General features: G+C 47.5%; 37 protein-coding genes and 1 pseudogene (1 of these 38 only partly in view). 29 read left to right on the top strand and 9 right to left on the bottom strand.

The genetic code is table 11. The features are described from left to right. Nucleotides 1-998: pseudogene (locus I2H74_RS16640) on the top strand (hypothetical protein); the annotation flags it as partial. 184 nt (nt 999-1,182) lie between these two features. Continuing rightward, nucleotides 1,183-2,277: an FAD:protein FMN transferase gene (locus tag I2H74_RS16635; protein WP_195575358.1), complete on the top strand. Its 1,095-nt coding sequence runs from the start codon at nt 1,183-1,185 to the stop codon at nt 2,275-2,277. A gap of 393 nt (nt 2,278-2,670) precedes the next feature. On the opposite strand, the gene I2H74_RS16630 is transcribed toward I2H74_RS16635, so the two are convergent. Next, the gene (locus I2H74_RS16630) at nt 2,671-3,750 is read right to left on the bottom strand and encodes a lactonase family protein (protein ID WP_195575357.1); all 1,080 of its coding nucleotides are present in this window, start codon (nt 3,748-3,750) and stop codon (nt 2,671-2,673) included. Between the two features lie 228 nt (nt 3,751-3,978). On the opposite strand from I2H74_RS16630, the gene I2H74_RS16625 reads away from it, so the two are divergent. From I2H74_RS16625 to I2H74_RS16590, 8 genes are all read left to right on the top strand, one after another. Then, nucleotides 3,979-4,695 carry a lysophospholipid acyltransferase family protein gene (locus I2H74_RS16625; RefSeq protein WP_195575356.1) on the top strand — a complete coding sequence of 239 codons (717 nt, stop codon included), beginning with the start codon at nt 3,979-3,981 and terminating at the stop codon, nt 4,693-4,695. Nucleotides 4,696-4,958: 263 nt separating this feature from the next. Next, nucleotides 4,959-6,113 carry a phosphodiester glycosidase family protein gene (locus I2H74_RS16620; protein ID WP_195575355.1) on the top strand — a complete coding sequence of 385 codons (1,155 nt, stop codon included), beginning with the start codon at nt 4,959-4,961 and terminating at the stop codon, nt 6,111-6,113. Between the two features lie 224 nt (nt 6,114-6,337). Further along, entirely contained in the window at nt 6,338-7,210 is an 873-nt protein-coding gene (locus tag I2H74_RS16615; RefSeq protein WP_195575354.1) for a patatin-like phospholipase family protein, read from the top strand. A 314-nt stretch (nt 7,211-7,524) separates the two neighbouring features. Continuing rightward, on the top strand, nt 7,525-8,553 hold the full coding sequence (locus I2H74_RS16610) for a hypothetical protein (RefSeq protein ID WP_195575353.1): 1,029 nt from the start codon (nt 7,525-7,527) through the stop codon (nt 8,551-8,553). Further along, nucleotides 8,513-9,511 carry a S8 family peptidase gene (locus I2H74_RS16605; RefSeq protein WP_195575352.1) on the top strand — a complete coding sequence of 333 codons (999 nt, stop codon included), beginning with the start codon at nt 8,513-8,515 and terminating at the stop codon, nt 9,509-9,511. Before I2H74_RS16610 ends, I2H74_RS16605 begins: the two co-directional genes overlap by 41 nt. Further along, nucleotides 9,508-10,137, top strand: coding sequence for a hypothetical protein (locus I2H74_RS16600; RefSeq protein ID WP_195575351.1), 630 nt, complete (start codon nt 9,508-9,510; stop codon nt 10,135-10,137). The genes I2H74_RS16605 and I2H74_RS16600 overlap by 4 nt, the downstream gene beginning before the upstream one ends. Before the next feature lie 128 nt (nt 10,138-10,265). Further along, complete coding sequence (locus I2H74_RS16595) at nt 10,266-12,059, top strand: TerB N-terminal domain-containing protein (protein ID WP_195575350.1); 1,794 nt, start codon at nt 10,266-10,268, stop codon at nt 12,057-12,059. Nucleotides 12,060-12,160: 101 nt separating this feature from the next. Beyond that, entirely contained in the window at nt 12,161-14,110 is a 1,950-nt protein-coding gene (locus tag I2H74_RS16590) for a copper amine oxidase N-terminal domain-containing protein (protein ID WP_195575349.1), read from the top strand. Nucleotides 14,111-14,241: 131 nt separating this feature from the next. Here the strand turns inward: I2H74_RS16590 and I2H74_RS16585 are convergent, their stop codons facing one another. From I2H74_RS16585 to I2H74_RS16575, 3 genes are all read right to left on the bottom strand, one after another. Beyond that, nucleotides 14,242-15,990, bottom strand: a complete 1,749-nt coding sequence (locus I2H74_RS16585) for an alpha-glycosidase (RefSeq protein ID WP_195575348.1) — start codon at nt 15,988-15,990, stop codon at nt 14,242-14,244. A 72-nt stretch (nt 15,991-16,062) separates the two neighbouring features. After that, nucleotides 16,063-17,733, bottom strand: a complete 1,671-nt coding sequence (locus I2H74_RS16580) for an alpha-amylase family glycosyl hydrolase (RefSeq protein WP_324254089.1) — start codon at nt 17,731-17,733, stop codon at nt 16,063-16,065. Nucleotides 17,734-17,807: 74 nt separating this feature from the next. After that, nucleotides 17,808-18,830, bottom strand: a complete 1,023-nt coding sequence (locus I2H74_RS16575) for a LacI family DNA-binding transcriptional regulator (RefSeq protein ID WP_195575347.1) — start codon at nt 18,828-18,830, stop codon at nt 17,808-17,810. Between the two features lie 299 nt (nt 18,831-19,129). On the opposite strand from I2H74_RS16575, the gene I2H74_RS16570 reads away from it, so the two are divergent. The 4 genes from I2H74_RS16570 (at nt 19,130) to I2H74_RS16555 (ending at nt 25,336) form a co-directional block, all read left to right on the top strand. Beyond that, the gene (locus tag I2H74_RS16570; protein ID WP_195575346.1) at nt 19,130-20,413 is read left to right on the top strand and encodes a sugar ABC transporter substrate-binding protein; all 1,284 of its coding nucleotides are present in this window, start codon (nt 19,130-19,132) and stop codon (nt 20,411-20,413) included. 125 nt (nt 20,414-20,538) lie between these two features. Beyond that, nucleotides 20,539-21,924, top strand: coding sequence for a carbohydrate ABC transporter permease (locus tag I2H74_RS16565; RefSeq protein ID WP_229106760.1), 1,386 nt, complete (start codon nt 20,539-20,541; stop codon nt 21,922-21,924). Beyond that, nucleotides 21,921-22,763, top strand: a complete 843-nt coding sequence (locus I2H74_RS16560; protein WP_195575345.1) for a sugar ABC transporter permease — start codon at nt 21,921-21,923, stop codon at nt 22,761-22,763. Before I2H74_RS16565 ends, I2H74_RS16560 begins: the two co-directional genes overlap by 4 nt. Nucleotides 22,764-22,882: 119 nt before the next feature. Continuing rightward, complete coding sequence (locus tag I2H74_RS16555; RefSeq protein ID WP_195575344.1) at nt 22,883-25,336, top strand: TIM-barrel domain-containing protein; 2,454 nt, start codon at nt 22,883-22,885, stop codon at nt 25,334-25,336. A 217-nt stretch (nt 25,337-25,553) separates the two neighbouring features. Here the strand turns inward: I2H74_RS16555 and I2H74_RS16550 are convergent, their stop codons facing one another. After that, the gene (locus I2H74_RS16550) at nt 25,554-26,579 is read right to left on the bottom strand and encodes a LacI family DNA-binding transcriptional regulator (protein ID WP_195575343.1); all 1,026 of its coding nucleotides are present in this window, start codon (nt 26,577-26,579) and stop codon (nt 25,554-25,556) included. A gap of 247 nt (nt 26,580-26,826) precedes the next feature. On the opposite strand from I2H74_RS16550, the gene I2H74_RS16545 reads away from it, so the two are divergent. The 3 genes from I2H74_RS16545 to I2H74_RS16535 all read left to right on the top strand — a co-directional run bounded on the left by I2H74_RS16545 (nt 26,827) and on the right by I2H74_RS16535 (nt 30,971). Then, on the top strand, nt 26,827-28,305 hold the full coding sequence (locus tag I2H74_RS16545) for an ATP-binding protein (protein WP_229106780.1): 1,479 nt from the start codon (nt 26,827-26,829) through the stop codon (nt 28,303-28,305). Next, nucleotides 28,302-30,470: a DEAD/DEAH box helicase gene (locus tag I2H74_RS16540; protein WP_195575342.1), complete on the top strand. Its 2,169-nt coding sequence runs from the start codon at nt 28,302-28,304 to the stop codon at nt 30,468-30,470. Before I2H74_RS16545 ends, I2H74_RS16540 begins: the two co-directional genes overlap by 4 nt. A gap of 87 nt (nt 30,471-30,557) precedes the next feature. After that, entirely contained in the window at nt 30,558-30,971 is a 414-nt protein-coding gene (locus I2H74_RS16535) for a (deoxy)nucleoside triphosphate pyrophosphohydrolase (RefSeq protein ID WP_195575496.1), read from the top strand. 282 nt (nt 30,972-31,253) lie between these two features. Here the strand turns inward: I2H74_RS16535 and I2H74_RS16530 are convergent, their stop codons facing one another. Beyond that, nucleotides 31,254-32,459, bottom strand: coding sequence for an MFS transporter (locus I2H74_RS16530; RefSeq protein WP_195575341.1), 1,206 nt, complete (start codon nt 32,457-32,459; stop codon nt 31,254-31,256). 361 nt (nt 32,460-32,820) lie between these two features. Here I2H74_RS16530 and I2H74_RS16525 point away from each other — a divergent pair, with 361 nt between their 5' ends. Both I2H74_RS16525 and I2H74_RS16520 read left to right on the top strand, forming a co-directional pair. Beyond that, complete coding sequence (locus I2H74_RS16525; protein ID WP_195575340.1) at nt 32,821-33,558, top strand: acyl-[acyl-carrier-protein] thioesterase; 738 nt, start codon at nt 32,821-32,823, stop codon at nt 33,556-33,558. A gap of 261 nt (nt 33,559-33,819) precedes the next feature. Further along, complete coding sequence (locus I2H74_RS16520; RefSeq protein WP_195575339.1) at nt 33,820-36,195, top strand: glycosyl hydrolase family 95 catalytic domain-containing protein; 2,376 nt, start codon at nt 33,820-33,822, stop codon at nt 36,193-36,195. 347 nt (nt 36,196-36,542) lie between these two features. Here I2H74_RS16520 and I2H74_RS16515 read toward each other — a convergent pair whose 3' ends face one another. Genes I2H74_RS16515 through I2H74_RS16505 form a run of 3 tightly spaced genes read right to left on the bottom strand, consistent with a single transcriptional unit; the run spans nt 36,543 to nt 38,451 of the window. Continuing rightward, entirely contained in the window at nt 36,543-37,415 is an 873-nt protein-coding gene (locus I2H74_RS16515) for a 1,4-dihydroxy-6-naphthoate synthase (RefSeq protein ID WP_195575338.1), read from the bottom strand. Further along, complete coding sequence (locus I2H74_RS16510; protein WP_195575495.1) at nt 37,412-38,185, bottom strand: futalosine hydrolase; 774 nt, start codon at nt 38,183-38,185, stop codon at nt 37,412-37,414. Before I2H74_RS16510 ends, I2H74_RS16515 begins: the two co-directional genes overlap by 4 nt. A 53-nt stretch (nt 38,186-38,238) precedes the next feature. After that, complete coding sequence (locus I2H74_RS16505; protein WP_195575337.1) at nt 38,239-38,451, bottom strand: hypothetical protein; 213 nt, start codon at nt 38,449-38,451, stop codon at nt 38,239-38,241. 278 nt (nt 38,452-38,729) lie between these two features. Between I2H74_RS16505 and I2H74_RS16500 the strand changes: the two genes are divergently transcribed. The 10 genes from I2H74_RS16500 to I2H74_RS16455 form a co-directional block, all read left to right on the top strand. Further along, nucleotides 38,730-39,653: a TIGR01777 family oxidoreductase gene (locus tag I2H74_RS16500; RefSeq protein WP_229106758.1), complete on the top strand. Its 924-nt coding sequence runs from the start codon at nt 38,730-38,732 to the stop codon at nt 39,651-39,653. A 2-nt stretch (nt 39,654-39,655) separates the two neighbouring features. Continuing rightward, the gene (locus I2H74_RS16495) at nt 39,656-40,132 is read left to right on the top strand and encodes a hypothetical protein (RefSeq protein WP_195575336.1); all 477 of its coding nucleotides are present in this window, start codon (nt 39,656-39,658) and stop codon (nt 40,130-40,132) included. Continuing rightward, nucleotides 40,129-40,743 (top strand): hypothetical protein, encoded by a 615-nt coding sequence (locus I2H74_RS16490; protein ID WP_195575335.1) that lies wholly within the window; start codon nt 40,129-40,131, stop codon nt 40,741-40,743. The genes I2H74_RS16495 and I2H74_RS16490 overlap by 4 nt, the downstream gene beginning before the upstream one ends. 132 nt (nt 40,744-40,875) lie before the next feature. Then, entirely contained in the window at nt 40,876-42,495 is a 1,620-nt protein-coding gene (locus I2H74_RS16485) for a gluconokinase (protein WP_195575334.1), read from the top strand. 685 nt (nt 42,496-43,180) lie between these two features. After that, nucleotides 43,181-44,185, top strand: coding sequence for a lantibiotic dehydratase C-terminal domain-containing protein (locus I2H74_RS16480; RefSeq protein ID WP_195575333.1), 1,005 nt, complete (start codon nt 43,181-43,183; stop codon nt 44,183-44,185). 63 nt (nt 44,186-44,248) lie between these two features. Beyond that, nucleotides 44,249-44,428: a hypothetical protein gene (locus I2H74_RS16475; RefSeq protein ID WP_195575332.1), complete on the top strand. Its 180-nt coding sequence runs from the start codon at nt 44,249-44,251 to the stop codon at nt 44,426-44,428. A gap of 120 nt (nt 44,429-44,548) precedes the next feature. Then, nucleotides 44,549-45,490 (top strand): polyprenyl synthetase family protein, encoded by a 942-nt coding sequence (locus I2H74_RS16470; RefSeq protein WP_195575331.1) that lies wholly within the window; start codon nt 44,549-44,551, stop codon nt 45,488-45,490. 153 nt (nt 45,491-45,643) lie between these two features. Then, nucleotides 45,644-45,814: a competence pheromone ComX gene (comX, locus tag I2H74_RS16465; RefSeq protein ID WP_195575330.1), complete on the top strand. Its 171-nt coding sequence runs from the start codon at nt 45,644-45,646 to the stop codon at nt 45,812-45,814. 94 nt (nt 45,815-45,908) lie between these two features. Further along, on the top strand, nt 45,909-48,305 hold the full coding sequence (locus tag I2H74_RS16460) for a sensor histidine kinase (protein WP_195575329.1): 2,397 nt from the start codon (nt 45,909-45,911) through the stop codon (nt 48,303-48,305). Next, nucleotides 48,283-48,510 carry the 5' portion of a response regulator gene (locus tag I2H74_RS16455; RefSeq protein WP_195575328.1) on the top strand. It continues 423 nt past the right edge of the window, so the window shows 228 of its 651 coding nt (coding positions 1-228); its start codon is at nt 48,283-48,285; its stop codon lies off the right edge, out of view. Before I2H74_RS16460 ends, I2H74_RS16455 begins: the two co-directional genes overlap by 23 nt.

The raw sequence follows: 48,510 nt of genomic DNA, 5'->3' as shown, positions 1-48,510 counted from the left end.
GCACAACGTCTAACGACACTCAAGCAGAAGTTGCGGCTGGCGAGATCGCAAAGATCGGTCTTGGAACGATTACGAGCATTGGCAAATCTAAGGATGCAGAGGGCGACAAAGGACCAGTTGGCCAAGTGGATACGGTTATCATTGCCGCTGCATTCGACAAAGACGGTAAAGTTGTAAGCGTTGATATTGACAACGCACAAACAAAAATCGAATTCGATAAAGCGCTTCAACTGACCACTGACCTTAACGGCGAATTCAAGACAAAGCAAGAGCTTGGAGACGAGTATGGCATGAAGAAGGCTTCTTCCATCGGCAAGGACTGGTATGAGCAAGCAAATGCACTTGCAGATTGGATGAAGGGCAAAACGGTCGACGAGATCAAAGCGATGAAAACGACACAGCGCGATGAATCTCATCCAGCTGTGCCAGACGAAGCAGACTTGACTTCTTCCGTAACGATTACGGTTCAAGACTACATCGCAGGCATTGAAAAAGCATACAACAACGCCGTTGACGTAAAAGCCGCTGGCGGACAAAAGCTTGGCGTAGGCCATTCTATCTCTACTAGCAAGTCCAAAGGCTTGGAGGGCGATAAAACACCTTCCGCGCAAGTTGATACAACAATCGTTGTCGGTGCGTTCGACAAAGATGGTAAAGTTGTAGGTACAATCATTGATACAGCGCAAACGAAAGTGGACTTCGATAAAGACGGCAAGCTGACTACAGATAAAAATGCTGAGTTCAAGACGAAAAATGAACTTGGCGACGAGTATGGCATGAAGAAGGCATCCTCTATCGGCAAAGAGTGGAATGAGCAAGCTCAGGCACTTGCTGACTGGATGGCAGGCAAGACTGTTGATGAGATCAAAGGCATGAAGACGGTCGACAAAGATGGACACCCAGGCGTGCCAGACGAAGCAGACCTGACTTCTTCTGCAACGATCTCTGCTAAAGGCTTCATCGAAGGCATTGAAGAAGCTTTTACAAATGCAAAATAATGAATCGTCGGATGAAATGAATTTCTCATAGCATCAAGACAAGACAACTTGTACATTCTATGATGGTACATGAACTCCCCCATGCCGAATGGGGGAGTTTTGTCTAGATAAGCAAATATGCATGGGTCAGTTTATTCAGCCAGTTTATAAGAAAAGTTAGGTTGTCAGGGAATGAGGAGCATGTATGCGAAAATGGATTCACGTCGTACTCGGCCTGCTGTTGGTGGTTCAATTGGTTGGCTGTGCAGCGGAGCAAGCCGATTATAGCGAATATCAGAAATATAGTGATACATTCTTCGACAGCTTTGATACCGTAACGCAGGTCATGGCGTATACCAAGAGCGAAGAAGAATTCAAGCGTTATTTCAATCAGATTCATGATCGATTCCTTGAGCTTCACCGCATGTACGACATCTTCAATAACTACGAGGGATTGAACAATCTGAAGACGATCAATGACCAAGCCGGCATAAAGCCTGTGAAGGTGGATCAGGAGATCATCGATCTCATTCAGTTCTCGAAGAAGTGGTATAAGGAAGCGGGGCCGGAGACGAACATTGCCATGGGCAGTGTCCTCGACATCTGGCAGGAATATCGTAATGAAGCCATTGCGAATCCAAGCGAGGCGAAGCTGCCTCCGATGGAGAAGCTTCAGGCCGCGGCCCAGCATATGGACATCGATAAGGTGATCGTGGATACAGAGAACAGCACGGTATTCCTTGAAGATCCTGAAATGAGCTTGAATGTAGGCGCTGTCGCAAAAGGCTATGCAACGGAACTCGTTGCTCGCGAAATGAAGGAGGCAGGACTAGAATCCGCCATTATTAGTGCTGGAGGCAATGTGCGCACGATTGGCCATCCCTATGACGGGGTGCGCCACCGCTGGGGTGTGGGCATCCAGAACCCAGATCGAATCGTGGTGACGGATCAGGATCATTTGCTCGATACGGCCTTTATCCATGAAGCCTCTGTGGTCAGCAGCGGCGACTATCAGCGCTATTACGAGGTGGATGGCAAGCGAATTCATCATTTGATTGACCCGAAGACGCTGATGCCAGGTGATTATTATCGTGCGGCTACAGTTGTAACAGAGGATTCCGGGCTTGCCGATTTCCTGTCGACGATCGTGTTCTTAAGACCTTACGAGGAGAGCCGAGCCTTTGTTGACAAGATGGATGGCGTCGAGGCGCTGTGGGTGCTTAAGGATGGAACGGTAAAGGCAACAGCTGGCATGGAGAAGATTCTAAAGAGCCAGGGCGCATCCGGTACGGACAAGTAGATTTGGAAGAGAAGAGCGTGTAAATGGAGCGACAAGCTTTGTTCATATGCACAACAAGACTTCATATTCACGCTGTTCACTAACAACTGCCCGCCATTCTTTCATAAGGCTTGTTATCCAGCAGGGATCTTTCGTTCTGTGGAAGGTGCCTGCCAGGATAGCAAGTCTTTTCTCTATACATTGTAAGAGGGATGCATTCATTCCTGTGCGTTCAATACGTTTAAGGAATAGTCCTCTAGTAAGAACATTGGAGTAAAGGCTTGTGATGGCTTGAAAAAGAAAGCTGGCATATCAGACTGCAAGTCAGGATGACTCATAGTCTGCATGCCAGCTGCTGCGTGTGTACTACCGTTCAGCTCTCATTAGGGCACATTCGGCTCACGTTGCTGTTCCTTAGCCCAATGTTGAAAACTTAATGCATACCGGCTTCGATACGTTAAGCTCGCTGCCAGTAGCTGTCAGCTTGCCCGTTGCCGCGTCTCTAGCGAAGGTGACGATGTTGTTGCCGTCGCGATTGGCAACAAGTACAAAGCGATTGTCTGGGGACAATCCGAAATTACGAGGATGTCCTCCCAGCGTAGACGTATATTCAACCACCTCCAGCTTGCCTGTTGCTTCATCAATGGCATAGACAACAATGCTGTCGTGTCCGCGGTTGGAGCCGTACAGGAATTTGCCGTCGTTTGAAAGATGGATGTCGGCTGTACCGTTCTCTCCTGCGAAATTTTCAGGGAGGGTGGAAACCGACTGAAGCTCAGTGAGCGTCCCGTGCTCCGCGTCATAGTGGAATGCCATCACGGTAGAGCCAAGCTCGTTAATGACATAACCGTATGGCTTGCTTGGATGGAACGCGAAGTGGCGAGGGCCCGATCCAGGAGCAACCTCTGTGATGCTATGCGGAATCAATCGATGATTGTCAATATTAAGCTTATAGATGATAAGCTTGTCTGCTCCGAGGTCGCAGGCAACCGCATAGCGATTATTTGCATCGATGAATACAGAATGGGCTCTTGGCTGAGTCTGTGCAGGCAGAATGCTCTTGCCCTCATGCTGCTTGATATCCGAGATCGGACCAAGCTTGCCGTCCTCAAGAATAGGAGATACGCCAACCATGCCGCCATGGTAGCTTGCTACAATCGCATTGGTATAAGTATGGTCCAAAGCAATATGGCAGGTAGTCGCAGGCAGGGTAATCTCCTTATTTAATAGGCTCATTTCGCCAGTAGAAGGATTCACGGCAAAGGCTGCTGCCGCACCGCATTTTTGACCTGCCTCATTTACGCTCTCTGTAATTGCATAGAGTCTAGCTTTTTCTCCATGAACTTCAAGAAAGGTAGGATTTTTGAGTCCATCCACCTGATGAAGCAGCTTGAGGGAGCCTGTTTGTTCGTCATAAGCACAAGAGTAAACGCTTGGTGTATCTGCTTCGGCGTAGGAGCCGATAAAGGCAAAGACTTGCTTTGATTGTTCCATGTCATTGCACCTCTATTTTCTGTACTTGGTTATGCCCTAAATTATCTCAAATCATAAGCCTACTGGCAAATCAGCTGCAAGATTTGGCAGACCATTTAGGTGCTTATGGAGGAGATTTAGAACAACTGCTTTTATTGGAATATCAAGGTATTACCAGCATATTGCCTTCTCTTTTTGATCCAAGCCTATGGTATGATAGAAGCGATATCGACGAAAGGAAGCCCTTACATGAAATTTATCCGTACAATTATATGGTTTATTTACTTTTGGATTTACTTGCTTATGATGACTCCCTCCCTTAAAAAAGTGGATCGATTAGAACAAGAAGGAAAGATAGAGGAGCATGATGCTTTAGCCTCCGAGCACGTTACGAAATGGGCTAGGTCCCTTCTGCGATTGGCAGGCGCTAAGGTGACTATTAAGGGCGAAGAGCATTTGCCAGAGGGTGCAGCCGTCTATATGGCGAATCACCAAGGGAATTTTGATGTGCCGATTGTGCTTGGCTATCTGGAGAAGCCAAAGGCAATGATGTCCAAGATTGAAGTGAAGAAACTCCCGCTGATTCGCTCATGGATGAGGCACATTCATTGTATTTTTGTGGATCGGAAAAATGTCCGTCAATCGATGAATAGCTTGAATGACGCGGCGGATCTGGTGAAAAAGGGATATTCGGTATGCATCTTTCCTGAAGGGACGCGCAGCAAGGGCGGTCCGATCGGGGAGTTCAAGAGCGGAGGATTTCGGATTGCGACGAAGACGGGGGCGCCGATTGTGCCCGTTCGCATAGAAGGCTCATACAAGCTGATGGAGGCGAATGGCAATTGGATTAAGCCAGCTGAGGTAACGGTGACGATCCTACCTCCTGTTGAGGTTCAGGGCTTGTCCAAAGAAGAAATGGCGGAGCTGCCTGAGCGCGTACGTTCTATCATCGCCCAAGTGAGATAAAGCGGCCCGTTATCCTGTATATGTTCAACTAAGCAGCAAAAAGCAGTTACAACAAGGTTTTTTCGTTTTCGTACAAATAAGCATAACAAGCAATAGAAGAGCTGCCCAAGCCTTTTGGACTGGGAAAGCTCTTTTTTTGTGAAAATATTACAAAATACATATGAATAACCGATCATATAATAGAATAGAGAAATAGACCAAAAGTACCATTTGGAAGATAGGTCAAATAGGTCTAAGCAAACATCACAAGGGGGAAATGATCGATGAATCGCGGGAAGGCATTGAAATTAGGATTGAGTAGTATGCTGCTTGGAAGCATGCTGATGGCAGGCGGCGCTTATACAGCAGAAGCTGCGCCGAGTTATGGCTATATGGATTTGAAGGAGAGCAGGACATATGTCCCGATCCGTTATCTCAGCGAGCAGCTGAAGTATAAGGTGCATTGGGATGCAGGCCAATCCAGCATTCTCGTCACGCAAGGGAATACGAAGGTGGAGCTTACTGTAGGAAGCAAGAAAGCGAAGATAAATGACAAGCCCTATACGCTAGATGCAGTTCCCTTTTCAAAGGGAGGAGTAACCTATGTCCCGATTCGATTCGTAGCCGATGCTATGAATCTAGCACTAAAGTGGGATGCCAACAGCTCAACCTTAGTGTTCCAAGGAGAGAAGGGACCCCTTCAGCTGCCAGTCGTATCGACGGCGAGACAAATTGCGGCGAATCCGATCTCCTCCAAGAGCCGCACAATCAAGACAGGGAAAAGAAGCTATTCGATTAATCTGGTTGAAGTCGATTTGCTTCATCCGAAGATCAGCCTTGGGGTAGGTGTTGCGAATCAGCGTGTCGGGTCTGTAGCAAGCTTGAAGGCAATGGCGGAGCAGAATGGTGCTGCTGCAGCCATGAACGGGACGTTTTTCAACGCTTATACCGATTCAGATGTGAAGGTTCCATACGGATATATTGTGCAGAATGGCAAGATCGCATATAAGAGTCCAGGCGACAAGCGGAGCATTCTCGTATTTACGAAGCAGAATCATGTAGAAGTGATTGACGGGAAGGATTTTCAGGAGCGCTTTGATGCTGGCGATGTTGAAGGTGCGCTGCAAGCAGGTCCAAGACTCGTTAGAGACGGAAAGGTCGCAGTTGATCCCGTAACGGAAGGCTTCAAGGATCCTAAGATTCTTTCCAATGGCGGAGCACGCAGTGCGGTCGGCATCACCAAGGATCAGAAGTTGATTCTTGTAACAGTTCCAAGTGCAACGATTCCTGAACTCGCACATATCATGAAGCAAGCGGGCGCTTACCAGGCCATGAACTTGGACGGCGGGGCATCTAGCGGGCTGTATGTGAAAGGCAAGTATGTGACGACGCCGGGCAGATCGCTCAGCAATTCCTTCCTTATCTTTCAAAATAAATAAGTCCCTCATCCTTATTCCGTGAAATGAGAGATTGCTAGACTTATACGATGAGGGTAGACGTTCTTAAACAAGGGACACCTCTCGCGCCGTATCCCATTTACACCGGTTATCCGATCCTTGTCTCGGCTATGCATCCTTCGTCCGTTGTCAGATCTGCTTGTATCACTCTACAATAGTGTAATAAAGGTTAGAGGCAAGGATTATGAAAGACGGCAGGTGAAAAGATGACTGAGCATTCCGTTACCAACCCGGTGACTGCGGGCAAGACGGCTTTAGTTGTGGAAGGCGGGGGCATGAGAGGCATATTCTCGACAGGGGTATTAGACGCCTTTATGAAGCTGTCCTTCAACCCTTTCGACCTATGCATCGGTGTGTCAGCTGGCGCTAACAACACTGCGGCTTATTTGGGCAATATGTATAGGCGCAATTATAAAGTGTTTACGGATTATTCAGTGAGGCCAGACTTTATCAGCTGGAAGAAGTTCATTCGGGGCGGACATCTCATGGATCTCGATTGGCTGTGGGAGACGACGATCCGAGAACTGCAAATTGACCGCGATACGTTATTTCGGAGTTCGTCTCAATTCATTATCGGGGTAACGGAGGTCGAGTCGGGACGGTCGGTGTACCTTGAGCCTCATGCAGACAATCTGGAGCAGCTATTGAAGGCTTCCAGTGCGATTCCAGTCATCTATCGGAGCTTTGTCGAGGTAGATGGCGTTAGGTATGTGGATGGCGGAATTACAGATTCCATTCCGGTGCTGGAGGCGTATCGGCGAGGCGCTGCCAAGATCATGGTGCTTCGCTCAAGACCTGAATCGTATATGATGCATTCAAGTAAAAATAACCTCATCACGCGCTGGTCACTGCATCGTTACCCGCGGCTCCTGCGTGCCTTGGAGAATCGCGCGCATACGTATCAGGAGGCGATTGCCTTCATGCGGAACCCGCCTGCTGGCGTGCAGGTGATTGAGGTGAATCCGCCAGAGGGCTTTCGAACGGAACGGCTCACCAAGGATATGGAGATCTTAGAAGCGGATTATAAGCTTGGCTACGAGATGGGCGAGCAGCTCGTACGAGATTGGGAACCCCTTTAGTTAAGAACTTCTGTATATTACAGCGAATAATACAATTTATAAAATATTATCATTGCACGATTACTTGTATTTAAGCTGATTCAGTTTTTTATTAAATATCGCGTTAATATTGTAGTGCGGACTCTTTAGACAAAAAGCTGGGTCCGTACTTTTTTCGGTATATTTATATAATACGAAAAATAGTTGCGTGTTTCCGAAAGGTGAATTGCGTTTTCTTAATATAAAGATTAATTTATAATTGGATTATGATTTATTCTTGTTAAATAAATCCATTTGTTTTAAAAAATACTATAATATAAGTGGGTGAATCATTAATGGCAAGGAAATATGTTGAGATTTTTTTACTCTTTTTGATTGTGTCTATGGTATTTAGTAACAGTGTTTTTGCTGAATCAAGTAATGATGTTGTAAATCAAGCATATGATTTAAGTGATCTTAAAATTAATTATGATCTTGATTTAGGGCATCACGGTAAGACTAAATCAGAGCTAATTTCTCAATTTCTTAATGATGGACTTACAGAAAAGGAAGCCGAATACTATGCGAAGTTGGATATTTTAGCCAATCAACTTACATTAAAAGGTAAAAAAATTGACATTAGTAAAGGGGAATTAACAAAAGAATATATTGTAACTCACCAAGATGAATTGAGAGAAAGAGCTTTAAATTTAGATGAGGATGCTATTGTGAGTTTATTCCATACAAATCTCGCGCTAACAACAAGTAAAGATGAAATAAGTAGAGAATTAAAAAAAATGGATGGTACAAGTGGAGTTGTTACATTTAAATATCCAGATGGTAGCTCATCTAGAGTTGAAACTTCTACCATTAAAGTTGATGATAGATTAGATTACGAGACGAATGGTACAATTATCTCAGGTCCATGGGGAGATAATATTGACTTGGTTAATCAAGAAGCTGGAGTTTCCAGTTCAGGAACGTATGTTGCCAAAACCGATCTGTCCTTTAAAGGTTCCACTCATTATGGGAAAATAAATGACACTTACACTTTTCAAATCTTAAATAATGGCTCTACAGATATGAGTAAGTGGACTGGAAAATATATCTCCGATACTGGTGCTTCTTCTGGAGGAGGATTTGTTTTGATAGATACTGAATATCTTTCAAATCATCAGAGAGAGACAGCAACAGCTAGCACATACATGCAAGGTTACACTGATGTATTATATAGAATGGAATCTAGTGTTTCAGGTAGTATTACTTTATATTATGCAAGTTTAAGTTTTTCGGTTACAGGTGGTTCTTATTGGCATGAATATGCTATTTATGAGGTGGACGGAGATGGGCAGACTCCTATTCATATGGCTGGATACTTTAAGTAAAAGAATAAATAAAACAATCTTCAAAGAATATTTTTTATCCTTTGAAGATTGTTTTATTTATAAATCAATAATAATAGTTTATATTATTATTCTTATCTCACCAGCTCATCAAAACATAGAGTATTGGATAGTATCTAATCAACAATATAATCATGATGTTTTAGAAATATTAAATGTATCTGGTTTGAAACCTTCAATCAAATTTGATGATTTACTAAATATCAAGATAGGAGTGATTGACCAAGGAATTACCACCAATAATTTAAATATGAATATAGTAAATAATCATGAATATGTTAATAGTACTAACCATGGAACAATAGTTTCTTCAATTATTGGAGCTATGAAGACTAATGATAGTGAATATTCAGGATTAATTCCAGGTATTAAACTGTACGGATATAATATTAATTCCGAGACAATTACAGTTGATGAGCTTTGTAGAGGAATAGAGGTTTTATCAAGTTTCGGTGTGAAGATTATTAATATTTCGATTTCATCAAGACAGTATGATGAGAAATTATTAACGGCGATCAAAGAAGCAATTTCTGACGATATTACAATTGTTGCGTCTTCAGGAAATAGTGGAAGGGAAGAATATTTGTATCCTGCTTCATTTGATATTGATGGAATTATCTCGGTAGGTTCAATTACAAAAGATTACGAGGTTTCAGATTTTACTACTGTTAATAATAAAGTAGATATCTACGTACCAGGTGAAAACATTCGATCTTTAGATAACTATACAGGAGAAATCATAAATTATAGCGGAACTTCCTTCGCAGCTCCCATAGTGACATCTATTGTAGCACTATTATTATGTAACAATCCTAGCATGACTCCATACGAGATCGATGAATATTTGAAAAGGAACTCAAGAATAGTGACTAGTACTTGGAAAAATAGATCGTTATCAGTTAGAATACCATATTTCGGCATGAAGGAGCGAGTTAATTGAAAAAAGTCTCTATTTTACTTGTACTTTCAATTTTGGTTGTTGGAATATTTGGGTGTGAAAATCTAAAATATGAAAATCAAAAAAATAATGAGGGGGATGATCATGACCCTTTTATTTTTGAATCTAAAACAGAAATTAAAAAATCAAAGCTTGCTGCTGAAACATTAGAGGAATTAATCCGAAAAGCAATTGAATCTCAGTCTAATATTCAGATAAGTGACGTTAAGATTGATTGGGTATCATTAGTGGATGATATGACAATAGCAACATTTATTTTTGAATATTCTGGAAATAAATACATTGGTTATATTTACAGTGAGTATCAAAAAAAATATCTCCTCAATGCTATTGATATTTCACAAGTTAATTTAGATGTTCCTTTTACATTTATAAATGCAACTGGACAGCAATCAGGTTTAGATCGTAACTATCACGTTTATTATGGTTACTTAAATAATCGTGAAATTAATAAGATCGAGATAATCTATAATGGGAACATAAGAAATGTTCTTAAAATAGATGGTAATCATACTTTTTTAGATGTAACAACTGGTAGTAAAATGATCTTGAATGAAATTATCGGGTTGGATAAAGATGAAAATGAAATTCACAGATATAAATTTTAGATTACATGATCTAACATGTAGTTAAGAAAATGTATATGCTGAAAAGTTTAATCATATATCCGATCAAAAATAATTTCTGAACTTAATGAAATTATCGAAAAAAGCGTAGAACGTGAGGAGCTATGGCGATGACGCGAGATCGATCGGATGTTCATTTTGCACAATTCGATATGGGGGGAGAAGAGCCTGGAATCCCGATTCCAGCGCGTGATGCATTACGCAAGGAGACTGCATTGTCCTCCTCGTCAGCTGGCGGTGAGACTCACGCAGAAGATGGGACGGCATCCTCTGCGAATTCTTCTTCTGACGCGATGAATCAGCGTTCTCGCGATCTCGTGATTAAGCATGATTTATTTGATTCGGAGGAGGTGTTCGACGTTGATCGAACACCAGCACGAAAGCTCAGCTTAGAGCAGCGCTTTGTAGCCTATGGTCGAGAGCATGAAGATCGGGTGGAGCGGGATGCGGCGTTTGTGCCGTTTAAGAGCTATTGGCCCACCTACGAATCGATGGCCCCTTCTCAACTTCGCTGGTACTTTTATTGGCGTGGCGAGGTCAGGGAGGGACGATATCCGGATACGGATCTGTCGTATATCTTTCTGTATATCTATGAACTGATTAACGGGATCGGTTGGGTTCAAGCGATGGATGGATATCAGCTGCTGCTTCGGATCTGGGAGGCCTATCAGAAGCGATACCCGAAGCTGAATGTGTATTTGCCGGAATGGGTAACGGACTTTAAGGTTGTACATCGTCTAGACGTTCCCTTTCAGGATATTGTAGACCGTACGCCACGCGGGCTCGGCGGCTTATTGCTGGAGATGGAGCTGATGAATGCCCTTCAGATGGATCCGATTCAGGTGTCATGGCGGTCACTGCTGAAGCTGTCCGATTATGATGCCGCGAAGAGCAAGTTCTATCAACAGGAGGGCAAAGACGCCCTCGAAGCCTACGCACCTAGAGCGCTAGCTTTGGTTGACGGTTATTTCTCAAAAATGCATGGGACACGCCTTATGGAGAAGTATCGACCGGTAACAAGGAACCGGAAGAAGTTCCTGTTTCGCAGCACCGTTTACGATGAATCACGGTATGGGGACCTTACTGATATCGACATTATGGAAGTAACGAGCTGCGCGAAGCTGCGCAAGTTTGTAACAGAGCTGATCCGCTGTGTGGAAAATGAGCTTCGGGAACAGATGGGCTTCCGTGGCAGGCTGCGTAATATCAAGCTGGAGCCGGATGTCGCGAAGCTTGTCCATAAGTTTGTCGTACGCGAGTATGCGGCACAGGAAGCGGAGAAGCATCGCATTGTAGTAGAGATCGATACGGCGAAGCTGAAGCAGCTTCAGCAGGATTCGGATCAGGTTCGAGAGCTGCTGACAGTAGAAGAGGAGACAGGTCTAACGGAGTCCGCGCCTCTGCTATCCTTTTCGATACCAAGCACGACAGTGGAGACAGAGCAGTTGGAACTTCGGCTTGATGATAGCCGTACTGAGGACGAAATGGAAGGCAGCGCAAGTTTCTTTGATACAGCTAAAGAAAGTCGCCCTATAACGCAAGAAGCTGAAGGGGAGCAGCCTGTAAAAGAGCTTGACGTTACGCATATAAAAGAGCCGATAGACCTCTTTTCTTTCGTGCCGGGCTCTATAGAAGAGCCGCAGGAGGGCGATAAGCTTTCACCAGAATGGGAGGAACTGCGGAGCTTGTTGCAGCCTATGCATAAAGAAGCTTTGCAGCTGCTTGTTCAAGGGGAGACTGTATCTGCACTCGCTCCGTTGGCGATGAGATACGGGTCAATGACAGATCTGCTCGTGGACGACCTGAATAGCCTTGCCATGGAGTGCATCGGAGATTTGTTGGTAGACAGCGACATGCTCTTGGAGGAGTATGTGGCAGATTGTCGCAAAATGTTAGGATATTGACAGAATACAAAGATTTATGGAAAACAATGTCTATCTAAATATTCCCTGATTTGATACATTTATTGAATGTGCAGGTGAGTTCAATCTAGGGAGAGATAGAGATGAAGAAACGATTTATGCTTGTGTTGTCCATGCTTCTCATGAGCCTTACGATTGCTGGCTTTGGTGCAGCATCAGAGGCTTCCGCTAAGGCAGCTTCAGAGAAACCTAAGATCGTAAATGTCCTTGACGAGAATCATTTTTTGTTAGATGACGGGACGTTCTGGGGAGAATCCAGCAGAGTACCTTGGAAGGTCTCCACTTCGTTTGTTGACATTCAAGGATCAGCAAAAAATAGTTATGGGATCACATCAAGCGGCAAAGTCTACAGCTATGAATTAAAAACAATGAAAGAATTGCCGTACATGAAAAACGTGGCGCAAATAGGAAACAACGGATACTGGCTAAAGAATGACGGCACGTTATGGCAAGATAATGAACAGTTTGATGATGTTTCAAATATTAAAATGTTTGATTATCAGGATGGTTCCTTTGCTGTGTTGTCCAAAGATGGTGACCTAGAAGCGATCTCTAGCGCATGGAAAGAAGTATCTGTGTTAGGGAAGGTATCAAATGTTCGTTCGATCGCTGTGGCGGACACTGGTGTGGTTGTTGTTCAGGATAATGGTCAGGCAACACACTATTCCATTGGCTATAAGGCAAACGAGCAGAAGCTGATTGCATCAGATGTGGCGCAGGCAATGTGGCAGAACGGCCGGGTATTGTTGCTCGTTAAGTCTGACGGAACGGTCTGGAGAGGAGAACAATCCAGTAAATTTGATATGAAGCAATTGACCGGACTGACGAATGTGAAGAAGATCGTTAATGGTTCGGGCATCAGTAATTTTGTTGCACAGCGTCAAGACGGTTCCTGGGTTCATTATAGAAGTGACGGTAGGATTCAGCCTCTTGAAGCACCTGCCTTGAGCAATATAAAGTTGATTGTCTCGAAGTCGCAAGCTAAGGTTGGCGATCACTTCACTATTGAGGTTGAAGAGGAATACACGAATGGCTATAAGGCGAAGCGGGTACCGACTCAAGAGGAGCTCACGATTGACCAGCCGCAGCTAATCGAGCGGATGGCGAACAATCAGTTCAAGATGAAGGCTGTTGGGGAAGCGACCATCACCGTTACGGTGAACGGTGTGTCTGAGCAGGCGAAGATCTTTGCGAGCGCCAATAAGCAGCTGCAATACGCAAGCAATATCAAGGGTCTGGTATACCTGCCTGTTAAGCCTGTCTTCGAAACGATCGGCGGCAGCGTTGCATATGATGCTAAAACAAAGGGCTTCACGATTCAACTGGGCCAGCAGAAGATTGCCATGAAGAAGGACAGCAAGATCGCTACCGTCAATGGCAAGCAGATCACGATGGGCGGTGTCGTTCAAGAGCGTGGTGGCCAAATGGTCTTCTCGTCTGATCTTTTGAAAAACATGCTCGGGGCCAAGACAACTTGGGATGACAAGCTGAAGACAGCAACGGTCAACTTTGGCAGCGCCAAGCTGGTCGTGATTTCTCAGGATACGGAGAAGGCGGTTAAGAAGCAGCAAGTAGGCAATTTGAGCAAATATATTGGCAAGACCTACTGGGTGGATGACTTCCAGAACTGGGAGCGCTTCATGAAGATTACGGTAACCGACATTATTCCAAAGACAGATCCGTATGGTGATGTCCTGTATATCATCCAGTTTAAAAATGCAAAAGGAGCAACGCTGAAGACCTCTCAAATGGGAGCGTCATCGGTGGAGGCTCATCTGACAGCAGGGGATACGCTTTTAAACTACAATCCATATACGCGTTATAATTGGTCCAACAAGACTTGGGATTTGATTAAAAAGCGCAAGGTTGCACTCGGCATGACGAAGGAACAGGTTCTCATGTCTTGGGGTTCGCCAGATCATAAGTCTTCGGCCCAAAGCAACGGGATTGTCGTAGAGTCATGGGGATACGGTACGTATAGTCTATCGATCATCACGTTTACAAACGGCAAAGTATCGAATCTCTATCAATAGCGATCAAGTTCATATCTGGATGAAAATAATGAAGGAGCTGCCGCTCATCGAAGGATGAGCAGACAGCTCCTTTTTGACCCTATATAGAATGTATAGGTGCGGCTTTCTGAGCATGACTATTCAGCTTCGACTTATCGGCGAAGGATTACGGCACTCATTCCATCAATCGCTACGGACGTTTTGCTGCTTGAAGCCTGAATCAGTTCGCCAGTAAGCACATTGTGCCATTCTCCTGCGGGCATTGGCAATCGAACAGAGCGGCGACGTGCGCCATTGTTCAGCACGATAAGGAAGCGGCTTTGCTCATCCGCCCGCTCGTAGACGATGACTTGGTCTTGTTCCTTTGCATACAGGAAGCGGAAGCTTCCTGAGCGAAGTGCAGCATGCTGATGTCTAAGGGCAATAAGGCTTCGGTAATAATCCAATAGCTTAGCATCCTGCCTTTCCGTATCCCATTCCATGCACTTGCGGCAGCCTGGATCATTCTCCCCATCTAGACCGACCTCGTCCCCGTAATAGATGCACGGTGTTCCAAGGAAGGTGAGCTGGAACAGGGCGGCAAGCTTCATTCTGCGCTTATCGTTGCCGCATAGCGTCAGGAGACGCGCCGTGTCATGGCTGTCGAGCAGATTGAACATGACCTCATTGGCCTGCTGAGGATAGCTTGCCAGCTGATGTTCAATGGCTTGCGCGAACTGTGCTCCATCTACGGCTCTCTCGGCAAAAAAGTCATGCATGGCATAGGTGAACGGATAGTTCATAACGGCATCGAATTGGTCGCCTTGGAGCCACATCATGCCTTCATGGAACATCTCGCCTAGGATGTAGGCTTCCGGATTGAAAGCCTTGACCGTTTGTCTGAACTCGCGCCAGAATTGATGATCCACCTCATTCGCGACATCGAGACGCCAGCCATCGATGCCCACCTCTTCAATCCAGTAACGGGCGACCTCGAGCAAATATGCTTTTACTTCGGGATTCTCGGTATTCAGCTTGGGCATCATCGGAGTAAACGCAAACGTATCGAACGTTGGAATGCCGTCCACGACACGAAGCGGGAACTCCCGTACATGGAACCATTCTTTATAAACGGACTGCTCCCCCTTTTCCAAGACATCCACATAGGGCGGGAATGAATATCCGGCATGATTGAACACCGCATCCAGCAGAACACGAATGCCGCGGCTGTGGCATGCCTTGACCAATTCCTTCAGCTTCTCATTTGTCCCAAAGTGCGGATCGACCTTCATATAGTTTTTCGTATCATACTTATGATTGGTCGTCGCCTCAAAGATCGGCGTAAAGTAGATCGCGGTAATGCCAAGCTGCTCCAAGTAATCGAGATGATTGATTACGCCCTGCAGGTCTCCGCCGAAATAATTGTCTGGTGTCGGCTCGCCACCCCAAGGCTCCACGCCATCCGGATCATTGCTCTTGTCACCATTTGCAAATCGTTCCGGGAAGATTTGATAGAACACCGCGTCTTTGACCCAAGAAGGAGGCGTGAAGATATCTACCGGGTTCAAGAACGGGTATTCGAACCAGCTCTTCGTCGGCGTCGGCTCCTCCTTCTGAAAGCCGCGCTCGGTCATCCAGATCGTATCGGTGCTGTCTTCAAGCTTGAAGACATAGGCCAATCGTCGGTACGGAGGAATGGCCTCCGCCTGCCAATAATCGAACAGTTCATCCTGATATAAGCGCACCATCGACACGGATTCCGTTCTCTCCAAGCCCTGCCAGCAATCGAATTTGTCGCCGTAATAGACGGTTGCCTGCTTTACATCATTCTTTTTGGTGCGAATGCGCAAATGAATCGTTTCACAGTCGTAGGCATAAGCCCAATTCTGCTTGGGACGATGATAGATGGCTTCTAGCAGCATAAGGGGGTCCTCTCCTTTTTGAGCAATCATAGTTTGTATAAGGATGATAGTGTCAAAATGAGATCGTAAAGACTAAGGTGCAAGCACAACGGTGCTGTAGGGAAGCAGGGTGAGCGTGGCATTGGCGAGCTCAGCGCCTTCGGCGCTGGCAAAGCTTACTGTTTTCAGGGTATTGGCAGCATCCTCGGTGAGCTTCACCTGCTGCTTTACCCCGGACAAATTGTGAAGCACAAGCCGGGCTTCATCCTTGGTTGCGCGAATAAACCCTGCCACTTCAGGAACGCCTGAGACATACGACTGAATGCCGCCATCTTGGAGAATGGGATCGACGTTGCGATAGGCAATCATGGTCTTGTAGTGATTCCAAAGCGAATTTGGATCCTTCATCTGCGCTTCAACTGCGACGGTCGTCTCGTTGGATGATGCAGGCTCCCAGTTGGTCATGCCTTGGGCGTTCTTGTCCGTGGACCAGATCATGGGCTCGCGAATGCGTTCATCTGGCTTCATGCCCTCCATGCCAATTTCCTCACCATAGTAGATAAAAGGATTGCCAGGCAGCGTGAGCAGCACGGAGGCGGCCATCTTCGCATGTTCGATATTCCCGGAGAGCTCGCTCATGACTCGATTCTCGTCATGGTTGGTCAGGAATGGAGCATCTACAAATTGTCCATTGGACTGCTTGCTGTAGAACGAATAGATTCGGCTCATCATGGAGCCAATATCGGCATCCTTCTCATCCTTGACCATCGATATTAGCCGCTTTGACATATCAAAATTAAACGCGGAATCCAGCGCATCGTTCAGGAAGGGTCCAACGACAGCTGGAGAATCCCATACCTCGCCAACAAGGTATGCCTCGGAATTGACCTCATCAACAGCTGCGCGGAATTCCTGCCACCAGGCTTGATTGTTCGTTACGACTTCAGGATCCTGACTCGTATTCTGGAAGTCTTCATAGACGTGCTTGGCAGCATCGAGCCGAAACCCGTCCACCCCTTGGTTTAGCCAGAACTGCGCGATCTTTTTGATCTCTGCTCGCACACCGGGGTTATCCATATGAAGATCAGGCATTCCATCCCAGAAGATGCCGAGATAATGGCTTCCATCTAACGAATGCCAAGCCTGCTGTCCCCAGGCGCCTCTTGTTGAAGGATCAAGGCCTAAGTCCTCGGCCCACATGTACCATTCCCGCTTCGGGCTGTTTTTGCCGCTTGAGGATTCCTTGAACCAAGGATGCTCACGGCTTGTATGGTTGACGACGAGATCCATCACGACCTTTATGCCGCGCTTATGCGCTTCATCAAGGAGGTTCTTAAAGTCCTCCATCGAACCGTAGTCGGGATGAATGCCATAATAGTCTGTAACATCATAGCCGTGATAGGAAGGGGAGGGATTAATCGGCATCAGCCACAGGTGTTTGACGCCAAGCTCCTGCAAATAATCAAGCTTTGCGGTCACCCCGTTCAAATCCCCAATCCCATCCCCATTCGTATCATAGAAAGAGCGAACAAAGATTTCGTAGTAGACGCCGCTGCTCTTTCCCATTGGTGTCAGAGCATCTGTTAGCTTAAGTGAGCTGGCAGCGGCTTTATCAGCGGTACTCACAGGTGTTTCCTGTTGTACGGCTGTGTTGGCTGCTTTCTTGACTTCGGAAGAAGATTGACACCCTGCTGTGAACAGCATCAGGGTGAAGGCGAGAATTAAGATGCCTAGCAGGAGAATATAGCGTTTGGTTGTGGACACATGAATCGCGCTCCTTTACGGGTACTATGATCAACCTATAGCTGGTGTGCGATTTTGCGAATTTTCTAACCTTGCTAATGTTCGGGCGGTCTTACAGAGTCTCTCCAAATGAGCTGGTGCGGAATAATGATTCGCGCCTGGTCAAATCCGTCGCCCTTGATGCGCTGAATGAGTGCTTGAACGGTGGACTGGCCCATCTGATATGTCCCGATATCCACGCTTGAGATCTGCGGCAGGCACATCTCCGAGAGGGTGGTGTTGTTAAAGCCGACGACGCTGCAATCCTCAGGAACATGTAAGCCGTTGTTCCATAGCGAGCGGATAATACCGAAGGCAAGCACATCATCGATGGCAACAATGGCCGTAGGCCGCTCGGATAAGGCTATAATCTGCTCCGTTATATGGGCAGCGGATTCAGGAGTGAAAGCGCCCTCAAAGATATAGCTGGAATCGAGCGGGAGGCTAGCTTCAAGCAATGCCTTACGATAGCCCTCCAGGCGGTCTTTCGAGACAGTCAGTTCCATAGGTCCGCTGACAAGTCCGATCTTGCGATGACCAAGCTTGATCAGATGCTCGGTGATGGACTGTGCGGCAGCAACATTGTCGTTATCGACAGAGGTAATGTCCGTGTAGTCCTCACTTCGTCCAACCAGCACAAAGGGAAACTTCTTTTTCCGAAGAAAAGAGATGTTGTCGTCATCTTTATGAGAAGATAGCAGAATAATGCCATCAACATTGCGGCCTCGCACAAGCCGCTCTACTGCTCTTACTTCTTCTTGGGCGTTCGTGCCTGTGGTCATCAGCACGTCATAGCTGCTTGCCGCAGCTTTGGTGACAATGCCGCGGATGATCTCCGAGAAAAATTGGTTTTGAAACAATTCGTCAGCGGGGCGGGGAAGAACGATGCCAATATTATTTGTCGTCTTCGTGACTAAGCTCTTCGCCAGCGTATTCGGGTGGTAACCAAGCTCCTCCATTACCTTTTTTACTTTTCGGCTTGTCTTCTGGCTGATCCGCGAATCATTCGAAATGACGCGCGATACCGTAGAAGGGGAAACGCCAGCCTTTTCGGCTACGTGTATGATGGTTACTGCCATGATGATAACCTCGCTTACTAGTTCCAAATGATGAGTCAAAGTATAGAATAAAAAAAAGTTTTATGCAAACGGTTTACAAAGAATAGGGCACTGTGTATAATTCGTTTTAGGCGTAACCGCTTACAATGCCGTTCATATCAAGGGTATATTTTTTTAATACTTTATGCAAAGGTTTGCACAAAATGAGCGAAAATTACGCTAAATTCCGGTTTTACTCTGCAAGAAGTACTGTTTTATCAGAAAAAAAGAGATTCTAAGCATCATCAACATCAAGCAGAACTGAAAGGGGCTATATGCACATGAAGAAATGGGTAGGTCTACTTTTGTCGATTATGATGGTATTCACGCTAGCAGCATGCGGAGGAAAAAGCACATCAGCACCGACGGAGACAGGAACAACAAGCGAGACAACAACAGATACGGGCACAACAGGTTCGGATGAACTGGTTCCTGAGGATGGAGCAAGCCTGATTATATGGGAAAGCAAAGAAGCGCGTCCGTTTGTAGAAGCGATTGCAAAGGAATTTACAGCAAAGTATAACGTGCCCGTTAAATATGAAGAGGTAGCGGCACCTGACCAAGTCAACAAATTGATCAATGACGGTCCTGCAGGCATCGCAGCAGATATCGTCGTCTTCCCTCATGATAACTTGGGCAAAGCGGTAACGGCTGGACTCGTGCTTCCAAATGATTTCCATGAAGAGAAGACGCGTGCGGAGAACTCTGAACTTGCAGTGAATGCTTCTTCCTATGAAGGTGTGTTGTACGGCTACCCACGCTCTGTAGAAACATTGATTATGTTCTACAACAAAGACCTGGTTCCAGAAGCCCCTAAGACGATGGAAGAGGTCATCGAATTATCCAAGACGATGAACGATGTGAAGAACAAAAAATATACGTACATGTGGGAAATGGGCAACTTCTATTATGACTACATGTTCCTAGCAACAACTGGCGGTTATGTATTCGGTAATGAAGGCAGCGATAAAACAGATATCGGCCTGAATAATGAAGGCGCAATCAAAGGAGCGACATTCCTCCAGCAATTTGCGAAGCAGGTGCTACCTTTGGCAACTGCTGACGCAACAGGCGATGTGAAGAAGGCTCTCTTTACAAGCGGCAAGCTCGCATTGAACATTGATGGTCCTTGGGCGATCCCGGACCTGAAGGCATCTGGCATCAACCTTGGCGCAGCACCGATCCCAAGCATTGAAGGACAGCCGTCCAAGACGTTCTCTGGCGTGAAGTCCTGGTATGTGAACTCCTATACGAAGTATCCGAATGCAGCGAAGCTGTTTGCTGAGTTTGCTTCCACGAAGGAAGCTCAGTTGATGAACTACGAGATGACAGGCGTTGTCCCGGCTAACAAGGAAGCAGCGGCTGACTCCAAAGTAGCAAGCGATCCGTTTACAGTAGCGGTGCTGGAGCAATTCAAGAACTCCTATCCAATGCCAGCTATTCCTGAGATGGGCAGCGTATGGAGCCCGATGGCTGCAGGCCTTGCAGATGTGCTGAACAAAGGCAAGGATCCTAAAGAAGCGCTCGACAACGCGGTTAATCAGATTAAAGACGCAAACAAATAAAATAGTCATACTGATCAGGACCCGGGCGAGTATGGATCGCTCGTCCGGGCCGTTTCTTTCGAGAGCGTACCCGTGCCTAACGGGCTTATGGGTGGGACCCTTGCAAGGAGGAAGGAGAGGACGTTATGAGCACTCGACAACAGGCTTCCATGAATGGTGAAGCGTCGCAGCGCACGCAAGAGGCGCCGCAACCTGCGAGTGGCAATAGCGGGGCGATAGCCGCCGTGCTGTCAGGCGTATTCTGGGGTTTAGGTCAACTATTTAACCGTCAATACCTAAAAGGCATTCTGTTTATGGTGTTTGAAGCAGTAGGGCTGTTCTATCTGATCAATAATTTGCCTCGTGCGATTTGGGGCTTGTATACCCTTGGTGAGACGCCTTCACAGATGATGAAGGTAGGAAAGCTGTACAAGATGGTTCCTGGGGACCATTCGATTCATTTGATTATAAAAGGTCTTATTACGCTGCTTGTCCTGTTCGTCTTTATATGGGTATACGTACTCATTGTTAAGGATGCCCTCGCGGTAGGACGCGCGCGTGCTAAAGGTGACAAACCGAACAACTTCCTGCAAAGCTTAGTATATGTTCAAGAGCATAAATTTGCTTATCTGTTCCTGGCATTGCCAACTGCAGCAGTGTTGTTCTTTACGATAATGCCGATTATTTTCATGATCCTGCTAGCCTTCACGAATTACTCGGCTCCTGATCATATTCCGCCTGCGAAGCTGGTAGACTGGGTAGGTTTCCAGAACTTCGTTGACTTATTGCAGCTTGGCACATGGAGCGGCACGTTCTATGGCGTCCTTACGTGGACGATCATTTGGGCTATTCTTGCAACGGTAACCTGCTATTTCGGCGGGATTCTCGTCGCACTCTTGGTTCAACAAGCAGGAATCAAGTTCAAGACGATGTGGCGGACGATCTTCATTATCCCGTATGCCATTCCGCAAATGCTGTCGTTCTTGATTATGCGCAACATGTTTAACGGTGAATTTGGACCGATCAACCAATATTTGAGCTACTTTGGCTTAGGCAAGCTGCCATGGCTGTCCGACCCATTCTGGGCGAAGGTAACCGTGCTGCTCGTAAATATGTGGGTAGGTATTCCGGTTACGATGGTTCTTGTTATCGGGATTCTGACGACGATTCCAAGAGATATGTATGAGGCCGCAGATGTGGACGGCGCAACCGCTTGGCACAAATTCAAAGCCATTACAATGCCGATGATCCTGTATTCAACAGCGCCGATCCTAATCGGGCAATTTGCAGGAAACATCAACAACTTTAACGTTATCTTCTTGATGACAAACGGCAATCCGCCGAATGGTGAATATCAGTACGCGGGCAGCACCGACTTGCTCGTGACTTGGCTGTACAAATTAACGCTCGACAATAACAAGTTCAATATTGCTGCAGCCATCGGCATCATCATCTTTATTATCGTAGCTTCCTTGTCCATCTGGAGCTATCGCCGTACCCGTTCGTTCCGAGAGGAGGATATGATCCAATGAGTGTAGGTACAAAGAAACATTCACGCGTGCGTCTCATCTTGAGTTATTTGCTGCTGATCCTAATCGCGCTTAGCGTGTTCTATCCGACGTTCTGGATCTTGATGTCATCCATTCGTCCAGGTACATCAATTTATAGTGAAACGCTTATTCCGACAAATCCGACAATTGAACATTATATTAGCCTCTTTACTTCCGAGCAGTATCAATATGGCCGTTGGTATCTGAATACCTTGAAGATCGCGACGTTCAACATGATCTTTGGCGTCATTCTTGTTGTCATGACGGCTTACGCGCTATCCCGCTTCCGTTTCTACGGACGGAAGAATCTCATGTCAGGGATGCTCGTGCTAGGTATGTTCCCTGGGTTCATGAGCATGATTGCCATCTACATCCTTCTTATGCAGTTGAACCTCTTGGATACGCATCTTGCGTTAATCCTGGTGTATTCCGCAGGGGCGCCGCTTGGTGCATTTGTAGTGAAAGGGTTCTTTGATACGATTCCAAAAAGCTTGGAGGAGTCAGCGCGAATTGACGGCGCGACGCACTGGACGGTATTCGTTCGAATCATGCTGCCGCTGTCGAAGCCGATGATTACGTATATCGGGCTTATGACCTTTGCTGGCGCTTGGGGCGACTTTATCTTTGCCCGCCTTGTGCTTCGTACGAAGGAGAAGTGGACGCTTGCCATCGGACTGTGGGATATGGTGAACAACGCATCGACGAACTTTACGATGTTCGCTGCTGGCGCGGTGCTGATCGCGATCCCAATTGCGCTCTTGTACTTGTTCCTGCAGCGCTTCCTGGTAGAAGGATTAACTGCGGGCGCAAGCAAAGGTTAAGAATTATTCCGGCCGCGCTATTACGCAGCCAACCGAAATAGAGATCGTGAAATGATCAGATATAAAGATATAAATCAAACAAAGATATCGTTTGGATATAGAGAGCAGGAGGGGTAACGATGCAAGATACAAGTGCAGCTATACATCCAGAACATGCGAGCCAACATGTACAAAACCATACTGGCGTAGCGATTGGAGCGATCACTTGCGTTAAAGAACAAGATCAGGGGTTGCTCCTGACTGGTACGTATTTTAATCTCGCGATTATGTCGGTAGATGCTGGCGTAATCCGCATCAAGACCTTCCGTGGACATAAGCCGAATTGGAAGACGACGCAAGCGATTGTCGAATCTTCCGCACGCAAAGCTGCGCCGCTAGCTTGGTCGGCTACGGATGAGGAAGTCTCGATCACTTTTAACCAATCCAAGATTACGGTCAATCGGCAAACGGGTGCCATTCAATTGAAGGGAGAGGGGATGCCAGCAGTAGATATTGTCAGCATGCAGCGCAACCGTGAAGCGGTGGGCGATTATACGGCATTTGTATCTCTGACTCATGATGACCACATCTATGGCCTAGGTGAAAAAACAGGATTCCTCGACAAACGCGGAGAGCGCTATACGATGTGGAATTCCGACGTCTACGCGCCGCATGTCCCGGAGATGGAAGCTCTATATCAATCGATTCCATTCTTGACTGTATTGAATCAAGGTGCAAGCTACGGCTTGTTCTTGGATAATCCGGGTAAAACGGTATTCGACATGAGGACGTATGCCGATCACGCGATGCTCCAAACGTGGACGGGAGAGTTCGATCTGTATTGGATCGAAGGACCGACAATGAAAGAGGTTCTCGTCCGCTATGGCGATCTTACAGGGCGCATGCCACTTCCGCCGAAGTGGGCGCTTGGCTATCATCAGTCAAGGTACAGCTATATGGACGAAAAGGAAGTATTGGAGCTTGCGCATACGTTCCGCGACAAGGAGATTCCTTGCGATGTTATCCATCTGGACATTCACTATATGAATGGCTACAGAGTGTTTACTTTTGACGAGAGCCGCTTCCCGAATCCTGAGCGCATGATGGAGGAGCTTCGCGGGCTTGGCTTCCATGTCGTACCGATCGTGGACCCTGGCGTGAAGAAGGACCCGATGTATGCTGTGTATATGGAGGGCGTGGAAGGCGACTTCTACTGCAAGACGGCAGAAGGCGAGATATATACAGGTCCTGTATGGCCTGGCGAGAGTGCTTTCCCTGACTTCACGGAATCGCGAGTACGCGACTGGTGGAAGGAGAAGCAGCGCTTCTATACCGATCTAGGGATTGATGGCATTTGGAACGATATGAACGAGCCGGCCATCTTTAATGAAACGAAAACGATGGACGTTCATGTGATGCATGGCAACGAAGGTGATCGCAAGACCCATGGCGAGCTGCACAATGTGTACGGCATGTGCATGTCGCAAGCAAGCTATGAAGGATTAAAGGCCTTGCTTGAGGGCAAGCGTCCATTTGTCCTTACCCGTGCAGGCTACAGCGGCATTCAGCGCTACGCAGCGGTATGGACAGGCGACAACAGAAGCTTCTGGGAGCATATGTCCATGGCGATGCCGATGGTCATGAACCTTGGCTTGTCGGGCGTGCCGTTCTCTGGTCCGGATATCGGGGGCTTCGCGCATCACACAAGCGGTGAGCTGCTTGCTCGCTGGACGCAGATGGGCGTATTCTTCCCCTATGTTCGCAACCACAGCGCCATTGATACGCTGCGTCAGGAGCCTTGGTCGTTTGGCGAGGAGATTGAGCGCATTTGCCAGCAGTATATCTCCTTGAGATATCAATGGATGCCATATCTGTATCACTGGTTCTATGAGGCCTCCAAGACCGGTCTTCCGCTTATGCGCCCATTGGTGCTGGAGTATCCAAATGATCCGCAGGTATATAACCTATGCGACCAATTCATGGTTGGGGATTCGGTTATCGTAGCTCCCATTTACCGTCCAAATACGGAGTGGAGATCCGTTTACTTGCCTGAAGGCGAGTGGATTGATTACTGGAGCGGCGAACGCTTCGCAGGCCAGCAGCATATCCATGTGCACGCGCCACTGGAGAAGCTTCCGATCTATGTGCGTGCAGGCGCTGTATTGCTGGAGGGACCTGTTCGTCAATATGCGGAGCAGGAGATCTCTGCAGATCATGTCATCGCGTCCGTTTACCTGCAAGGCCAAAGCGGCTTTTCCGAGCTTCATTGGTATGAGGACGACGGATTAACGTTCGCCTACGAAGAAGGCCAGTGGAACAAGATGAGCATTCAAGTGACAGAAACAGAGCAAACACTGCATGTAACAGCGAAGTATTCGGAGTATGGCTATGAGACGAAGCGAGACCATCTTCAATTCCGCTTTATCCGCTTAACAGCGGCACCGACTTCCGTATCAGGGCTTGGAGATCGCATGGAGCTTGATGCATGGACGCAGGCTGCGACAGGCTGGACGTATGATGAAGCACGCTGCGAGCTGTGGGTGAAGCTTCAAGAGAATAAAGCAGGACATGAATTCAAGGTCACACTAGCATAACACGGCACTTGTTCTTCAATTATCGAATTCACTTATAAAGAAAGCAGCGAAGGAGCATAACGGCATTGATCGCCGTATTCCTTCGCTGCTTTGCTTTTTATGCATGCATAGATTCACATAATTAGTGCGTTTAAACTTTTGTGCAGAAGCACCGCCAATTCTGCTTCTTCTTGTGGTTTGCCTAAGATGGCGGCTAATCCTCTAACTCTCATATTCTTCATGCGGTATGTATGGTGCTAACCGATTGGCGCCAGATGAGCTGATGCGGAATAATGATGCGCGCCTGCTCAAAGCCGTCGCCCTTGATGCGCTGGATAAGGGCCTGTGCCGCTGAGATGCCCATCTGATAAATGCCGATATCAACACTTGCTATAGGCGGCAAGCACATTTCAGAGAGCAGCGTATTATTAAAGCCGGCGACGCTGCATTCTTCCGGAACGTGAAGGCCATGATTCCATAAAGAGCGAATGATGCCGAAGGCAATAAGATCGTCGATGGCGACAATAGCTGTTGGGCGGTCCTCAAGCTCTAGAATGGATTGGGTCATTTCTTCAGTGGATTCCAGCGTGAAGCCGCCTTCAAACATATATTCCTTGTGCACGGGAATGCCTGCTTCAAGCAATGCCTTTCGATAACCATCCAAGCGATCCTTCGACACGGTCAATTCGAACGGTCCGCTGACAAAGGCAATCTTCCGATGCCCTTCCTGTATTAATCTTCGGGTGACGTCATAGGAGGCGGCCACATTGTCGTTATCGACGGAAATGATGTCTGCATACTGCTCGCTTCGTCCTACGAGCACGAAGGGAAACTTTTTATCTCGCAAAAAAGAGATGGATTGATCATCCTTCTTCGAGGTAAGCAGAATAATGCCATCAACGTTGCGCCCTCTTACAAGCCGCTCAACCGCCTGCTCCTCGCCGATCTGACTGGTGCCTGTTGTCAGCAGCACGTCATAGTGATTAGCGGCCGCCTTGGTCACGATGCCGCGAATGATCTCAGAGAAAAATTGATTTTGGAATAGCTCGTCTGCTGGACGAGGAAGGACGATACCGATATTGTTGGTTGTCTTGGTGACAAGGCTCTTCGCAAGCATATTAGGGTGATAACCAAGCTCTTCCATCACCTTGCGCACCTTGCGGCTCGTCTTCTGGCTGATTCGTGAATCATTCGAGATGACACGAGATACCGTAGAAGGGGATACCCCTGCTTTTGCAGCTACGTCAATTATAGTTACAGCCATTGGAATGCCCTCGCTTAGTCAAATATATCCCGAGTATAAGTCATCTGAAATATTAGCGCAAACCATTTATAGCAAGGCTTGAGCCGAAGTGCAGCGACTTTCTCCTCTATGAAGATTATATTTCATTGGAAGAAAAGAAAGAATGCGTACTGGCGTTCTCGTGTTAAAATAGGAGCATGGAAATCGTTAGAGAAAGAGGAGGTCACCTCTCGTGAGTGATCAGACTAGACCGAATATACCAAGAAGGATGACGACAGCGCTTATCAATTCCCTAACGGCCGGGGTCGTTCCGCGTATTGGATTGGAGCACATCGCGGTTGGGCGCAAGCCGGAAGTTGAGGCGATTCTGAAGGATCTTGACAATATTGGCGAAGGCGGAGCGGCCTTTCGCATCATAACCGGACGCTATGGAAGCGGGAAGAGCTTCCTGCTGCAAATGATTCGCAACTATGCGATGGACCGCGGCTTTGTTGTCGCAGACGCGGATCTCTCTCCCGAGCGGCGGCTTGTTGGCACAAAAGGTCAGGGGCTTGCGACGTATCGCGAGCTGATGACGCATCTCTCGATGAGAACGAAGCCGGATGGCGGGGCGCTTGAGACGATTCTGCAGCGCTGGATTGCAGCGCTGCAGCAGGGCGCCATGACAGAGCTTGGGCTTCAGCTTCAAGATCCGCAGCTGGAGCTTGAGGTGGAGCGGCGTATCGTCTCGGTAACGAATACGATGCAGAACATGGTGCACGGCTTTGACTTCGCGCGCGTGCTGTCCTCGTATTGGCGAGGGTACAAGCTTGGCGACGAGGAAGGGAAGCAGGCAGCGCTGCGCTGGCTGAGAGGCGAGTATGCAACAAAGACCGAGGCGAAGCAGGCCCTTCAGGTTGGCGTCATCATCGACGATGACAATTGGTACGACTATATGAAGCTGTGGGCGGAGTTTGTAGCCATGATCGGTTATCAAGGGCTTCTGCTGTTTATTGATGAAGGCGTGAATTTATATAAAATCACGAACCGTGTCTCGCGTACAAGCAACTATGAGAAGCTGCTGACCATGTTCAACGACACGATGCAGGGCAAGGCAGAGCATCTTGGCATCTATATGGGCGGTACGCCGCAGTTTGTCGAGGATGAGCGCCGGGGCTTATTCAGCTATGAGGCGCTGCGCTCAAGGCTTGTACAGGGCCGATATGCAGTAGACGGCTTCCGCAATTATACAGGCCCAATCTTAAAGCTGGATATGCTCTCCCACGAGGAGATCCTGATTCTGCTTCAGCGCCTTCGGGATATCCATGCGCGGCATGAAGGCTATGAGGCTGTTCTCACTGACGATCAGATGGTTGCTTTCATGCAGAATGCAGTTGGCATGCTCGGAGCAGACGAATGGCTGACTCCGCGTGAGGTCATCCGCGACTTTATGGATCTCTTGCATACGCTGCACCAGCACCCTGAGGCGACATTCGAGCAGCTGCTGGCTAGTCATCCGCTCACGCCAAGGCTGGATGAGGACGACGATCTTTGGTCAATTGCGAATAGGGATGATCAAGAGCCTTCCCATCGACCGAAAGATCAAGGAAGCGATAGCAGGAGCGGTACTGCTCGTGCAGGCATCGAGAGTATGGAGATGAATCCAGGCACAAGAGGGACGAGCTCGGCACCTGCGATAAAGACGCGAGAAGCTGAACAACCAGATCGTGATGATGTCGATGATTTTTTGGCGGAGTTTGAGCTATGAGCAGCCATCCTTTCTATCGACTGGCCCCTTTTATTCAGGAGTTTATATATAAAAGAAGATGGACGGCGCTGAGAGAAGCGCAAGTAGAGGCATGCCGGGTGCTGTTCGATACGAAGCACCATCTGCTGATCGCTTCGGGCACCGCTTCAGGGAAGACCGAGGCCGCCTTCTTCCCTGCGCTTACGGAGCTCGACCGCCATCCATCCCGTTCGGTTGGCATTCTCTATATCGGACCACTGAAGGCGCTGATCAACGACCAATTCGAACGCCTGAAGGATCTGCTTAAGGAGGGCGGCATTCCGGTATGGCACTGGCATGGCGATGTGCCGCAATCCGAGAAGACGAAGCTGATGCAGAAGCCGTCCGGCGTCTTACAGATTACGCCGGAATCGCTAGAGGGCTTGCTTATGAACAAGCCCAATGCCATTCCAGCCCTCTTCCAGGATCTGCGTTATGTGATCGTGGATGAGGTTCATGCCTTCATGGGAGCGGACCGCGGCAGTCAGGTGCTCAGCCTGCTGACGCGCATCGAGCGCATGGCTCGCTGCGAGCCAAGACGCATCGGCCTGTCCGCAACGCTGAGCGACTACGAGACGGCGTCCAGCTGGCTTGGCGCAGGCTCGCCCCACGTGGTCGAAGTGGTTGCGCCTCAAGGCGGGCGCAAGCTCCGTCTTAGCATCGAGCATTTCACGATGCCGGATGCCCGTGACGAAGAGCAGGCCGAGGAGCTTGCAAATGCAAAGCGCGCATATATGGACTATGTGTACGACCACACGAACCGCAAGAAGGCGCTCATCTTTACGAACAGCCGCACAGATGCGGAGCTCACCACCTTGGAGCTCCGCAGAACGGCGGCGAAGCGCCATGATCCGGATGTGTTCCATGTCCATCATGGCAGCATCTCGGCCATGCTCCGAGAGGAGACCGAGGCCGCGCTTCGCTCTGGCAGCGGCGCTGCGGTAGCCTGCGCTACCGTCACCTTGGAGCTTGGCATCGACCTTGGGGAACTGGAGCGGGTGCTGCAGCTTGGTGCTCCCTACAGCTCTTCAAGCTTCGTGCAGCGGCTTGGCCGCTCGGGGAGAAGAGGCGATGCGGCCTCAGAGATGATGTTTGCCATCTCCGAGGAAGAGGATGAGGAGGCGCAGCTTCCTGCGCGCATGCCGTGGGTCCTGCTTCGCGCGATCGCGATTATCGAGCTGTACGTGAAGGAACGCTGGGTGGAACCGCTCAAGCTTCGCAAGAAGCCTGTTGGCCTCTTGTACCATCAGACGATGAGCATTCTGCATGCGATGGGGGAGCAAACGCCGCTTGAGCTTGCGCGAGCGGTGCTTACGCTGCCTCCCTTTAAGAACGTAACGCCGGATGAGTATAAAATGCTGCTGAACTATATGATTCATACGGATCATATTCAGCGCACGGATGAAGGAACCCTTATCGTCGGTTTAACAGGCGAGAAGATTACCGGGCATTACCGTTTCCTTGCCGTGTTCAAGGACGACGAGGAGCATGTCGTTTATAACGGGACAGAGGAGATTGGCTCGATTACAACGGTTCCGCCGCCTGATTACTGCTTCTCATTAGCGGGCAAGCTGTGGAAGGTGGTCGAGATCGATACCAAGCATAAAGCTGTATACGTAAAGTCTTCTCGCGGCAAAGCCGATACGCTGTGGCTTGGTGCGGGCGGCGACGTGCATACGCGTGTCATGCAGAAGATGCGCGACGTGCTGGCTGACTCCACGATCTATCCTTATCTTGCACCGCGAGCGGTCAACCGCCTGGAACGTGCAAGAAGGCTTGCGAAGGAGAGCGGCTTGCTGTCGCAAATCGTGATTCCAGCCGGCGGCGATTCCTGCTTTATTCTGCCCTGGATCGGCACCAAGTCCTTCCGCACCTTGGAGCGGCTGCTTAAGGTCAAGCTTGCGGACCCGCTTAAGCTGCGCTCGGTTGTGCCGATGGAGCCTTACTACTTGGTGGTGTCTGGGAAAACAGATGCCGATACGCTGCTTGCGCATATCATGATGGAATCTTCTTCATTGGAGGATTTGTCGGCACTGCTGAAGCCGGATGAGGCACCGTATTTAGGGAAGTATGATGAATTTGTCGACCCCGATCTGCTGCGCATCGCGTTTGCTGAGGATGGCCTTGAGCGATTTGATCTGCTGTAGCACAGTCCTTTTGTTGTATTGATGCAAATGGATAGATATTGAATGAAGCCGTAAATGACGCCGATCATGACAGGGGTGAAACGACAAATGCTCATAGAAGTAGCGGCAGCCATCATTGAAAATGAGCAGGGCGAGCTTCTTATTGCTCGCAAGCGTGAAGGGACATCGAACGCTGGCTTGTGGGAGTTCCCTGGCGGCAAGCTGGAGCAGCTTGAATCGCCGCAGGAATGCCTGAAACGGGAGCTGCTTGAGGAGATGCGGGCAGCCATCGAGCCTTACGCGTACTTTGGCACTCATGATCACGTCCAAGAAGAGCGGACGATCCGGCTCATTGCATGGCGGGCGAGGCTGCACGCTGGGCAGGCTGAGGAATGGGTGCTAACGGATCATGATGCGATCCGTTGGGTGGTGCCGCGTCAACTCAAGCGTTACGAGTTTGCCCCGGCAGATCACTGGTTCGTGGATCAATTGCTGCAAGAAGCTAGAAAGAGCAGCGAATGAGCGATTGCCTAACAGCAGAAAGATTGAGATAACGGGGTAAGATTTCGATAAAGGTTCTTTGTCCCGTACCATAGAGAGGGCAAGAGAATCGAACGTTACGGTTGAAATTGACGTTTGTTTATACGCAAGGTGCTGATTATATCTTTATAAGGTGTAGCATAAAAGGCTCTCTCCGGACGAATGTGTCTATCGGAGAGAGCCTTTTTCGATATGAATAGTTTCCTTGTCTAAAGGGAAGTGTACCGCCAATAAATGACGTTTCCCCGTTATACGATACCCGCTTTAACGCGATGAAGTTGACGCCTGCGGCGTGTTTTTCGAAGCGCGCTGTGTCCAGAATCCTAAGCTCATCGTTCCCAACAGAAGGATACCGGTAACCCAGAACACGGTGTGTATGCCCCATACGCCGCTGATCGCCCCGCCGATAAGCGGACCAAGCATGCCGCCGATCTGATTGGCGGTTTGGTTCAAGCTGAAGGCACGACCGCGGAACTCTGGCTCGGTAGATCGAACGACAAGCCCGTTCAAAGCCGGGAATACGGCACAGAAGAAGCAGCCATACAGGAAGCGGATGCCTGAGAACCAGTAAATGTTGTGGAATGGAATTTGCAGCAGTGTACCGATTCCGCCTGCAAACAAGCCGATAAGCAGTATTTTTTGAAAACCAACCTTATCTGCATATTTCCCCCAACGTGGTGCAAAGAGAATGCTCGCAACCCCAACTAAGGAGAACACGACTCCTGAGACGAGGGATGCATCCTTTGCATTATGTCCCAGCTCTACGATATAAAGGGAGAGTACTGGCTCGATCGTCATGACGGAGAATTGCGTGAACATCGTTAGGATCAAGACGGCGAGCAGCGCCCGATTGTGCGCGGCCACCTTGAACGTATGCAGGATCGAACTGGAATCCTTGGAAGGAACGAACGAATCTTCCTTTACCCAAAAGATAATCAGGATCGTTGCGATCAAGCAAAGGACGCCTGCACTTGCAAAGGCGATGCGATTGTCAAAGACCTTGGCTAGAATCCCGCCAAGCATCGGCCCCATAATCCCGCCGGTTGCCGTCGCTGTTGACATCATGGACAAGGCGTAGCCGACTTTTTTCTCCGGCGTATTGGTGCCGACGAGCGCAATTGAGCCTGGGATAAAGCCTGAGAGCAAGCCTTGGAGAATCCGCAGCGCGAGCAGCTGATATTCATTCGTAACGAATGCCATAAGCACGTAGATGACGAATAGAACAATCCCTGCCCGAATGATCATCGGCTTGCGTCCGTATTTGTCACCGACCGCTCCCCAGAATGGAGAGGATATGGCTCCCGCCAAGAAGGCGCTGCTGAATAGTATCCCGCTCCATAATTCGATATGGCTGTCTACGCCAAGCTGAATCAAAAATAGCGATAAAAACGGGATTACCATTGAAAAGCTTGAGGATACGATAAAACATCCAAACCAAAGAATCCATAAATTTTTCTTCCATGATTCCATTGATCATCACTCCTGTCTTTGTGCTGAGTTGAGAGTGATTCTCTGGTTATTATGTTTAACCCAATAAGAAAGGCTGCATTTTGTTAAGGAGCATCACATTCTTATGGGCAATAAAAATAATTTCTTATCGTGGTCGCTTGTGTCTTCAAAGGTAAATCATATAGAGGTCTTTTCTCATCGGGAATAATTAATTCATTTATAGATAAATATTTTATTGCTAAAGGATATAATTAATATTAACCTATTTTGAAGGTGATGACAGCAAATTAGCTGCTACTTTATTTTCCAATGGAAAAGGATATCATACTTTGTCCAGGACGACTGTGATCTAAATGTATTATTGAAGAAAAGGAGAACCATCATGAATACCTACTGGAGTGATTCGATCGCCCTGCATTCAGACCATTGTGATTCTTTAAAAAGATGCCGCTTGTCGAGCCTTCTAGGCTGGATGCAGCGTGCAGCAGATGCGGATATTGCAAGACTTGGGATTCCCATTGAAGAGTTGATGGAGCAGGAAATGGCTTGGATGCTGACTACGCTTGATCTAGAGCTTGACCGCATGCCGCGGTATGGAGATGTCTTAAGGATCGAGACTTGGCATAAAGGAGAAAAGGGCGTACAGTGGCTGCGCGATTTTCGCATTTATGATGAGAATGAGGCGATCATTGGACAAGCAAGGACGACCTGGGTGCTTGTGAATCTGGCGAAGAGGCGTATTCTTCGCGCGTCTGCGCTCCCTTATGAGGTGCCTGCAACGAGCGGGGAATCGCTTGGAGATATTCCTGCAAAGGTTCAGATTCCTGAGCAAATGAAGCTGAATGAGGCCTTCACCTATACGGTGCGCCATCACGATATGGACATGAATGGCCATATGAACAATACGATATTTGCAAGTTTGAGTCTGGATACGCTGGAGGACGAGCCGTACCGAGCAGAGCTGTCGAGATTTAGGATTACCTATCATCAGGAAGCGAAGCTTCGGGACGTATTTTCCATTTATCAAAGCTATGACGAGGCCAATAAGCAATGCTGGGTTCGCGGAAGATCCAGCGAGGGAATGATTCATTTTGAGGCAGAGTTGACGCTCCGCTCATGAACGTTAAGATAATAAGCGTGTACGATTATGCATTGAACGAGATAGAGAAAGACACGTTCCTCATAAGGAGCGTGTCTTTTTTTGTTGGAGGCTGGGCTTTGCACATCAGGATTCAAGGTTTCGGTCATGATTTTGATCAAAAAAATCATAAAAGCAGCTGATGCTAGAAGGGGAAGCCCTATCCATGTGGAAGTCAGTAGAGCAGCTCGTAAATTCTTATCTTTTACACAAGGAATTCAGAACAATCGGAGGTTAGTGGCTATGGCAATCCGAAGCAATCAATTATGGTATGAACGTCCAGCCGGCACCTGGTCTGAAGCTTTGCCGCTTGGCAATGGCCGTATGGGCGGAATGGTATTTGGCGGAACTGTTAAGGAGCGTATTCAATTAAATGAAGACACGCTGTGGGCAGGTTATCCCGCAAATGAGATCAATGATGATGCCGTGCATTACCTGCAGGAGGCTCGGGACTTGCTGGCTGAAGGACGTCCGTTGGAAGCCCAGCAGCTTATCGAGCGGAAGATGCTCGGTACAGCAGGCAATGGGGTTCAACCGTACCAGCCCCTCGGCAATCTCACGATTCATTGCTTGAATGAGCTGGAGGAAGAAGATTATGAGCGGAGCCTGGATCTTCCTACGGCTGTAGCCCGCACGATATTCGGCTCAACGGACAAGCGGCATGAGCGTTCGGTCTTTATATCCGTGCCGGATCAGGTGATGGTTGTCCATTGGCAAACGAACGATCCTGCTGGACTTCACGTGGAGGTTGGACTCGATTCCTTGCTTGAGCATCAGGTAGTGGCAAATGAGCATGGCGAATTGCTGCTTACAGGGAGATGTCCAATCCACGTTCGCAATCATAATAACGGCGTTGTGCCTGAGGTGATCTATGAACAGGAGCAGCCTGGCAAAGGCATGCGCTTTGCCGCTTCTGTACGTATTATCCATGAAGGCGGGCAAACTGGCCAGCAGGGTCGTGACAAGCTGACGATTGCGGGGGCCTCCTCCTTTACTTTGCTATATACTTCGGCGACAAGTTATGCCGGCTTTGACCAGATTCCAGGCACGAGCCACGTAGATCCAGTGGAGCAGTGCCGAGGCAGCCTGCTGGCATGTCTGGGCAAGAGCTATGAACAGCTGCTCGAAGCTCATCTGCAGGAGTATCAGCCATTGTTCCAGCGTGCAAGATTGCGGCTTGGAGCTGAGCAAGAGGATCGCTCCGAACTGCCTACCGACCAGCGCTTATTCCAATTGGTGAACGGAGCAAAGGATCCGCAACTGATGAGCCTTGTATTCCAATATGGACGCTACCTGCTTATAGCAAGCTCGCGGCCAGGCACGATGGCAGCGAATCTGCAGGGCATTTGGAATGACATGGTCATGCCGCCCTGGAACTGCGATTATCATCTCAACATTAATCTAGAGATGAACTATTGGCTTGCGGAGTCGTGCAATTTATCCGACATGCATGAGCCCTTGTTCAAGCTGATCGAGGAGCAGGCGATTACGGGAGCAGAGACGGCTAGACGGCAGTATGGGTGCCGAGGATGGACGGCACATACGATGACGGACATTTGGAGGACGAATAATGTCGGGCCTGCTGGGCAGGCGGAATGGGCGTTTTGGCCAATGGGCGGCGCTTGGCTGTGCAGTCATTTGTGGGAGCACTATTTGTTTACAAAGGATACGGATTTCTTAGAGCAGCGTGCCTTGCCGCTTATGCGCGGGGCAGCGCAGTTTCTCTTGGACTGGCTGATCGAGACCGAAGAAGGTCAATTGATTACCAGCCCTGCAACTTCTCCGGAAAATAATTATGTAACGGAGGATCAGAAGGCTTGCTCTGTTTCGCGAGCTGCAGCGATGGATCTGCTATTATGCCGAGAGCTGTTCACCTCTGTTATCGAGGCATGCGAGGCATTACCTTTACATAAAGGGGATGAATTGGTCGAAGCCTGCAGGGATGCACTTAGCAAGCTGAAGCCAATCGAGATCGGTTCACGCGGTGATATCGTGGAATGGGAGAAGGAGCTTCACGAATGGGATCCTCGCCATCGCCATGTATCACATCTATACGGGCTGTACCCCGGACGTGAGTTCACAGCAGAAGATAAGTTCGAATACTTCGAAGCCGCCCGTCGTTCCTTGGAGCTTCGCGGCAACGAGGGAACAGGCTGGAGCATGGGCTGGAAGGTAGCCTTGTGGGCTCGTCTATATGACGGCAATCAGGCCATTCAAGTCCTGCATAACTTTCTGTATGTCATTGATGATACGAGCGGCTATGATTATCATCGAGGCGGAATCTATCCGAATTTATTCTGCGCTCATCCACCATTCCAGATTGATGGAAACTTCGGAGCAGCGGCTGGTATTGCAGAGATGCTGCTGCAAAGCCATAGAGAGACCATTCATCTGCTGCCAGCACTGCCTGCAGAATGGGATGAGGGCCACATGAAGGGGCTTAGAGCGCGTGGGGGATATACTGTTGATATCAGCTGGAAAAAGGGGGAACTAGTACAGGCCGTGATTACTTCGGATCGGGATCAGAGGACAATCGTACAATATAGGGAACGAACTGTGCAGGTGGATTGCAATGCAGGCACACCTGTCGTCTTGTCCGAGTCATTGATGACAACATGACTTCTTGATACCGAGGGTAATGTGGGTAATGTGCACTTCTTCAAGTTATCGTTAACACTATATTGCGTTGAGAGTGAGATGTTCCAATTAAACTGAAGCCGCAATAAAAAGACCCGTGCAAGTAAGGCAATAGGGAAAAGCAGCATTCACAATAAAGTGATGATGCATATCTCCTAATATACGCCTTTTTTGCACGGGTCTTCCGTAAGCATATGTCTATACAAGATTATGGTTGATAAACATCCTTACCGCAACCATAAAGCGGTTAGGTGACATTCGCAATACCATTTACAGCTTCTATCCCTGCTGTTTTTGAAGAAAGCCACTACTCGTGGACTTCGCTCTGCTTATAGTTCTGACGCATCGTACAGCAGCTTCCGGTCGAATGCTGGAACAAGTCCCTCTTCTGCTGCACGGCCAAGCAGCGCCTCGATCGCAGCATAGCCATCTTTGCCGAGATTGCCTGTAAAGGCGTTCACATACAGATCGATATGTGAAGCGACAACATCGCGGTCCATCTCTTGCGCATGCTTCAGGACGTAGTCTTCCGACGCTTTTGGATGCGCCCAAGCGTATTCAACGGAAGCACGGGTCCAGCGTGTTAATGCGGCGATATCCATCGTCCGGCGCGCAATGATCGCACCAAGAGGGATCGGCAATCCTGTATCCTCTTCCCACCAGCTTCCCATGTCCGCGACTAAGGCTAAGCCATAGGAAGGATAAGTGAAGCGCGCCTCATGAATCACGAGTCCTGCATCAATGAGACCGTCTCTGACGGCAGGCATAATCTCATCAAAGGACATAACCACGATCTCGCCTACGCCGCCGGGAACATGCTTGGCTGCCCACAGACGGAAGAGCAGATAAGCGGTAGAACGCTCGCTTGGAACCGCGATTCGCTTACCAGACAACAAGGCGGGGTCAAGGCCTTCAGCCTTAGAGCCATCGCCTTGCTGATCAGACTTCATCAGCACCAACGGTCCGCAGCCTCTGCCAAGTGCGCCGCCGCAAGGGAGCAGCGCGTAGCGGTCAAGCAGCCACGGCAGTGCGGCATAAGAGATCTTCATGACCTCAGGGCCTTCACCTTCAATAGCCCAGCCGTTGGTTTTATCGATATCCGCATACGTGACGTCAAGCGCAGGTGCTTCAGGGATCAAGCCATGAACCCACGCGTGGAAGACAAAGGTATCATTTGGACAAGGTGAAAAAGCAATTTTCATCGTAAAACCTCCTTTAGTACGGCACTTGCAGCTTCAAGTGCCTGCAAGGCATCGCCGATGCGCCATGCGGAACGATCCCGTGGGCCAATGGCATTGGATATCGCTCTAAGCTCCAGCACAGGCAAGGATGAAGTTTTGGCAGCAGCGGCTACGCCATAGCCCTCCATGGCTTCGGCCGCGGCCTCTGGCACGCGAACGAGGAGTTCTTCTGCTGAAGCCTTCGTTCCTGTGGCCGTGGACAAGGTCAGGATCGGCGCATGAACAGCTGTTAATTGGGCTTCATGCAAAGCTTCTGCGAGCTTTGCAGCGATTGATTCGCTTACGGGAATGCGAGCAGAGCCGAAGCCAAGCTCATCCACGCTGATAAAGCCTTCTTCGCTTTCCGCGCCAAGATCGGCGCAAATGATCTCGCTGGCAACGACAAGCGAGCCGATCTCAGCTCTGCCGACAAAGCCTCCAGCAATGCCTGCATTTATCACAAGATCGTAGGGATGAGAGCTGCTCATCAACGCTCTTGTCGTATGGACGGCAGCCATTGCAGCTCCAACTCCAGCAATCTCGACGTCGAACTCCACTCTTGGTGTATTCGCTTCCTGAAGTTTCGCTTCGGTCTGACTTTCCTGGATGTCAAGCTGAGAGGAACCCATAGCTGCCGATGGAGTCGCAGCCGATTGTTGAAGTCCGCGCAGCACAGCATCGCGCTCTGCTGCCACAGACGTCATGATCAGAACGCGTTTGACCGTAACGCTCGCGATAGCATTTGCATCCATATGTAAAGAATGAGAAGGGCTCGAATGAGTCATGCGCAAAGCTCCTTTATAAACTAGAATGAAAGATGTAAAGATTGTAACATTATACGAAAAACAGCGCTATCGTCATGCCCCTTCCTGCGGCACATCGATCTGCGCTGTTCTGCTTTCTTATTCGGTACAGCCTGGGTGAATGGCTTTCTCTGCCAAACGGTTCTTCGGATCTCTGGGTTCAACGCATGCTCGCGTTCAAGCTTGCGGCGGTCTCGTTTTGCTTTGCGACTCATGAAAAACACCTCCTAGGTTATTGAAGTCTATCATAGAACAGGGAATGGAAAAGAACAAGTGCGATTCACCTATTGTCCGACAAAGGAAAGGTCTGCGCAGCGTGTTTGATGAGGGTCATACAAGTTCTGCCAATAAAAAGGATATAAAATCATATAAATGGAAACAAATCCCTTGTAAGTCGCGTACTACTTAAGTAGGATACGTTGTAACGAGAGGGAAGGCAGCTTGCATGTCATCAAGTCGACCAAATCGATCCGCATGTAAAGGGGAGATAGAGATGGGGGATTCCATGAAGGTAGTGCTTGCTGGAGGTACAGGCTTCCTTGGTCAGGCGTTAGCTTCTTTTTTGACTCAGCACGGCTATGAGATTTGCATTTTAACACGTGGGCAAACGCGTTTACACAATGGACTTCGTTATATCCACTGGGATGGGCGCAGTCTAACGGGCTGGGAAAATGAGCTTGAAGGCGCACATGCGATCATTAATTTTTCAGGCAGAAGTGTCAATTGTTTGTATACGAAAAAGAACAAGCGTGAGATTATCACTTCCCGAATTGATGCCGTGCAGGCCATCGATCGTGCGGTGATGCAGCTTGAACAGAAGCCGAAGGTGCTGGTACAGGCAGGGTCGCTTGCCATATTCGGCAATACCACTCAGTTATGCGAGGAAGTATCTCCCCATGGAGAGGGCTTTTCCGTTCGTGTATGCGAAATGTGGGAAGAGGCCTTTTTTTTCAAATCGATTCCAGGCGTTCGCAAGGTGATGCTAAGAATCGGCTTTGCCCTTGGGAAAGAAGGAGGCGCTTTGGAACCGTTGATGAAGCTGGTCCGTTATGGGGCTGGCGGGACGATTGGATCAGGCAAGCAGTACATTAGCTGGCTTCACATCGAGGACTTGAATCGAATGTTCCATCATGTGATGGAGCATGAGGAGGCGACAGGCATTTACAATGCGACTGGTACAGAGCCTGTGACCAATAAGGTGTTTATGTCCATCCTTCGGCAGGCAATGGGACGGGGATGGCAACCGTCTGCGCCATCTCCACTTGTGCGAATGGGCGCTTATCTCATTATGCGAGCAGATCCAGAGCTTGCGCTGTCTGGCCGCAATTGCTTGCCTACTCGTTTTCTTGCAGAAGGCTTTTCTTTTCAATATAAGAAGCTGGAGACTGCTCTGTCCGACGTTGTGAAGAAAGGATGATCATGATGCGTTGGCATCGTGTGGGCAGGGTATTCACAGCCATAGAAGGAATTGTGTTATTTATCCTCACCTTATATGCAGCCTATATCTTTTGCTTAGGTGGGGTGGGTCCTTACTTAGAAGATTTACAGTCTGACGATGAATATGGGACTTATATTGATGTTCATTCCGATACGATTGCTTATTATGGGAAGAAGTTTCAAATCAAAGGCGCCGCGGTTGCGGACGATCATTTCACGGTGTTCGTGAGGAGTGCAGGCGTGCAGTGGCAGCCGAATTTGCCTTTTTCCCTGAACGTAAGGACTGATCAGGGTGAAGTGCTTCAGTCTACGACTAGAGGTCAAAATTCAGGCTTGTTTTATACTCGCGGCTCCTTTACGTTCAAAGGATTGCCTTCGGACACGAAGGAAGTAGTGGTCTATCAACAATCCTATGGTGAATCCTTCTCTTTCCGCATCCCATTAGGGGGTGATGAATGATGAGGAAGCTGCTGAAAGACAACCGTTTGCAGAGCCATATGATTCGAATCGGGATAATCCTGTTGCTGTTGTTTGCTTTGCAAGTAACCATGCTTGGTCATACTTCATGGAGCAAAGAAAAAGCAGTAGAGGACTGGGTTCAAAGCATGGAGATGCCTCCAGCTAAAGTTGTTTCTGAACAGGTATCACCATCTGGTTATCATTGCATCCTGTTGATTGATGAAACACATGGGATGTACCATACCGTCCATTTAGAACGTCAACTTTTGTTCTGGACGAATCATGGGGGTACCGTAAGTATGCCGATCAAACCAGATGTTCTATTGAGCTTCCGCCATGGAATGACTACTCTATCCAAAAACAAGTATCTTTACTATTATCTTGGCCAGGTTTCAGATCCAAAGATTAAGCGTTTAGCTTTTTACACTGAGCTGGAAGGAGAACAGCCAGTTGATGCACAATCTGGAATCTATCAAGTCGTAAAAGAATATTCCAAACAAGATGTGGAACGCGGCAGCTTAAAGGCAAAGCTAAGGGCATACGATACAGAGGATCAACTGATCTATGAATTGGGGATCGATGACATTGAAATCAGGCGTTCACAGCAATAGGGAAAAAGTTGAAGTATTATTATCATAGAGGGGGCGATGCAGCTTCCTCTTTTTTGATGTATAAAGAGAAGTAGGTGAAACTGGTTAATGATTTAAAGACATGATTTTAATTTCAAACGGAGGCGGCAGGACATGACAATCTTCATTGGGATAGATATTGGGACTACCAGCACAAAGGCAGTCGCCTTTGATTCTGCTGGCCAAGTGATACAGAAGTCACAGGCTGGCTATTCGACGCGGATTCCATGGCCGGGGCGTGCCGAGCAGGACCCTGAAGATATCTTTCAAGCGGTTATGAGCGCGACGAAAGAGCTCATAGCAAAGATAGGAACGGATGAGCTTCAAGCCATTGGCTTAAGCTCGGCCATGCACAGCATGGTTGCAGTGGATGAGCAGGGTCATCCACTAACACCGCTTATGCTGTGGAGCGACAATCGGAGCAGTGAGGAAGCGAAGCAGCTGAAGCAGCGTTCAGACGCTCAAGCGCTGTATGAGCGCACGGGGACGCCGATGCATCCGATGACGCCGCTAACGAAGCTCATCTGGATGCAGAAGCATGATGCTGCCTGCTTCCATCAAGCGAGCAAGTTTTTAGCGATTAAGGATTATATTTTGTTCAAATGGTTTGGGCGGTATCTTACCGATTATTCGATGGCTTCTGGTACTGGATTATTCAACATCCACTCCTTTTCCTGGGATCAGGAGGCATTGCAGCTTGCCGGAATAACGGAGCAGAAGCTGCCGGAGCCAGTATCACCCCTTATGCTGCTTACAGACATGCAGCCTTCTATAATAGCGGCGCTGGGATTGAAGCAGCCCTTGCCCGTTGTTGTAGGGGCAAGCGATGGTCCGCTTGCAAACATCGGGAGCGGCGCTGTCCATCCGAAGCAGATGGCTGTCACGATCGGCACGAGCGGTGCCGTTCGCAAGATTACGGATAAGCCTGAGCTCGATGAGCATGGTAGGACGTTCTGCTATGCGATAACAGAAGGCATGTGGATCGTAGGCGGCCCCACCAACAATGGAGCAGTTTGCTTGCAATGGTTCAAGGAAAATGTACAAAGCTACAAGCATTCTTTCACTTTGGAGGAGGTAGAAGCGCCTTCAATTGAACGCGAAGCATCCATCATAGCCTCCTCTCAAGCAGCTAAGCTGTCTCCCTATGATGAGATGTTCAAGGCGATAGCAAGTGTGCCGGCCGGAGCGGAGGGGCTTCTGTTTCTGCCCTTCTTGTCTGGGGAACGGGCCCCGCATTGGGATGCCGACGCGCAAGGAGTGTTTTTTGGCCTTGGTCTTCAGCATCATCAGGCCCATATGATGAGAGCAGTAGCGGAAGGCATGCTGTATGCGATATACAGCATTGCCAAGCTTCTCGGAGAGCCTCCAGTGGCTTATGAATCGCTGATCGCCTCTGGAGGCTTTACGCAATCCTCGGTTGGTGTTGCGATGATGTCGGATCTGTTCGGGGTGCCTGTCCAACTGCCGGACAGTCCTGAGGCCTCAGCCTATGGAGCAGCGATCTTGGCTATGACGGCTGCTGGCAAGTTAGCCAGCATCAGAGATGGTGCGCAGCTTGTGCAGTTCAATCGAATGTTTGTTCCAGACGTTCGCATTACGGAAACCTATCGTCATATGTACCAACTCTATGAGCGTGTTTATCGGCATTTGGCGGATGCGGGGGATTTTGTCTTTGCATCAAAGCTTAAGCGCGAACTGGCTGCTGCTACTTGGCAGGATGAAACGAAGAAATAAGATGAGAGGTTGGTCGCTTAGAGATGAACGATATCGATTCGGAAGGAACTCTAAATGATAAGACCTACATCTCTATAATTGGTATAGGAAGATGAGCATCTAATAGACCCGTGTCTAAGTATCTGGACATGGGTCTTGCTATCGTTATATTTGGCTATGAATGGCGAATGGATATAGGACAAGGAGAGGAGGAGTGCTAGGCTGATGGCCGCATATTCCGCAATGATAAACGTCATGATAAGTCTAATTACAAGAAAATGTAAGCGCAAACAACGGATGATTCGACAAAACCAGCTCCGCAAAAAGATTGCGGTAATTACGGGTATGGAAGTCGGTGAAAAATGGTTTAGAGTTCGATAAGATGATATTGAAAAAGGTAACAGTTACGTAAGTCTCTTCTCCAAAAATTGCAGTCAGGATCGTGCAACCTCTCCTCTTGCACGTACAGCCAAGGCGCTGTTTATCCGCTGCTAGTACTGATGCTGTAAGCAGCCTCCCCCTCGCGCTTACAGCATCTTTCATTTGTTAACATAGAATAGGGTCGAATGCTGCTGAAGGAGGCACCTCGACAGCTCAGATGATGATCAGATTTTTAATCGCAAGTGCCGCTTTTCAGGGATAAAGCCTTTTACGAATATCGCTTAAAAAGGATCTTGCGGTTAGTAACGGAGGTGGCGATAACTCGATGTGGAAAGGTATTGGCGTCTATTATTTTGAAGAGGAACACGAGGCTTTGCTGTTGGATGGCATACGCCCCGTCATTCGCTCCATTCAAGCAGAAGGCAAGCTTAATCGGGCTTACGTCCTGAGAGACTTTGATCGAGGTCCTCATGTTGCGATCTATGCAGAGCTCGATCGAGAATCCTACTATCCCTCCGTATGCAAGGAGATACAGGATAAGCTGTGCTCCTACCTGTCTAAATATCCTTCCGCCCAGGAGCTAAGCGCACAAGGGTATGTCAAGCTGTGTGACAAGTGGCTGGAGCCAGCGCGTAAAGAGAAGGTATCGCGAGATCTTATGTGCAACCATCAAGTAGTGCTGCAGCATCAATCATCGAGTCAGCTGACAGAGTCAAGCCGCGTGCTGCAAGAACTTTTACATAGCTTTCATGCGTTTAATTATGAAATGGTCGTTGGCGAACTCGAAGCAACGCGCTCGAATCGCAAGCAGCGATATTTGCGAATCTTACGGTTAATGGCTGCGAATCGCACCTATGACTTGAAGATGAATTTAAGCAACGGCCTTGAAGCGCCCCGTGTTAGAATCGAGCGCTATCTGATGAGCACTCATGAATCAGAACAGGTTAGACGACAATATCGGGATGCAGATGAGCAATTTCGCCGGGATATTGATGATACGATTGAAGAAGTGCTTCGCTATACCCATGATGATGGGGGATATTCAGGCTCAGATCGTATATTGAGACGATGGTCGGCTTCTCGACGCGAACTATACAAGGCAGTTTCCACGTTAACGGATGAAGGGTTGATCCCCGATCATAATGCCTCAATTGCAACTCGCCGATCAAGCGGCCATGCTCTAGCTCACCACATGCTGCTGGAGACGTCCTATTCCTTGTTCCCTCTCTTTCACATTGATCGCTATCAGCGCTACTTGCTCGAATATTTGTTGCTTCAAGGGCTGGATCGTCATGAATCAAAACAAGCATCCATCGCAAAGGCCCTATAACATCATATTGCTGCTAATTCGTCTTTCTTCACCATATTCATCATGATAAGGAGGGACAGCAGGATGAGCCCAGAAAGAAAGTCGGATAAAGTAGCAACACCAGCTGAGGCGTTGGTTCGGATGCGAATGAGGGCGCTTTCTTCACTATTTGAGAAGATGAGCCGACACCATCTACCTTCATCTAGCTTTAATCACCTCAAGTTTAATGATGATAAACAAAATAAACCTCGAAATCTGAAGTAAAGAGGTATAATAAGCAATGGCACTATACTTATGTTTATATGATAATATAATCATAGGTTTGTCGGCCGTTGCCTTTTTTTTATATTGGATGTGAGGCAGCTCATGAAGAGGAGGGCCTAGATGGAGCAGGTAAAAAAACAAATTGAACAAAACATGCATGAACTATCTGACCTGTATTTTCGTACGGCACCGATGAGGGCATATGCTCATCAATTTATTTCAGAGAAGCTGCTGGAACCACAAATATTTGGTGCATTAACGGTGTGGCATTACCATAGGTTCGGTGGAACAGAAGACAGCATATATCGTGTAGCGGCTGGAGTGGAACTTCTTATTTTGAGCTCAGATATACTGGATGATCTCCAAGATCAAGATGCACCATCCATGCCTTGGATGCAGATTCCACCTGCAGAGGCGCTAAACGTAGCTGTAGGGCTCTTACTTGTAGGACAACAATCATTGATTCAGTCACTTCACGAACCAAGCATAAGGCTGTCAGCTTTAGAATTAGTTCAAGATAAACTGCTATGTTCATTGAACGGGCAGATGACCGATTTGCAAAATGATGTGGAAGATACGGATAAATATCTAGAGATGATTAAAGAAAAGTCCGCGTCACTTTTTGTGATGGCTTGTGGACTTGGGGCACTAATGGCATCGGGCGAAAGGCACTATCTAGTTGAAGAATACGCCGAATATATGGGGCTGTCAGCCCAATTGAATAATGATTGTCAGGATATCTTTAATTGGTCGGAGAAAGGTGATTTTAAGAGACGGAAGCGAACCTTTCCTATATTATATCTAATGGAGTGTGTAGAGGGCGAGAATCTCTGGTTGAAGACATACATGGAGGAGGGACAATTACCTCCTGATATCAATATAAAATTCGATATCTTTAAAGCAATATGTGAACAGTACGGAGCTATTCTTTTTGCACAGGTTCAAATGAGAATGTATTTCCATGAGTTTAGTAAGCGCTTTGAGTCCATTCCGGAGAATAAGGGCTATATGGAAGAATTTTTGCTTACCTTTGCGGTAGCCCCTGAAACGCTGGGGGCTTGATTCTAAAGGGATGATTGGACTATTATTTGAAACCGCAATTTCAATTGTGGAAATACACAATTGAAATTGCGTTCATGTTGTATTCAGACTTTGATAGTATTACATGTAAAAGCAGTTCTAAATTCCTATTTTGAGAAATTGGAGGGGCACAATATGAAAGAAATGATTCAATCTTTACTCAGAGATCGCAACTTGATGGATCAATTCATGCATGGTCGCTTGCAACTTGAAGGTGTTCCAACTATTCAACAAGAAGCACTTCGTGATGTTTTATTAAATTCAAGGCAAGGTCGAGATAGTTATTCTTTTATTGGCTGGATGTGAGTTGTTTAATCAAAACATAACCCATTCAATCATCTAAGTACTTATTATTTTTAGCACTGCTAATTTAGGCAAGTGCATTTTAAGGAGGCACTCAATGAATAATCACCTGCTAAGGAGGATTAAAAATGCCTCCTTCTTTGTCATTATTTCAATTTTAATAATTTATTTAGCCTATGTGACGATTAATATAACCCCGATTGGTGCCGCTGTGAAAACAGACGATGATGGGAATATCGTTATAACAACGATTGAATATGAAGGAAGTTTGAAGAATTATGGGGCGCAACAAGGGGATATTGTTCTTGAGATAAACGGAAAAAAGGCTAGTGAGCATAGAACGGTAATAAAATACGGGATGGTCGAATATGCAGATACCATTCTATTAAAAAAACAAGATGGTACGACTGATTTTATTGAAATACCCAATCATTGGAAAGAAAATTTAGCAAGTGAAGAAACAATCTTTCATTTAATAGTCCCAACATTGTTTCTGATTATTTTTTCGTCTGTATCTCTATTCTTATATGTGAAATGTAGACATGATAAAGCGGCTCACATACTAAGCTGGTTCTTCTTAGCGATTGGAGTAAGTTACTTTAGTTCCCCAGCTTCATATCGGTGTGACCCAATTGGAAGAGTACTTATATTTATAATACTTCCTGCGATACCCTTTATTTTTTTATATTTTATGCAGGTCTATTTAAGAAGATTTCAGGTGCATTTTAAGAATTCAAGACTTTTATTTACCTGGGTTGCGATTAACATGTGTATTGTTTTCTTTCATAGTACTTACACTTTTACTGACGTTTTCCCAAGTGGTTACTATCGTTTAATACAAGTTATGAACTATTTTACATTAACTTGTGGGTACAGTCTTTGTGTTTTTCGCCTTGTTAACGTTTATTTACGTTATCGGAATTCATCTCTTCGTCCTCTGTTTATGATTATTCTAGCAGCACAGATCGTTGCATTTACGCCATTCGTGACAATGAACTTGTTGCCGGGAATATTATTTCATGTTCAATTACTTTCTCCTAACGTAACGACTTTATTTTTACTTGTTTTGCCTTTTAGTTATATGTACTTATTTACATCAAATAGATTGTTTGATATTGAATTTATTTTTACACGTTTCAAGTATTATACGTTATTATCGGTTATCCCAGCGATATCGATTCTATTGCTTCTCTATGTCGTGCTGTATGTAAGCCATGATTATGCTAGTGTAAAATGGTTCCAGATCTTTATTGTAGTCTATACTAGTTTGATTTTATTTTTATATTTAAAAGAACAAATCGATCACCGATTCAGACCAAAGTTGTTTAAGCAGATGTACAGTTACCAGGACAGTATTGACCGTTATTCGAGGCAGATGGCGAAGGTCATGAAGCGTACAGATCTGGAAAATGTATTGCATCAAGAGATTTCTATCATGCTTCCGATATGTCAGTATCAATTTGTTATTATTGATACTGCAAACCAAATTGTACAAATGAATATTGATACCAAACTGGATCAGGAAGTTTCAGATATGTTATTGGAGCGCGTTGATACGATGCAGGTTGCAGAAGTCATGACACTGCCTTACGGTGTTGCATTGATTGTGGGCAAGCGTAAGGAAGAACTACACATTCTCTGGATTAGTAACAAAAACAATCATACCCAATTTAATGTGGATGAAATGCGCTGGCTCAAGACCATTTCGAATTATACAAGCATCGTATTTGAGAATTTATACTTAATTGATAGTTTAATCGATGACCTGGAAATCGAGATGAAGAAGCATCAATCAACATCGCCGTGGCTTTTGCGTCTAATATTCTGCTTGTCCGAGAATGAGCGCAGGCGACTAGCAGCAGATCTTCACGACTCTGCTCTTCAGGATCAATTGCTGTGGTTTCGTAAGTTAGAATCCGTGCTGCTGGATCGTCAAATGGACAAGAACCTTGCTCAAGAGCTAGAGGAGATTAAAGAAGGACTTTTGGATGTAATTCACCAAATTCGTGAAACATGCAATGAGCTGAGGCCCCCGTTGCTAAAGGAGCTTGGCGTTGTCGAAGCTATAGAGAATCTGATCGACCATGCAAGATTGCAAATGAATTTTTCCATTCATCTTCATACTGCTCCAATAGAGATGACATTAAATGAAGAGCAAATAACGGCTATGTATCGGATCGTACAGGAGCTTCTTCGAAATACAGAGAAACATGCTCGGGCAACGGATGTAACAATCGAATTAACTCAAATCGACAATTCGCTTTATTTCCATTATAGAGATAATGGGTTAGGCATGGAGATCGAGCATTTGCAATCTTCATTCAGCCATATGGGACTGTCAGGCATTCGGGAGCGCGTTATTAGCTTTGAAGGAACGATTGAGTTTATTTCGAAGCCGGGACAGGGCTTTGAGGTAGAGATTATGATGCCTGTCCATTTATCGAAGGAAGTTGAAGAGAGGGGGACTCATTTTGATTCGTATCTTATTAGTTGACGATCATCCATCGGTCGGCGAGGGAACCAAGACGATGCTGGAGCAGGATCCACAGATTAGCGTCCATGTTGTACTTTCCGGTGTAGAAGCGCTGGAAGAGGTTAAGAATGACCACTACGACATCATTCTATGCGATCTGAACATGCCCACAATAAGCGGGCTGGAGTTGACCAAACGATTAATTCAGGAGAAGCCTGATCGAAAA

The organism is Paenibacillus sp. 1001270B_150601_E10 (assembly GCF_015558675.1).
Lineage (GTDB): Bacteria > Bacillota > Bacilli > Paenibacillales > Paenibacillaceae > Paenibacillus_B.
This window is presented reverse-complemented; position numbering and strand designations above follow the sequence as displayed.

Excerpts from the sequence above, each read along its gene's own strand:
- I2H74_RS16575 (WP_195575347.1), bottom strand. The coding sequence starts at position 18,830 with ATGGCAGTAACCATCATACACGTAGCCGAAAAGGCTGGCGTTTCCCCT.
- I2H74_RS16530 (WP_195575341.1), bottom strand. The coding sequence starts at position 32,459 with ATGGAATCATGGAAGAAAAATTTATGGATTCTTTGGTTTGGATGTTTT.
- I2H74_RS16460 (WP_195575329.1), top strand. The coding sequence starts at position 45,909 with ATGAATAATCACCTGCTAAGGAGGATTAAAAATGCCTCCTTCTTTGTC.
- I2H74_RS16500 (WP_229106758.1), top strand. The coding sequence starts at position 38,730 with ATGGGGGATTCCATGAAGGTAGTGCTTGCTGGAGGTACAGGCTTCCTT.
- I2H74_RS16610 (WP_195575353.1), top strand. The coding sequence starts at position 7,525 with ATGGCAAGGAAATATGTTGAGATTTTTTTACTCTTTTTGATTGTGTCT.
- I2H74_RS16590 (WP_195575349.1), top strand. The coding sequence starts at position 12,161 with ATGAAGAAACGATTTATGCTTGTGTTGTCCATGCTTCTCATGAGCCTT.
- I2H74_RS16475 (WP_195575332.1), top strand. The coding sequence starts at position 44,249 with ATGAGCCCAGAAAGAAAGTCGGATAAAGTAGCAACACCAGCTGAGGCG.
- I2H74_RS16470 (WP_195575331.1), top strand. The coding sequence starts at position 44,549 with ATGGAGCAGGTAAAAAAACAAATTGAACAAAACATGCATGAACTATCT.
- I2H74_RS16495 (WP_195575336.1), top strand. The coding sequence starts at position 39,656 with ATGATGCGTTGGCATCGTGTGGGCAGGGTATTCACAGCCATAGAAGGA.
- I2H74_RS16505 (WP_195575337.1), bottom strand. The coding sequence starts at position 38,451 with ATGAGTCGCAAAGCAAAACGAGACCGCCGCAAGCTTGAACGCGAGCAT.
- I2H74_RS16620 (WP_195575355.1), top strand. The coding sequence starts at position 4,959 with ATGAATCGCGGGAAGGCATTGAAATTAGGATTGAGTAGTATGCTGCTT.
- I2H74_RS16480 (WP_195575333.1), top strand. The coding sequence starts at position 43,181 with ATGTGGAAAGGTATTGGCGTCTATTATTTTGAAGAGGAACACGAGGCT.
- comX (WP_195575330.1), top strand. The coding sequence starts at position 45,644 with ATGAAAGAAATGATTCAATCTTTACTCAGAGATCGCAACTTGATGGAT.
- I2H74_RS16550 (WP_195575343.1), bottom strand. The coding sequence starts at position 26,579 with ATGGCTGTAACTATAATTGACGTAGCTGCAAAAGCAGGGGTATCCCCT.
- I2H74_RS16585 (WP_195575348.1), bottom strand. The coding sequence starts at position 15,990 with ATGCTGCTAGAAGCCATCTATCATCGTCCCAAGCAGAATTGGGCTTAT.
- I2H74_RS16545 (WP_229106780.1), top strand. The coding sequence starts at position 26,827 with ATGACGACAGCGCTTATCAATTCCCTAACGGCCGGGGTCGTTCCGCGT.
- I2H74_RS16525 (WP_195575340.1), top strand. The coding sequence starts at position 32,821 with ATGAATACCTACTGGAGTGATTCGATCGCCCTGCATTCAGACCATTGT.
- I2H74_RS16625 (WP_195575356.1), top strand. The coding sequence starts at position 3,979 with ATGAAATTTATCCGTACAATTATATGGTTTATTTACTTTTGGATTTAC.
- I2H74_RS16520 (WP_195575339.1), top strand. The coding sequence starts at position 33,820 with ATGGCAATCCGAAGCAATCAATTATGGTATGAACGTCCAGCCGGCACC.
- I2H74_RS16635 (WP_195575358.1), top strand. The coding sequence starts at position 1,183 with ATGCGAAAATGGATTCACGTCGTACTCGGCCTGCTGTTGGTGGTTCAA.
- I2H74_RS16515 (WP_195575338.1), bottom strand. The coding sequence starts at position 37,415 with ATGAAAATTGCTTTTTCACCTTGTCCAAATGATACCTTTGTCTTCCAC.
- I2H74_RS16595 (WP_195575350.1), top strand. The coding sequence starts at position 10,266 with ATGACGCGAGATCGATCGGATGTTCATTTTGCACAATTCGATATGGGG.
- I2H74_RS16615 (WP_195575354.1), top strand. The coding sequence starts at position 6,338 with ATGACTGAGCATTCCGTTACCAACCCGGTGACTGCGGGCAAGACGGCT.
- I2H74_RS16540 (WP_195575342.1), top strand. The coding sequence starts at position 28,302 with ATGAGCAGCCATCCTTTCTATCGACTGGCCCCTTTTATTCAGGAGTTT.
- I2H74_RS16555 (WP_195575344.1), top strand. The coding sequence starts at position 22,883 with ATGCAAGATACAAGTGCAGCTATACATCCAGAACATGCGAGCCAACAT.
- I2H74_RS16490 (WP_195575335.1), top strand. The coding sequence starts at position 40,129 with ATGATGAGGAAGCTGCTGAAAGACAACCGTTTGCAGAGCCATATGATT.
- I2H74_RS16630 (WP_195575357.1), bottom strand. The coding sequence starts at position 3,750 with ATGGAACAATCAAAGCAAGTCTTTGCCTTTATCGGCTCCTACGCCGAA.
- I2H74_RS16605 (WP_195575352.1), top strand. The coding sequence starts at position 8,513 with ATGGGCAGACTCCTATTCATATGGCTGGATACTTTAAGTAAAAGAATA.
- I2H74_RS16510 (WP_195575495.1), bottom strand. The coding sequence starts at position 38,185 with ATGGATGCAAATGCTATCGCGAGCGTTACGGTCAAACGCGTTCTGATC.
- I2H74_RS16535 (WP_195575496.1), top strand. The coding sequence starts at position 30,558 with ATGCTCATAGAAGTAGCGGCAGCCATCATTGAAAATGAGCAGGGCGAG.
- I2H74_RS16570 (WP_195575346.1), top strand. The coding sequence starts at position 19,130 with ATGAAGAAATGGGTAGGTCTACTTTTGTCGATTATGATGGTATTCACG.
- I2H74_RS16485 (WP_195575334.1), top strand. The coding sequence starts at position 40,876 with ATGACAATCTTCATTGGGATAGATATTGGGACTACCAGCACAAAGGCA.
- I2H74_RS16565 (WP_229106760.1), top strand. The coding sequence starts at position 20,539 with ATGAGCACTCGACAACAGGCTTCCATGAATGGTGAAGCGTCGCAGCGC.
- I2H74_RS16560 (WP_195575345.1), top strand. The coding sequence starts at position 21,921 with ATGAGTGTAGGTACAAAGAAACATTCACGCGTGCGTCTCATCTTGAGT.